The following is a 56,456-nucleotide window of genomic DNA, read 5'->3' on the forward strand; positions in this document are numbered from 1 at the left end:
CTTGTTCGCCGGGCTGGGCCGGGCGCAACCGACCTGGGGGCTTCAGTGCACCCCCCGCCGCGTGCGCGCGGGCCCATCCCCGGCGCCGTCAGTTGACCGGGGTGAACAGCAGGTCCTGGAAGTCGAAGCTGAAATCGGTCAGGTCGGAGATCGGCTGCATGCGCACCTCGCGCACCTTGCCATCCGGGTCGAGACTGATGTTCACGAAGGCATCGGCATTGAGCGAACGGTCGTCCCAGCGCACGATGAAGGTGTCGTGCTGCCAGTGCTCCAGCCGGCCGCTCAGCTGCGCGGTCTTCATGAAGCGCAGGCGCAGCCCCTTGCCTTCCGTGCTGATCTGCATGTCGCCATACCAGCGGTCGCGGAAGGTGCCGGTGTAACCGGCCAGCGGCAGCGAGGGAGTGCTGCCCCTGACACGCGCTGCCTGGTGCTTGGCCCAGGCCTCATCGGCCTTGTCCTGGCCCTTGGCCACGGCCTTGGCATAGGCGTCCACCCAGTCGTGCTTCTCCGCACCCAGATAGGCATCGAGCACGCTCAGCGTGATCGCGTTGAACGCAGCGCCCACTTCCTGGTTGGTCAGCACCACGACCCCCAGCTTCTCGCCCGGCACCAGCGTCAGCCGCGAGACCATGCCCGGCCAGCCACCGGTGTGCCAGACCAGCTTCTGCCCGCGGTAATCGCTCAGGCTCCAGCCTTCGCCGTAACCGGCGAAGTTCGGCCGCGCCGGTGCCAGCTCCGGCACGCTCGGCGCCGGAATCGACTGCGGCGTGATCATGCGCCACATCTGCTGCTGGCTCTTCGCGGTGAACAGCGGGCTGCCATCGGCCAGCGCGCCCTCGGCCAGCTGCACCTGCATCCAGCGCGCCATGTCGTGCGCGCTGGAATAGATGCCGCCGGCCCCGGCATTGTTCGACCAGGTCAGCGGTGCGACGGTGCGCAGATCCTTGAAATCGTACTTGGCGTGTCCGACGGCCGCCTTGTCGCCGGGCCGCAGGTGGTCGGCGTTGTAGCGCGTGCCCGCCATGCCCACCTTGTCGAAGATGCGGGTCTGCAGGAACTGCTGGTAGCTCATGCCGGAAACGTGCTCGATCACCTGCTGGGCGACGGCGTACAGGATGTTGTCGTAGGCATAGCTCTCGCGGAATCCCCCTTTCAACGGCACCTTGCCCAGCCGCTCCACCACTTCGGCATTGCTGTAGGCGGTGGCCGGCCAGAACAGCAGGTCGCCCGCGCCCAGGCTGAGGCCGCTGCGATGCGAGAGCAGGTCACGGATCGTCATCTGCCCGGTCACGAACGGATCGGACATGCGGAACGACGGCAGGTGGTCAATCACCTTGTCGTCCATCTTCAGCTTGCCGTCCTCGGCCAGCAGGTTCAGCGAGGTGGCGGTGAACGCTTTGGTATTGGAGGCGATCGCGAACAGGGTATCGGCCTGCACAGGATCCGGCCTGCCCTGCTCACGCACGCCCCAGCCGCGTTCCAGCACCACCTTGCCGTCCTTGACCACGGCAACGGCGATGCCCGGCACGTCGAACTGCGCACGCACGCGCTCGACGGTCGCATCCAGATCCTGCAGCTGCGGGGGCGTTGCAGCATTCGCCATGGTCGTGCAGGCCAGCAGCACGGCTCCTCCAATCCAGGTATTCATCCAGAACCATCTCCGAGCAGGGGTCGCGGCCATGTGCAGGTCATCACCGGGGTTTCGCGGGATGGTAACGGTCGCCGGCGCATCGTGCCCTGTGCCATAGGAGGGGTGCCATGGACGAGAACGGCCGATCAAGCAGTGGATCCACCATCATTCCATGCCTGCGCTACCGCGACGCGCTGGCGGCGATCGACTGGCTGCAGCGCGCGTTCGGCTTCCAGGCGCAGGCGGTGTACGCCGATGGCGACGTGGTGTTCCACGCGCAGCTGGTGTTCGGGCACGGCATGATCATGCTGGGTTCGACCAGCAACGACAGCGCGTGGTCGAAGCTGGCGGTGATGCCTGACGAAACAGGGGGCCGCCAGACCCAGAGCGCCTGCGTGATCGTCAGCGACGCCGACGCGCACTATGCGCGGGCCAAGGCGGCCGGCGCGCGCATCGTGATCGACATTGCTGACCAGGCGTATGGCGGCCGTGGCTACGCCTGTGCCGATCCGGAAGGCTACGTGTGGTGGTTCGGCAGCTACGATCCCTGGCGCGCGGACCACCGCCAGTGACCGCGCCGGCACCCGCCCCCATCCGCTGCGGCATCGGCGGCTGGGTGTTCCCGGAATGGCGCGGCGGCATGTTCTATCCGCCCGGCCTGCCGCAGCGGGAGGAACTGGCGCACGCCAGCCGTGCCCTGCGCTGCATCGAGATCAACGGCACCTTCTATCGCACCCCGACCCCGGCCCAGTGCGCGCAGTGGGCGTCGCAGACTCCGGCCGGCTTCCGCTTCTCCCTGAAGGCACCCCGCTATCTGGTGCAGCGTCGCGACCTGTCCGGCACCGTCGAGGCCGCCGCGCCGTTCCTGCAGGCAGCGATCGCCCTGGGCGACCGCCTCGGGCCGCTGCTGTGGCAGTTCGATCCCCGCCATCCTGCCGATGCCGGGGCACTGGACGCGCTGATGGCCCAGCTGCCGAAGCAGCTCGATGGCCTGGCGCTGCAGCACGCTGTTGAAATCCGCAATCCGCAGGTGCACAGCGCATCCTTGGTCACTGCCGCGCGCAGGCACGGGGTGGCGTTGGTCATCGAAGACAGCGACGAAGCCCCGCTGCACGGCGACGTCACCGCCAGCTTCGTCTACGCGCGCATCAAGCGCAGCCAGGCCCGTCTGCTGCAGGGGCTGCCTGCCGCCACGCAGCAGCGCTGGGCCGAACGCGCCCGGCGCTGGGCCGTCGGCGAGCCGGTCGACGACCTGCCATGCCTTGCCGGATCCGCCCCATCGACGCCACGAGAGGTGTACCTGCTCTGCATCGGTGCCGGCAAGGCACGCAATCCGGCCGCGGCGATGGCCCTGCAGCGGCGGCTGGACGACCTGCTCGTGTCTCAGGGGCGGTAAACGCGGCCAGGATCGAGCTGCCGACGCCCAGCGGTCACCGCCTTGCCGCACAATAGGCGGATGAGCACGCCCGACACCCGCAAAGCACTTTGGCAGATCCACTTCTGTGTCCTGTTGTGGGGCGTCACGGCCATCCTGGGCAAGCTGATCACCTTGCCGGCGCTGCCGCTGGTGTGGTGGCGCATGCTGCTGGTGACGGCGATGCTGGCACTGCTGCCACGGGTGTGGCGCGGCCTGCGCACGCTGCCGTTGCGGGTGGTGGCCGGATACGCCGGCATCGGTGCGCTGGTCGCCCTGCACTGGCTGACGTTCTATGGTGCGGTGAAACTGGCCAATGCCTCGGTGGCGGCGACCTGCATCGCGCTGGCACCGGTGTTCACCTCGATCATCGAGCCGTGGGTGGCCAAGCGTCCGTTCCAGCTGCGCGAACTGGCCTTCGGATTGGCAGTTCTGCCGGGCGTGGCGCTGGTGGTGGGGGGCGTGCCGGATGGCATGCGGCTGGGGGTTCTGGTTGGCGCGCTGTCTGCACTGCTGGTGGCGGTGTTCGGCTCGCTCAACAAGCGCATGGTCAGCCACGCCGATCCGTTGACGGTGACTGCGCTTGAACTGGGGGCCGGCACCCTGACGCTGACCCTGCTTGCGCCGCTGATGCCCTACCTGCTGCCGGCCCTGGCCAGCCCGCTGTGGGTGGTGCCGGACCTGCACGACGGCATCCTGCTGCTGGTACTGGCGGGCATCTGCACCCTGCTGCCGTTCGCCCTCGCCCTGGTCGCGCTGCGCCACCTCAGCGCCTACACCGTGCAGCTGGTGACCAACCTGGAACCGGTGTATGCGGTGCTGCTGGCGGTACTGCTGCTGCGCGAGCAGCACGAAGTCACTCCCTGGTTCTACCTGGGCGTGGCGATCATCGTCGGTGCGGTCTTCCTGCATCCGCTGCTGAACCGCCGCAAGCCGTTGCAGCATCCGGAAATCCTCGGCACCGCGGAGGCCCGCAACGTCGCCGATTGAGCGGGCACGTCACCGCCGCGGCCAGTGCCATGCCGGCGCGTCCAGCAGGCCCTGCCCGCTCAGCAGCGTGCGGCCGTGTTCCTTGTGCAGATGCACGGAATGGCAGGCGGGCGCCTGCTCCAGAGCGGCGATCAGGCGGCTGGCGTGCGACACCACCCACACCTGGCTGCGTGAACTGGCCGCCACGATCAGCCGCGCCAACGCAGGCAGCAGGTCAGGATGCAGGCTGGTTTCCGGTTCGTTGAGCACCATCAGCGGCGGCGGCCGCGGCGTATGCAGGGCAGCAGCCAGCAGCAGGAAACGCAGCGTGCCGTCGGACAGTTCGGCCATCGACAGCGGCCGCAGCAGGCCGGGCTGGTGGAACCGCAGCACCATCCGTCCATCCAGCACCTCGAATCCCACCGAAGCCCCGGGAAAGGCATCGTCCACCGTGCGAGCCAGCGCGACCGGGTCACCGTTTTCCAGGATGGTCACCCACGCTGCGGCCAGATCGCGGCCATCGTGGTGCAGCACCGGGGTACGCGTGGCCATCGCCGGCTGCCGTGCCGGGGCATCGGCATCGCTGCGGAAGTGATCGTAGAAGCGCCAGCGCCGGATGTACTCGCGCAGGGCGAAGGTCTCCGGCATGCGCTGCGGATCAGCTACCTGGGTGAACAGGCTGTCGAACAGCGACAACCGGTCGTCCAGCACATCCCAGCCACGTGCATGGCGCTGCCGCACCATCCCGCCCCGGCGATCCACCAGCTGACTGGCTGTGCGCAGGAAGGGACCGGCCCAGATTGCTTCGACCTTGATCTGCGGGTCCAGGGCGAATGCCGACAGGCTGGGCGGCGGGTAACCGAGGTCGATGGCGTAGCCGTAGTCATCGGTGGCGAAACCCAGTCTGAGGCCTACCGGCTCCTGTCGCGGCCCTCCCTGCAGCGGAATCTCGCCTGCAGCTACCCGGCGGTCGATCCTGCCGGGCCCTGCCCACAGCGCCGAGCCCAGCCCACCCTCGCGCGCCAGCGCTGAGGCCACCCCGCCCTGGGCGGTTTCAGCCAGCAGGCGCAGCGCCCGATACAGGCTGGACTTGCCGCTGCCGTTGTCGCCGGTGATCACGTTCAGCTGCTGCAACGGCAGCACCAGCGTATGCAGCGAGCGATAATTGGCGACGGCCAGGGTCTGCAGCATGGTGGTCATCCTTGGAAACAAGGCAACCATGGTGACCCGGAGCGTTCGCACCCGCTGCGACCCGGCGCCATGCAGCGATGGGGCCGCCGGTTGCGGGCGGCCGGCTCAGTCCGCGAACTCCACGCGGTTGCGTCCGTTGCCCTTGGCCCGGTACAGCGCCGCGTCGGCACGGGCCAGGGTCTGGTCGACACTGTCGCCGGCGCGATGCATGGCCACGCCGATGCTGACCGTGACCGGAAAGCCGAGCGGCAGGTTGCCCACGGCCATACGCAGGAACTCGCACTGCACGCCTGCCGCGTGGAGATCCGTGTCCGGCATCACCGCCACGAATTCCTCGCCGCCATACCGCGCCGCCGTTCCGCCGCCGGCGAAATGCGCGCGCAGCAATGCCCCCAGTTCGGCCAGCACACGGTCACCGGTCGCATGCCCGTGGAAATCATTGATGCTCTTGAAGTGGTCGATGTCCAGCAATGCCACGCAAACCTGTCGTGGCTGGCCATCGGCATCGGCGAGGGACTCTTCCAGCGCGACCGCCATCGCCCGCCGGTTCGGAAGCCCGGTCAGTGCATCGGTACGGCTCTGTTCGGCCAGATCCGCGTTCTGTGCCAGCAGCACATCGTGATACTCGGACAACAGGCGTTCGTAGTCATCGCGTTCCAGCATGTGCTTCTGGATGTCCAGTGCAAAGCGGCGCAGCTCCATCACCAGCATCACCTGCCGTGACAGCGCACTGAGTGCCTCGGCCTTGGCCCGTTCCAGATGCTGCGGGCGCGCATCGAACACGCACAGCGTCCCGAGCGGCAGTCCGTCGGAACTGATCAGCGGTGCGCCGGCGTAGAAGCGGATGTGCGGATCGCCCACCACCACCGGATTGTCATGGAAGCGCACGTCCTGCAGTGCGTCCTCGACCACCATCACTTCCTGCGGCTGCAGGATCGCATGGCCGCACATCGATTCGCTGCGCAGGGTCTCGGTGGCATCGATGCCCTGGATCGACTTGAACCATTGCCGCTCAACGTCGATCAGCGTGACGGCCGCCATCGACGTGCCGCAGACCGCCTTGGCGATCACCACCAGATCGTCGAACGATCTCTCGCGTTCCGAATCAAGGATGCGGTAGCGGTACAGCGCTTCCAGGCGAAGCGCTTCATTGGCGGGCTTGTCGGGCTTGATCATGCAGCGTCATGTTCCGGCAGGTCTCGGCGGAGTCTATCCGATGCGCGGCCGGGCCGACGTCCGACCGCTGTCGTTCACCAGTCCTGCTGCTGCGGCAGCAGGCCGTGCAGTTCCTGCTCGGTCAGGTTGCGCCACTGGCCCGGCTTCAGCGCACCGATCTTGATGTTGTCGATGCGGACGCGGCGCAGCTGGGTGACGCGGTAACCGAACTCCGCCGCCATCAGGCGGATCTGCCGGTTCAGGCCCTGCTCCAGGGTGATGCGGAACCCGAATTTGGCGATGCGCGAGGTGCGGCAAGGCAGGGTCATCTGGTTGTGGATGCGCACACCACGGGCCATGCCGCGCAGGAACTCGTCGGTGACCGGCTTGTTCACCGCCACCAGATACTCCTTCTGGTGGCCATTCTCGGCACGCAGGATCTGGTTGACGATGTCGCCATTGCTGGTCATCAGGATCAGTCCTTCCGACTCCTTGTCCAGGCGGCCGATCGGGAAGATGCGCTGCTCGTGGCCGACGAAGTCGACGATGTTGCCCTTCACCGAGCTTTCGGTGGTGCAGGTGACGCCGACCGGCTTGTTCAGCGCGATGTAGACGTGGCGGCGCGCCCCCGGCTTGCGTGCGGTACGGGCACGCAGCGGCTGGCCGTCGACCAGCACCTGGTCGCCCTCGCCGACCACGGCACCGGTGCCGGCCGGATGGCCGTTGACGGTGACCCGGCGGGCGGCGATCAGGCGGTCGGCCTCGCGACGGGAGCAGAAGCCGGTATCGGCGATATGTTTGTTGAGTCGGGTGGTCATCGCCCTATTATCCGGCATCGCCGTCTTGTCAGGTTCATGCTGGTGCGGGTGGATCCAGTTCTTCGCCGTCGAACACCCGGTTACGGCCCGCGCGCTTGGCCACGTACATGGCATGGTCGGCCCGGCGCAGCAGCGCGGCCAGGTCGTCCTCGCCCGGCCGCCACTGGGCCAGGCCGATGCTGGCGGTCACCTCCAGCCCCGGCACCTGCAGGGCCTGGCAGGCCTCGGTGATGCGCTGGCGCAGGCGATCCAGCCGCGCCGCCGCCGCCTCGCGCGGCATCCCCGGCATCAGCAGCAGGAACTCCTCGCCGCCCATCCGCACCACCTGGTCCTGGCTGCGCACGGCGGCCCGCAGCGCACGGGCCACGGCGACCAGTACCTGGTCACCCACCTCATGCCCGTGGCGGTCGTTGATGTCCTTGAACAGATCAATGTCGAGGAAGCCGATCACCATCGGGCCACGCTCACGATCCACCCGTTCCAGATGATGGCCGAGCTCCCGCAGACCGGCGCGGCGGTTGGGCAGCCCGGTCAGGCCGTCGGTCTCGGCCAGCTGGCGCATCTCGTCACGCTGCTGGCGCAGGCGTCCCAGCCGCAGGTTCAGGGCGTAGGCCGCCATCATCAGCAGCCAGGTGATCGCCAGCTGCAGCGCCTCCACCCGGTACTCCAGCAGCCATTCCGCAGCGCAGGCGTCGGCTCCGATCAGCACCAGCATCGGCGCCAGCGCCGCCAATCCAGCCAGTGCCCAGCGGTCGCCACGCCACCGCGCCCCTATCCCCATCAGCAGGGAGACGCCGCAGCCGGCCAGGTAGGTCACCTGCAGCCCCTGCGCGACCCATCCGAGCTGATCCCAGCGCAGCCACGGCACCAGCGCGGCTACGCCCAGCAGGGCGCACAGGACCATCTGCTGGAGCAGGCGTGACTTCGGCCACAACCGGTCGCCACCGTTCAGCCACCACAGGGCAGGCAGCACCATTGCCTGGCTCGCTGCCGTCAGCGCCAGCAGCCACCAGGCGCCACGCGTGCCGACCGGCAGCCACGGCTCCGGATAGCCGCTGAGGCCTCCGAGGATGGCCTGCCACAGCACCAGCACGCCGGTACCCGCGATGTACACCAGGAAGCTGCGATCACGGGTGGTCAGATAGGCCATCAGCGCCGACAGCGCCAAGGCCAGCGCCACCGCGATGCAGGCCGCGCGGACCAGCAGCCGCGCAGTGTCGTTCTGCTGCACTGGGCTGGGTGCGCCGAGCCGTAGCGTCGGTACCCAACGATCCTTCAGCGGCGTCTGCCACGAGACCAGGAATGGCTCGTGACTGCCGGCCGGCGGCACCGCAACCAGGCCCACGCCGGCACGGAAACGCGAGTCGCGGGTACGCGCATCATGCATGTCGCCGCAGATCTCCCGGTCGCCGTGCCGTACCTGGACCTCGCCCGCGAACACATTGAACACATCCAGCGCCTGGGGTTCGCCCGACCAGCCCGCCGGCGGCGCCGGCACCCGCACCTGCTGGCGTGGCCCGGCCAGCATCTGCGCAGTACAGGCGCGATGGGGCGTAGGCTCGGCGGTGGCAACGCCCACCAGCAGGTAGTCGGGACCGTGCATCGCCGCACCGGCCTGCGCAGGCCACGGCATTGCCAACCACACCAGCAGCACGACCAGCACCACCCCAGTTCCGTACTGCCACTGCCTGACGACCACGCCACATCCTGTTCTGCTTACGCCCGCGCCCACTGCGCGTCGCCCCTGGCGTGCATTATCGCAGCCGTCCGTGGCATGCAGGTGTAGACAATCGTCGCGGACCAGCGTTCAGCCTGCGGCCGGCGGGCCCTTCACCGCCTTCAGCCTGACCGGCCGCAGGTCGGTCAGGGTCATCCGCTCCAGCGGCTGCGGCCGCTCGATCGCATAGCCCTGCAGCCCCTGCACGCCCAGCCGGGTCAGCGCCCCCGCCACCTCGCTGCTCTCCACCCACTCGGCCACGACCTCCATCTGCAGTTCGCGGCCCAGTTCGGTGATCGCGCGCACGGTCGCATGGCTGACCGGATCGACATCCATGTCGCGCACGAATGCGCCGTCGATCTTCAGCATGTCGGCCGGCAGCTGGCGCAGGTACCCGAACGAGGACAGACCCGAGCCGAAATCGTCCAGCGCCAGCCGGCAGCCACGCGCCTTCACCGCATCGATGAACGCCCGCGCCTGGCTCAGATTGCTGATCGCGGCCGTCTCGGTGATCTCGAAGCAGAGCTTGGACGCCAGTACGCGGTTGCGCTCCAGCAGATCGCAGACGAAAGCCAGGAAGCTGGGTTCGGCGATCGACTGTGCAGACACGTTGACGTTGCACAGGCCGAGCTGGCGCACATGCGCCGGGCACACCTGCAGGTGCCGGAACAGCAGGCCGAGCACATGCCGGTCCAGTGTCACCGCCATGCCGTAGCGCTCCACCGCCGGCATGAACTGGCCGGGCAGATGCAGCGTACCGTCGCTGTCGCGCATGCGCACCAGCACCTCGTAGTGCAGATAGCCCGGGTCACCCACCCGCGCGATGCGCTGCGCGTAGAGCAGCATGCGGTTCTCGGCCATCGCCCGGCTCACGCCCTGCAGGCGCTCGGCCTCCAGGCGCCGTTCGTCCAGCGCCATGCGGTCCTCGTTGAAACAGTGCACGCGGTTGCGACCGGCCTGCTTGGCTGCATAACAGGCACTGTCGGCTGCGCTCATCAGCCAGTTGACATCAGGGGCCTCCTGGCTGACCTCGACCACGCCGATGCTGCAGCTCAGCTGCAGGCTGCCTTCGCTGATCGGGAACGTGGCCTGGCCAAGATTGCGGATCACCCGCTGCAGCACGCGCTTGGCCTCATCCTGGCCCGCATGGGCCAGGAACACCGCGAATTCGTCGGCACCCAACCGGCCAACCCAGTCGCCCTCGCGCACGGCGGCGACCAGATAGTCGGCAAAACCGCGCAGCATCTGGTCGCCGGCGGCATGGCCGAAGCTGTCATTGACCAGTTTGAAATGGTCCAGATTGATGTAGCACAACGCATGCGTGCCCCCCTCGCTGCGCACCTGCAGCAGTGCACGCTCGAGCAGGCGCTCGATCTCGCGCCGGTTGATCAGGCCCGTCAGCGGATCGTGGCTGGCGTGGTGTTCGATCTCGCGGGCCAGCGCATGGTTCTGGCTTACATCCTCGACAATCGCGAACACCGACAGTCCGCCACCGGTGTTGCGCACGCCGGTACCGCTCCAGCGCCCCCATACCAGGCTGCCGTCGCGACGGCGGAAGCGCAGCTCGCTCGGCCGCAGCTGCCGCTCCCAGTCGATCCGGCCAACACCGTCGATGACCAGCTCTCCTTCCATCAGCAGGTCACCCAGCGACATCTGCAACAGCGCGTCACGGCGATGGTCGAGGATGTCCGCCATCGCCTGGTTGGCTTCCAGCACCCGGCCGCCGGCATCAAGCTTCAGCATGCCGACATTGGCCTGGTAGAAGGCTGCGCGGAAGCGGCTTTCATGCTCCGTCAGATCCTTGCCGACCCGTCGCGCCAGGGCGACGGCCATCAGGCTGATCGCCAGCACCGACAGGCCGCCGACAACCAGGGTCGCCATCCTTACAGCGGCAGCCATCCGCAGCAGCGCCTGCGAAAACGCCTGCGCCTGCACCTGCAGCCGCCGGTCGAGATCACGGAGCTGCTGCAGGTACCGGTCGCGCGCGGCGACCGGCAGTGGACCGTCGGCATGACGATGCTGCAGTTCATCGACCAGCCGGTGCACGGCCACCAGGTCGCCGTCGGTCGCCCGCCAGAGGGCGGTCGCTTCACGGAAGGCACCGAGGTCACGGGCGTGACGGAATGAAAAGATCAGCCGCGGCACATCGGCACGCGCGTTGCCGCCCTGCAGGAAGCCCTGTCGGGCACGCTCGATATCCGGTCTCGGCTGCTCCAGCGCCAGGCGTCCCTGCAGGTCCCCCATCGGCACGCGCAGGGCCTGGCGGGCGTCTTCCAGATCGCGGGCATCCCCCCGCGCCAGGTAGCGGCTGAGAGCGGCCGTGGCGTCCTGCTGGCCACGCGACCAGTAGCCCTGGCCGGCGATCCACGCCGTCGAAGCCGCCTGCAGTTCCTGGATCAGCGCCGACAATGCGACCAGCCCGATCGCCATGCCCGTCAACAGCGCAAACCTCAGCCCCAGCCCACGGGACATGGGCACCCGGCGGCTGTGAATGTCCGTGCCACTCCTACCCATCCCGGATCCCCCCGAATGTGCTGCGGTGACAACCTCCCTTCGAACCGGCCCAGCCTATGACCCTGAATGTGTGGGCGGTGCGAAACCGGGGTCCACAAACGAGCAACGCCAGCCCGGGGGCTGGCGTTGTCGATCACGGCAGGTCTGGCTCAGTAGCTGCGCGGGCCGCGCGGCTTGAAGCCATCACGACGCGGCGGACGGCCGTCACGGTCGCCACCCGGACCACCCGGGCCACCTGGGCCGCCACGACGCGGGCCACCCGGGCCACCCGGACCCCGCTTGTCGAAGCGCGGCTTGAACGGACGCGGTGCCGGATTGATCTCTTCACCGGCAGCCAGCGGACGCATCTGCAGCTGCTGGCCGGACACCCACACCTTCTGCAGGTGGGTCAGCACGTCCTGCGGCATCTGCGCCGGCAGGTCCAGCAGCGAGAAGTCGTCGTGGATGTCGATGCGGCCAATGTAACGGCTTTCCAGGCCGGCTTCGTTGGCGATGGCGCCGACGATGTTCGCCGGCTTCACGCCATGCTGGTGACCGACCGAGATGCGGTAGGTCTCCATGCCCTGCTCCGGCGCACCGCGCGGCGGAACTTCACGGCGCGGACGCTGCTCGAAACCCCCTTCGGCGTCGTCACGGCGGGGACCACGCTCGAAGCGCGGGCCACGTTCGTTGCGGTCGAAGCGATCGCCACGCTCCGGACGGTCGCCCCGGTCGAAGCGATCGCCACGCTCCGGACGATCGCCCCGGTCGAAGCGCTCGCGCGGCGCACGCTCTTCCCGCGGGGCACGCACCGGCGGCTGCAGCAGGAACGGGGTGTCGCCCTGCAGCATCTTCGCCAGCGCGGCAGCAATTTCGATGGCCGGCACGTTCTGCTCGTTCTCGAAGCGCTCCAGAAGCTGGCGGTAGAAGTCCAGGCCGCCGGCGCCGAGCGTTTCGCTGATGCGCGAGGTGAACTTGTTGATGCGGGTATCGTTGACCGCTTCCACGCTCGGCAGCTGCATCTCTTCGATCGGCTGGCGGGTGGCGCGCTCGATCTGGCGCAGCATGCCCTTCTCGCGCGGGGTCGCGAACAGGATCGCCTCGCCGCTGCGGCCGGCACGACCGGTACGGCCGATGCGGTGCACGTAGCTTTCGGTGTCGTACGGAATGTCGTAGTTCAGCACGTGGCTGATGCGCTCGACGTCCAGGCCGCGGGCGGCAACGTCGGTGGCCACCAGGATGTCCAGCTTGCCTTCCTTCAGCATGGCGATGGTGCGCTCACGCTGGGCCTGCTGCATGTCGCCATTGATGGCGGCAGCGGCCAGGCCCCGGGCCTGCAGCTTGCTGGCCAGTTCTTCGGTACCGGCCTTGGTACGCGCGAAGATGATCATCGCGTCGAACGGCTCGACTTCCAGGATGCGGGTCAGCGCGTCCAGCTTGTGCATGCCGCTCACCCACCAGTAGCGCTGGCGGATGTTGGCCGAGGTGGTGGTCTTGGCCGCGATGGTGACCTCGACCGGGTCCTGCAGGTAGGTCTGCGCGATGCGGCGGATCTGCGGCGGCATGGTGGCCGAGAACAGGGCCACCTGGCGCTGCTCCGGCAGCTTCTTCAGCACGGCTTCGACGTCGTCGATGAAGCCCATGCGCAGCATTTCATCGGCTTCGTCCAGCACCAGGGTCTTCAGCTCGGACAGGTCCAGGGTGCTGCGGTCCAGATGGTCGATCACGCGGCCGGGGGTACCGACCACGATGTGCACGCCGCGGCGCAGGGCCGACAGCTGCTGGCCATACGGCTGGCCGCCGTACACCGGCAGCACGCGGAAGCCCGGGATCTTCGACGAATAGGACTGGAACGCTTCGGCGACCTGGATGGCCAGTTCGCGGGTCGGCGCAAGGACCAGCGCCTGGGGCTTGATCTGCTGCAGGTCGATGTTGGACAGTACGGGCAGTGCGAAAGCGGCGGTCTTGCCGGTACCGGTCTGCGCCTGGCCCAGCACGTCGCGGCCTTCCAGCATCGCCGGGATGGTGGCGGCCTGGATCGGCGACGGGGTTTCGTAGCCGATGGCGGTGACCGCCTGCATCACGGGCTCGGACAGGCCGAGCTGCGCGAACTGCAGCTGCGCTTGGGAATCTTGGGACATGGGGAACTCCGAAGGCACTGCCGTCTTCCTGGCAGTGCGATAAAAAAGGTGATGGTCCGCGCTTTGGGCGCCCTTCTTATCGCGTGCCCTGGCGCTGCTCGGTCGGAGGAGATTTCACTCGCTCAGAGCGGAATGATACCGCATTGATCCTGAACGAGGCGTACAGTTTTTCCCTTCGCGTGCCGTCAGGCCCCGTGCTGGCGCACAATACGCGCCCTTTTCCCGGCCCGGCCGCTGGCCTGCGCCCCTTCCCAGGAACCCCCGCTCCATGCAGATTCTCGAATTCGACCTCGACGGTGACTACGTCGAACTCAAGCAGCTGCTCAAGCTGGCCGACCTGGTCACCAGTGGCGGCGAGGCCAAGATGGTCATCAGCGAGGGCCAGGTACGGGTCGACGGCGAAGTTGAACTGCGCAAGGCCTGCAAGATCCGCGCAGGCCAGGTGGTCGAATTCGCCGACAGCCAGATCCGGGTGCTGGCGGCCGGCTGATCTGACCCTGTTCAGGCCACGCGCTGGGTCAGGTGCGAGGCGATCAGCTGCCTGAACGGTGCCACGCCCTGGGCGACACGCAGGCCCGCTGCCCGCAGCAGCCGCGCCGGGCGCCGATCATCGGTGTACAGGCTGGCGATCGCATTGGTCGCCTCGTACAGCGGTCGCGCCGCCATCCGATGGCCACGCTGGTAGCTGGCCAGCATGCCGGCCGCAGCGATGTCCGCGCCGCGGCGCTGCTGGCCGGCGATGCCCCGCGCTAGGCGCTGGGCACTGGCCAGGCCCAGGTTGAAGCCATGGGCGGTGACCGGGTGCATGCCCACCGCGGCATCGCCGATCAGCGCCGAGCGCTCGCCTGCGAAATGGTGTGCATAGACACCCACCAACGGATAGGCCTGCGGCGTGGCGACCGGCTGCATGCCCCCCAGCCGATGCTCGAAGAAGCCGCTGACGGCCTCACCGAAGGCTACCTCATCCATCGCCAGCAGATCCTCGATCCGCCGCGGGGGCAGCGTGATCACCGCAGATGCCTGGCCTTCGTTGAGCGGCAGCAGCGCCATCGTACGACCGTAGCCGAACCACTCCCACGCGGTGTGGTGATGGTCGCGTTCGACGCGCATGCGGCACACCAGCATCGACTTGCCGAAGTCGCGCATCTGCGCACCGATGCCGAGCATGCGCCGGGTTGCGGAGAAACGGCTGTCCGCGGCCACCAGCAGCCGCGCATGCAGCCTGCTGCCGTCATCCAGCGCGACTACATGGCCCTGCGCATCGGCCTGCACGCCCTGCACCTTGCGCCCGTCGAACAGCTCCAGGCCGTCCTGGCGCTGCACCGCGTCCCACGCCGCACGGCGGATCAGATGATTGGGCACCAGCCAACCCAGCGGCTGACCATCGACCTGGCTGCTGGCGAAGGTCAGTGCGAACGGCGAGCCGCCGTTCATCACCTTGGCATCGCGCAGTTCGGAAATCTCGGCCTCCGGCAGCCGTGCCCACAGCCCCAACTGCTCCAGGCTCTGCCGCGACGCGTGGGTCAGCGCGATCTCGCGGCCGTCGAACGCCGCTTCGGCGAGCGCCTGGCGTGGCTGCGCTTCGATCAGCCCGATCTGCAGCCCGCTGCCGGCCAGCGCGCGTGCGAAGCACAGTCCTGCCGGCCCCGCGCCGACCACCACCACATCCATCCTGCGCATGCGCGGCTCCCGCCATCGATCCAGTCGCAGCCAGCATAGCGCCGCAAAGCTGACCGGCCTTGATCTGGATCAGACCCGGCTCACAGCAGTGCGAACACCAGCGCCAGGATCGACAGCAGCGACACCAGCCACACCAGGCTGCGCACGTAGGGCACACCTGCGGCGTACAGCGGCAGGTAGACCACCCGTGCCCAGAAGTACGCCTGCGCGGCCAGTGCCGTGGTCTCGCTGCTGCGACCGGCCACCACCACCGCGATCGCGGCGGCGGCGAAGAACGGGAACGTCTCAAGGAAGTTGGACTGGGCCCGTTGCAGCCGCCCTGCCAGCGGGCTGAGTGGCCGGCCCTGTTCGTCGCGTGCCGACGCGTTCCACTTCATGCCCCGCTCGCGGGTCACCACCGTGGAGGTGGCGAAGATGTAGACAAACCCCAGCAGCGTCGACCACGCCAGCATTGTCAGTTCGGCCGCCATGCTGTTCTCCTTCAGGGTCCGGGTGCGCGCAGGCTGTAACCGGCCAGGCGCCAGACCTGGTCCTCATCGAAGCGGAACGAGACCAGTTCGCGCACGGGCTGCGCACTGTTGGCGAAGCGGGTCGGGAAGCTGACATTGATGTACAGGCCTTCGGGCACGGCGGCGCCGGCCGCGTACTTCACCCGGGTAATGGACGGTTGGCCGCGACCACTCAAGGCACCCAGGCGGGTGCGGTCGGCGGTCAGCTGGCTGATGAAGGCCGGCTTGGTCACCGCGCGCCGCGCTACGGCCGACGCGCCATCCCACAACTCGCCCGCGCGGTTGGCGTCGACCATCTGCGCGGCCCTCAGTGCGGCCGCCCCCATCTCCGCGTCCTGCTTCTGCACCTGCGCCTGCTGTGCCGGGCTGAGGGCCGGTGCGGGCGGCCGTGCCGCTGTCGCCGGTGGCGCGGCGGCCGGCGCACTCGGCGCCGGGCGCGCCGGCGCCGGAGCCGGCGTGGCGGGCGCGGGCACCTGGGCGAATGCAGCAAGCGGCAACAGGGACAGCAGCAGGAGCACGCGCTTCATGGACACCACCGGTTCATCGGAAGGAACCGCAGTCTACGCCAGCCGGGTGAGGCGTTTGTCAGCGCAGCGGCACGCTGCCCTGGGTTGCTTCCGCATCGGCCTGTGAGGCCTGGGTCTCCGTCTCCACTGCCGGCTGTTCCGCCACCGGAACCTGCGGCGGAGGAGACGGTGGCAGCGTGGCCACGTCGATCTCCGACAGCGGGCTCTCCTCGGGGCAGACCGGATCGGGGAAACCGAACCGCTGCTTGAGCGACTGGCCGCAGCTGTTGATCGATTCCATGTCCGCACCGTCGCGCTTGCACTGCTGGTCGAAGGCGATCAGGAACGCGTCCTTGCGCTGCACGAAATCGTCGCCACACGCGCGCATCTGCTTGATCCGTTCCAGGTCATCCTGCACCGCATTGGTGCCATCCAGGCCGAACTGCCGCAGTTCCTCGGGGGTCAGCAGGCGCAGGCTGCGGTTGGGCACGGTCATCATCAGATCAGCAACGCCCACCGCCACACCGTTGCGCTGCAGATAATCCTTCACGTTGTCGTAGACCTCGTGCAGCTCGCGGTTGAGCTCGGCGCGCGAGGTCGCCTTGGAGCTGATGCGCATCATGCGGTGGATGCCGACCTTGCCGGTCAGCAGGCGGTTGTCGCCGGCCGCGAGCACGAACACGCAGGCGCTGTGGCAGATCGATCCTTCGCGCACCCAGATGGTCCAGCCCGATTCGCCGATGCTGTCGCCGGCAATGATCGCCGATTCGACCTGGCCACCACTGGAGTCGAGATCGAGGATGCGCTTGTGGATCTCCAGCGCGTCGGCCACCACGGCCAAGCGCCACATCATTTCGGCGAACCCGGGATTGATCTTGCCGTTGTAGCGCACCCGCAACAGGCCCCGTTCGGCACACGGCTGCAGCGCCTGGCTGATCTGCTCACGCTGCAGCCCGTCCAGCTCCACGCCGTCGCCGCCTTCGGCTGCGTAATCGGTGCTGCAGCTGACCCAGGCCCGGCCGTTCTCGAGCTGCGCCTGCGGCCACGGCCGATCAGCGCGGCTGCGCGGCGGGGACGGCGGCGGTGGGGCGTCGGCGGCATTGATCGACACCATGTTGTCGCCATCACTGGCCGGAGCCCGTGCCGCCTTGTCAGCCGCGGTCACGTTGCCCGGATTCTCCAACTGGCTGCAGCCCGCAAAGGCCAGGCACAAAAGGGGCAACCAGCGGATCAAGGCGGACATCGGGCAACCGGATTTCGCAGGAACAAGGATCACAGTCTACCTGCCCGGCGCGCGCATTCAGCACGTGGCACTGAACCGGTTCTGACCCCGGATCGCGACCCGCTGCATCCATGTCCGAATCCGGCGAGTATCCGCGACATGAGCGGCCTAGACTGGGCGCATGAACACCGCCCTCGTCCTCGACACCGCTGCCTGCGACCGTGCCCGCCTCGCCCGCGACGCGCGCTTTGATGGCGTGTTCTTCACCGCCGTGCGCAGCACCGGCATCTACTGCCGGCCGGTCTGCCCTGCGCCGCCGCCGAAGCCGCGCAACATCACCTATTTCCCGAGCGCGGCCGCAGCCACTGCCGCCGGTTACCGGCCCTGCCTGCGCTGCCGTCCCGAACTGGCACCGCAGGCACAGCAGGCGCTGGCCGGCCAGGCCGTGCAGCGGGCGCTGGCGTTGATCCACGGCGGCTTCCTGCAGGAGCAGCCGGTTGCCGGACTGGCTGCGAAGGTCGGCCTCAGCGCACGCCAGCTGCAGCGCCTGTTCGTGGAACACCTGGGCGCCACGCCCGGCCAGATCCACGCCACCCACCGCCTGCTGCTGGCCAAGCAGCTGCTGACCGAAACCACCCTGCCGGTCACCGACGTTGCGCTCGCGGCGGGCTACAACAGCCTGCGCCGCTTCAACACCGCCTTCCTGCAGGGCTGCGGGATGGCACCGACCACGCTGCGCCGCCAACACGTCCCGCTGGCCGCCGATGACGGTGGCCTGGTGCTGCGCCTGGGCTACCGGCCTCCGCTGGATTTTCCGCGCATGCTGGCGTTCCTGCGCAAGCGCAGCCTGCCGGGCATCGAACTGATCGGCGACGACAGCTACCAGCGCGTGCTTGGCACGCCTGAACGACCCACCCTGCTGCGGGTGACGGCTGATCCGAAGCGGCCGGAACTGCGCCTGCAGCTGGGCGCGGTCGATCCGCGGCTGATACTGGACATCGTGCGACGCGTGCGGCGGGTATTCGATCTCGATGCCGACCTGCAGCAGGTGCATGCCGCGCTCGGTGAAGAGCCGCTGCTGGCGCGCGGCATCGCCGAACGCCCTGGCCTGCGCGTGCCGGGCGGCTGGGATGGCTTCGAAGTGGCGGTGCGTGCCGTGCTCGGCCAGCAGGTCAGCGTTGCGGCGGCGACCACCTTCGCGCGCCGGCTGGTCGACGCGCATGGCGCCCACCTGCCGGGCATGCCGACGGAGTTCGACCGCCAGTTCCCCTCTCCCTCGGTATTGGCGGACGCCCCTCTGGAATCGATCGGTCTGCCACGCAGCCGCGCCGCCACCGTGCGCGCACTGGCCGCAGCCTGCGTCAGTGGCCAGCTCGACTTCGGGCCCGGCCAGGCACTGGAGGAATTCGTCGCCCGCTGCGTGGCCCTGCCCGGCATTGGCCCGTGGACGGCGCAGTACATCGCCCTGCGCGGCCTGGGCCAGCCCGACGCGTTTCCTGCAGGTGACCTGGTGCTGCAGCAGGTGCTCGGCCATGCCCAGGGGCAGCGCCTGAGCGAACGCGCCACCGAAGCGCGATCCCAGCCCTGGCGCCCCTGGCGCTCGTATGCGGTGCTGCATCTGTGGCATCTGTCCGGCACGTTCGTTGGAGAACCGACATGACGTTGTTGTTCGACCGTTTTGACAGCCCGATCGGCGAGCTCACCATCGCCGGTGACGAACGTGGCCTGGCCCACGTGCTGTTTCCTGAAAACCGCCACCCCGCGCGCGGACGCAGCGACTGGCACAATGCGCCCGGCGCGTTTCCCGAGGCCCGCGAACAGCTGCTGCAGTACCTGCATGGCGAACGCAGCACATTCGATCTGCTGCTGGCACCGCGCGGCACCCCGTTCCAGCTGCGCGTTTGGCAGGCTCTGGCGTTGATACCGTTCGGCCAGACCTGGAGCTACCTGCAGCTGGCGCAGCACCTGGGCCAGCCCAGCGCGACGCGCGCGGTCGGCGCCGCCAACGGCCGCAATCCCCTGCCGATCATCCTGCCCTGCCATCGCGTGATCGGCAGCAACGGAGCGCTGACCGGTTTCGGCGGCGGACTGGAGACCAAGGCAGCACTGCTGCGGCTTGAGCAACGCCAGGTACCGCTGTTCGCCTGATGGGAGATCGGGGTCAGATCCCTTTTCCCGTGGGAAAGGGATCTGACCGCGGACGGTCCTGGCGCGCCGTGTCTTGGGCACGTCATTACCTCGCACTATGATGGGCGGATGACTTCCGTACGCCTGACCTGCGCGCTGGCGCTGCTGCTGCCGTTGGCCGCCTGCACCACCGCACCCGCCCCGACCGCCACCGTCCCTACGCCTGCGGCAACGGCCGCACCGCCGAAGCTGCTGCTGATCTCCATCGATGGCCTGCGTGCCGACGCGCTGGACCGCGGGCTGACTCCGAACCTGCAGCGGATGATCGACAGCGGCGTGCGCGCACGCTGGATGACGCCCTCCTATCCCTCGCTGACCTTCCCCAACCACTACACCATCGTGACCGGTCTGCGCCCTGACCATCACGGCATCATCCACAATGCGATGGACGACGCATCGCTGGGCAGTTTCGCGCTGAGCAACCGCGAGGCGGTCACCCGCAGCGACTGGTGGGGCGGCGAGCCGATCTGGGTCAGCGCGGAGAAAGCCGGCGTGCGTTCCGCGACCTGGTCCTGGCCGGGCAGCGAAGCGGAGATCAAGGGCGTGCGCCCCAGCCAGTGGCTGGCGTATAACGACAAGGAACCGTTCGAGCAACGTGTGCAGACCGTACTGGGCTGGCTGGCACGCAGCGATGCCGAGGCGCCACGCCTGGCCACGCTGTACATGGAACACGTCGACAAGGCCGGGCATCACCATGGGCCGCAGTCGCAGCAGTACACGGCAGCCATCGTGCGGGCCGACCAGGTTGTCGGCCAGGTGCTCGACGGACTGCAGCAGCGTGGCCTGACATCCACCACCAATGTGATCGTGGTTTCCGATCACGGCATGGCCGCGGTGGGCGACGGCCAGGTGATCGCCACCGAGTCGATGGTGGACCCGGCCATCGCACGCAACGTCAGCCAGGGCCAGTCGGTCGGCTTCGCGCCGGTCGCGGGGCGTGAAGCCGAGGCCGAACGTGCCCTGCTCGGCCGCCATGCCCACTACGAATGCTGGAAGAAGGAGAACCTGCCTGCGCGCTGGCATTACGGCACGCATCCACGCATACCCGCCATCGTCTGCCAGATGGATGAAGGCTGGGACGCGCTGACCCGGGACTGGATCGCCAGGCGCGATCGTCGCGACGGCGGCTCGCACGGCTACGATCCGGCGCTGCCGTCGATGCGTGCGGTGTTCCTGGCGAGCGGCCCGTCGTTCCGTCAGGGGCTGCTGATCGACGGCTTCGACAACGTCGATGTCTATCCGCTGCTGGCGCACCTGCTGCAGGTTCCAGCCGCGCCGAACGACGGCAATGCCGAGACACTGAAGCAGACGCTGCGTTGATCGGGCGTCTCCGCCGGGCATGGCCCGGCGCTACCACGGCAATGGGGCGTCGGATGTCTCCGCCGGGCATGGCCCGGCGCTACCGTGCCAATGTGGGTAGCGCCGGGCCATGCCCGGCGAACGCGGCGGCCGCAACGACACGCATAAAAAAACGCGGCGCCAGGCGCCGCGTTCTTCGTTGACCCATCGGCCGGCCGATCAGGCCTTGGCGACGGCCTTCTTCGCCACGGCCTTCTTCGCCGGAGCCTTGGCCACGGTCTTCTTGGCGACCGGGGCAGCGGCGCCTACGGCGACCTTGCTCGCGGTGTGCGAACGGGCGTTGCCGTAGCTGGCGTTGTAGCGCTTGCCCTTGGCGGTCTTGCGGTCACCCTTACCCATGTCTTCAACTCCTCAAATGTGAAATCTGGTTACCCCGTGCTGACACGGGTTCGGCGGGGCCGCCTTGCTGGACGCCCCCGCGCACGATCGGAAAGCCTATCACGGAGCGCCTAGTGCGCGCAGCTGGCGTCGTGTACGTGGCTGTGGTTGAGCCGCAGATTGACCAGATGGGCAACGCCGACCAGCAGACCGCCAATGGTCATCACCACCGCGTGCGGCACGGCATTGTGATGCAGCGGGTCGTACAGAACCCCAGCCCACAGCGCGACCAGCCCGGGAATCAGGAACGCCAGCGCGCGCAGGGCGCCATGCCGGCGGTAGCCCCAGACAAGGCTGAACAGACCCAGCAGGGTCACGAACACGACCAGCGCCTGTTCAACGCCATCGCTGAGCCAGAACGACAGGCCCAGCGAAGGCGCTGCGGCCAGCAGCACCGGAATCACCGCACAGTGCACTGCGCACAGCATCGATCCGGTGGCACCGAAACGGTCGAGCAGATGGCGCAGGTGGGAGGAGAGGGACATGACTTCCAGCAGGGTCGGCGAATCGTTATGGAATAATATAACATCCCTTCCTGGTCCGCACGATCTCCTCTCCCCCTGTCCCGCGACGGGATACGTGCGCTTCACAATTGATACACAGTAACAAGGATTTCTCGATGCCCGCCCCTTCCCTGCGGTTCAAGCCGCACACCCTCGCCCTGGCGCTCGCCGCGCTGCTGCCGTCCGCCGCATTCGCCGCAGGCGACGACGATGCGCACCGTGACCGCCACCTGACCGAGCTGTCATCGGTGCAGGTCACCGCCTCGCCGCTGCAGGGCGACGCCGAGTCGCTGGCACGCCCGGTCGAAGTGCTCGCCGGCGAGCGCCTGGACGAACAGAAGGCAGGCACCCTCGGCGATACGGTGGCCAAGCTGCCGGGCGTGCAGAGCACCTTCTTCGGCCCCGGTGTCGGTCGTCCGATCATCCGCGGCCAGGAAGGCCCGCGGGTGGCCGTGCTGTCCAACGGCATGGGCAACATGGATGCCTCCACCGTCAGCGCCGACCATGCCACCAGCATCGAACCGTTCCTGGCTGATCAGATCGAAGTGCTGAAGGGCCCGGCGACACTGCTGTTCGGCAGCGGTGCGATCGGCGGCGCGGTCAACGTCGTCGATGGCCGCATCGCCCGCGAGCTGCCCGACCGTCCGCTCAGCGGCCGCGCTGAACTGCGCGGCAACTCCGTCAATGATGAACGCAGCGGCATGTTCCGCCTCGACGGCGTCAGCGGCAACGTCGTGCTGCATGTCGACGGCCTGGTGCGCAACGGCGACGACTACCGCATTCCCGGCTACGCGGTGATCGACAGCCTGGAAGACCACCACGAAGACCATGACCACGACCACGAGGGCGAGGAAGGCGACGAGCCGCGCCGTGGCCGCCTGGACAACAGCTCCATCCGCACCCGGGCCGGTGGTGTGGGTGCCACCTGGCTGGGCGAGGGCGGCTACTTCGGCGTGTCGGCCAGCACCTATCGCACCAACTATGGCATCCCCAATGGCGCCCACGTCCACGCGGACGGCGACGATCATGACCACGATCATGATCATGATCACGGCGAGGAGGAGGAAGGCGGCGACGAGCATGACGTACGCATCGACATGGTGCAGAACCGCTTCGAGACCAAGGCCGGCATCTACAACCCGGTCTCGTTCCTGAAGAACATCAATGCCCGCGTGGCCTACACCGACTACGAGCATGTCGAGCTGGAGGCCGGCACGCCCTCCACACGCTTCACCAACCGCGGCATCGAAACCCGCCTGGAAGCCGTACAGCAGCAGGTCGGTGGCTGGGACGGCGCCTTCGGCGTGCAGTTCGGCAACAGCGATTTCGGCGCCAAGGGCGAAGAAGCATTCGTGCCGGACACCGGAACGAAAAACATCGGCCTGTTCGTGCTGCAGGAGAAGCAGTTCGGCCCGTTCAAGCTCGAACTCGGCGGCCGCCACGACCAGGTCAAGCTGGACCCGACCGGCGATTACCGCCGCCGGCAGTTCGATGCCACCAATCTGTCCGCGGCCGGCATCTGGAAGCTCAACGACGCGGTCGACCTGCGCATCGGCGTGGACAGCTCCGAACGTGCCCCCACCAATGAAGAGCTGTATGCCGCTGGCGCGCACATTGCCACCCGCTCGCTGGAAATCGGCGACGCCAACCTGAAGACCGAGCGCGGCCAGCGTGTCGAGCTGGGCATCCACACCCACAGCGATCGCCTGGACTTCTCCGCCTCGATCTACCAGACGAAGTTCAAGGACTTCATCTACCTGGCCGACACCGGCGTCACCGAAGGCCTGCCGGTGCGTGCATGGACGCAGCAGGATGCGGTGTTCAAGGGTGCCGAGGCGGAAGCCCTGGTGCATCTGTTCGAAGGCGTCGCAGGCGACTGGGATCTGCGCCTGTTCGGCGATTACGTGCAGGCCAAGCTGGACGGCAACGGCAGCCGCAACCTCGACATCGCGGTGCCGCACGGTGACCACAACCACAACTACACCGTGGAGCTGGCCAACACCGGCTACCTGCCGCGCATCGCCCCGGCCCGCGTCGGTGCCGACCTGCGCTGGGCGAAGGACGGCTGGCGCGCGTCGGTGGGCGCCGTGCGTTACAGCCGGCAGAAGGACGTGGCGCAGAACGAAGAGCCGAGCGACGGCTACACCCTGGTCGATGCGCACCTGGCCTACCGCTGGGATCGCAACGACAGCAACAGCTATGAGGTGTTCCTGGATGGCAGCAACCTGACCAACCGTGAAGTGCGCCCGCACACCTCGCTGCTGCGCGACTACTCGCCGCTGCCGGGCCGCGGTGTCGCATTCGGCATCCGTGCGTACTTCTGACCCCTCCAGCAGCAGGACGCCGTTCCACTGATCCCTGACGACGCTCGTTGTCGTTCTCTCCCGGGGGGCCTGCTGGCCCCCCGCTTTTTTTGGACCCGGTAAGGCTTCGGACATGAGCCGCGCCGTGACGCTATCGATATGGCCTGGTGGCACCTCCCACCTGCCATGGATACGAATTCACACACCGATCACAAAGATGTGCGTAGGACAACAACCGGACAATCCCGTCACTCAATGTCTCGCACATCGGACACTTTTGTCCGAAAATGAACCCATGACCGCTCAACGCGCTGATGCCGCTGCCCGCCGTGCCCTCATTCTCGACGCCGCCGACCATGTGTTCGGGCAACACGGCGTCACCGCTCCGCTGGACCTGGTGGTCGAACGCGCCCAGGTGGGCCGGGCCACGCTGTACCGCAATTTTCCCGACCGCACCGCGCTGATCCAGGCCCTGCTGCAGCGTGCGGTCGACCGCATCCGCCGCCAGGTGGAGCAGCTGGGCGACCGTGACGACGCCCTGTTCGAGGTGTTCGAGGGGATGGCCCAGCGCATCATCGATTCACCTGCGCTGGCCGATTACTGGCGCGCCGTTGATTCGGACGTGCCTTCCATGCGCGCCGCGCGCGAGACCGTACGTGACCTGCTGGACGCACCGATCCAGCGGGCCATCGCCGCAGGCCTGTGCCGTCCCGATCTGGAAAAAACGGATATTTCACTGATCTCCGGCATGCTGGGAGCGGCCCTTCGCGGCAAGACCCGTGACGAGCGCGCCCGTCTGGCCGGGCGTGCCCTGCAACTGCTGCGCGGAGGACTCCAGGGAGCAGCCAGCGGAGCACGCTGATGGTGCAGCCGTATCTGAAGCCGGTGCCGGACTGGGAGGAGCATGAGAAGCCGACCATGCCCGGATCGGCTTCGATGCCGTGGCACCCACCCTACCGGCGTGCAGCCTATGCCCTGGTGTCGCTGCTGGTGGCCATCACCGGCGGCCTCGGCAATGCGCTGGTCACCGCCAACCTGCCGTTCCTGCAGGGGCAACTGCAGCTCACCCCGACCCAGGGCAGCTGGCTGGTGGCCGCTTACGCGATGGTCAACGTCACCGCCAACCTGCTGGCCTTCAAGTTCCGCCAGCAGTACGGCATCCGCCTGTTCGCCGAGATCGGCCTGGGGCTGTATGCCGCGCTGGCCGTGCTGCACCTGTTCGTGGGCAGCTTCGAAACCACGATGCTGACGCGCGCGGCCAGCGGTTTCGCCGGTGCGGCGTGTTCGACGCTGGGTACGCTGTACATGCTGCAGGCGTTGCCGCGGCGCTTCACCGGCAACCTGCTGGTGATCGGCGTCGGTCTGTCGCAGCTGGCAGTTCCGCTGGCCTGGATCGTGTCGCCCGGCCTGGTCGATACCGGGCAATGGCACCAGCTGTATTCCTTCGAAGCAGGGCTGGCGCTGTGTGCGTTCGCGGCGGTGGTGGTGCTGAAGCTGCCGCCAGGCGTGCAGATCAAGGCCTTCGAGCCCATGGATTTCCTCACCTTCAGCCTGCTTGCCCCGGCGGTTGCGATGCTGGTGGTGGTGCTGGCCCAGGGCTACACGCGCTGGTGGCTGGACACACCGTGGCTGGGCTGGGCGCTGGTCGCCTCGATCGCATTGTCGACCACCGCCTTCATCATCGAGCACTACCGGCGCAATCCACTGCTGCAGACGCGCTGGCTGGCCAGCCTGCCGGTACTGCACTTCATCGTGGGTGCGTTCCTCATCCGCTTCCTGACCACCGAGCAGTCCTACGGCGTGGTCAGCCTGATGCGCACGCTGGGCATGGGCCCGGACCAGCTGCGCCCCTTGTTCGTGGTGATTCTGGCAGGGGTTGTCACCGGCATCATCGGTACCGCCGTGACCTTCGGCCCGAAGCGGCTGATCCCGCAGCTGCTGATGGCGATCCTGCTGCTGGGTTCGGCGGCGTTCTTCGACCAGAACCGCACCAGCATGGACCGTCCCCACGATTTCTACCTCAGCCAGTTCCTGGCCTCGGTCGGTGCCGGGATGTTCATGGGCCCGCTGATCATGCTGGGCATCTCCGCCGCCCTGAAACAGGGTGTGGACCACATGATCACCTTCCTGGTAACGCTGTCGATCACCCAGACGCTGGGCGGGCTGGCCGGCTCGGCGCTGCTGGGAACCTTCCAGCTGCATCGCGAACAGCTGTATTCCAGCGCGCTGACCAGCCAGCTTGATCCCGCCGACCCGGTGGTGGCGCAGCGCCTGCGCATCCAGCAGCAGCTGTACGCCGCGCAGATCACCGATCCGGTGCTGCGCAGCGCGCAGGGCACCGCGCAGCTGGCACAGACGACGCGCCGCGAGGCCAATGTCCGTGGGTTCAATGATGTGTTCACCCTGAGCGGCTGGCTGGCGATCGGCTTCCTGTGCTGGTTGCTGCTGCTGTCGCTGCGTACCGCCGTGCTCAAGCAGTGGCGCAAGCGCCATCCGCCCTCCTCCGCTGCGGCCTCCCCCGCAGCGCCCCGATGAGTCCTTCGCCATGCCTCCCGTCCCGCCCCGTCCCGACGATGCCGACAACGTGACCCCACCGCCGCCAACCGATGCGGCACCTGCGCCCACGCCGGCTGAGCCGGCGGTCGCGCCGAAGTACCTCAGACCCAGTGCGCGCAGCGTGGCCGTGATGGTGGTGGTGGCCCTGCTGGGCATCGCACTGATCCTGCGCGCGTGGCACCTGTGGCCGTTTGCCAGCAGCGTGATGGTCACCGACAACGCCTACGTGCGCGGGCAGATCACGGTGATGGCACCCCAGGTCAATGGCTATGTGACCGAGGTGCTGGTGAAGGACTTCCAGCACGTGAAGAAGGGCGAACCCCTGCTGCGCATCGATGACCGCATCTATGCGCAGCGCGTGGCGCAGGCACAGGCCACGCTGGACAGCGCGCGCGCGGCGTTGGCCAACTCCGATCAGTCGCAGGCGCAGAACCGCGCGCAGATCGCTGCGGCCCAGGCCACCCTGTCCGCCGGCAAGGCCGAGCTTGAGCGCTCCCGCAACGAGCTGAAACGGTACGAGCAGCTCGCCGCACAACGCCTGGTATCGATCAATGACCGCGACCGGTTCCGCACGACGCAAGCGTCAGCGCAGGCCAGCGTGCAGCAGTCACAGGCGCAGATCCGCATCGCCGAGGAAACGCTGGTCTCCACCCAGGTGGCGCGCAAGAGCCTGGAGGCACAGGTGGAAAGCGCACAGGCGCAGCTGGAACTGGCACGCATCGACCTGGCCAATACCGTGATCCATGCGCCGCGCGACGGGCAGATCAGCGAGGCCAGCGTGCGGACCGGCCAGTACGTGGCCGCCGGCTCGCAGCTGCTGTTCCTGGTGCCCGACGCGCTGTGGGTGGTCGCCAACTACAAGGAGGGCCAGACCTGGCAGATGCGCATCGGCCAACCTGCGACCTTCGCCGTGGACGCGTTCCAGGGCCAGGTGCTGCGCGGCCATGTGGAGCAGATCGCCCCCGCCACCGGCTCGGAATTCAGCGTCCTGCGTCCGGACAATGCCAGCGGCAACTTCACCAAGGTGGTGCAGCGGCTACCAATCCGGATCTCGATCGATCCGGGGCAGGAGCTGGCCGCGCGACTGCGTCCCGGCATGTCGGTGATCGCACGGGTGGATACGGCGGCAGAGCCTGCGCCGGCCCGGTAGGGTCGAGCTCGTGAAACGGGGTCAGATTCCTTTTGCCAAGGCAAAAGGGATCTGACCCCAATCCCACCGGCCGCTCAGCCTGCGCAGCGGGCGCAGAGTCCGTGCACTTCCAGCGTCTGCGCCTGCGGCTGGAAGCCGAGCTCCTTGGCCCGCTTCTCCAGCTGGCCGACGATCTCGCGGTCTTCCAGCTCCACCGCGCTGTGGCAGCTGTTGCAGATCAGGAACGGCACCGAATGCGCCGCACTGCTGGGGTGGTGGCAGGCCACGAAGGCATTCACCGATTCCAGCTTGTGCACGAAGCCATTGGCCATCAGGAAGTCCAGCGCGCGGTACACGGTGGGCGGGGCATCGGCGCCCACGCCCTTGCCGTTGCGCACCCATTCCAGCAGCTCGTAGGCCTTGACCGGCTTGCCGGCTTCGGCGATCAGCTTCAGTACGTTGGCGCGGATGGGGGTCAGGCGCAGCCCGCGTTCGCGCGAGACACGCTCGACCACCGCCACGAAATCCGATGCGTCATGGACGTGGTGGTGGGGGGCGGTACAGGCAGTGGCAGTCTTGGCGGGCATGCGCGTTCTCCGGTTCGGCCTGGCAAGGATGCCTCAGACCGTTGCTACCTTGGTAATGGCCGCGTCGATGCGTTTCAAGGCCTGCTCACGGCCGGCCAGGTACACGGTGTGGGAAATGTCAGGGCTGACCTGGGTACCGGTGATGGCCACGCGCAGCGGCTGGGCGACCTTGCCCATGCCGATCTCCAGCGCGGCGGCCGTGTCGTGCAGGGCCGTGCCGACCGCTTCGGCCGTCCATTCCGGCAGCGCCGCCAGCAGTTCACGGGCCTTGCCCAGGGCGACCTCGGCCCCGGCCTTGAAGTGCTTGGCCACTGCGGCTTCGTCGTAGTCGTTCAGCGGCTGGTACCAGACCACGGCCTTCTCGGCCATTTCCTTCAGGGTCTGCACGCGTTCACGCAGGGCGATCACCACGTCTACCGGTGCCGGGCCCGCCGCCACGTCCAGGCCCAGCTTCTGCAGCTGGTAGACCAGGTGCGGCACGATGTCGGCCGGTTCCACGGTCTTCAGGAAGTGCTGGTTGACCCAGCCCAGCTTGGCCATGTCCAGGCGCGACGCCTTGGAGTTGCAGTCCTTCACATCGAACAGGTCGATCAGTTCCTGGCGGGTAAACAGTTCCTGGTCACCATGCGACCAGCCCAGGCGGGCCAGGTAGCTCAGCAGTGCGTCCGGCAGGTAGCCGGCATCCCGGTACTGCATCACGTCGGCGGCGCCGGTGCGCTTGGACAGCTTGGCGCCCTGCTCGTCCAGGATCATCGGCATGTGGCCGAACTTCGGCACCGGTGCACCGATGCCTTCGTACAGGTTGATCTGGCGCGGCGTGTTGTTGATGTGGTCGTCACCGCGGATGACCTCGGTGATGCCCATGTCCCAGTCATCCACCACCACCGCGAAGTTGTAGGTGGGATAGCCGTCCGGACGGAAGATGACCATGTCATCCAGTTCGCTGTTGGCGATCTCGATCCGGCCCTTGATCAGGTCATCGAACACCACCGTACCCTGCAGCGGATTCTTGAAGCGGATGACGCGGTTCGGGTCGTCCCGGTACGGCAGGCCCAGCTCGCGCGCGGCACCGTTGTAGCGCGGCTTTTCCTGCCTGGCCATGGCGGCTTCGCGCATCGCGTCCAGCTCTTCCCGGGTTTCATAGGCGTAGTAGGCCTTGCCGTCGGCAATCAACTGCTCGGCGACTTCCCGGTAACGGGCTACCCGGTCGGTCTGGTAGATCGGACCTTCGTCGTAGTCCAGGCCCAGCCACTCCATCGCCTCCAGGATGGCGTCGATCGCCCCCTGGGTGCTGCGTTCACGGTCGGTATCCTCGATGCGCAGCACGAACTCGCCGCCGCGGTGGCGGGCCTCCAGCCAGCAGTACAGCGCGGTGCGGGCGCCACCGATATGCAGATAACCGGTAGGACTGGGGGCGAAGCGGGTGCGGCAGGTCATGTGGGGCTCGAGGAACGGGAATTCCCCGATTTTACCACCAGCCCCGCGCCGGCACGGAGGGACGGACGGGGTCCGTCCCTCCGGCTCACGTCACGGCTGCGGCTCGGCCTTGCGCGGGAACGACTGCTCGCGCATCGCCGCGTTGTAGGCGAAGGAGGCCACAATGGCCGCTGCCTGCTTCAGATCTTCGGGCTCGGCGTGGTCCCAGGTGTCCAGGTGGCTGTGGTGGACATTGGTGAAGTAATCCAGCCGGTCCTGGATGAACTGGAAGCCGGGCAGGCCGATGCGGTCGAAGCTGATGTGGTCGGTGCTGCCGGTGTTGCGGGTCGCCACCGTGGTGGCGCCGACATCATGGAACGGGGCGAGCCAGGCCTCGAAGATCGGCATCGCCGCCAGGTTCTCCTGCGCGTAGATGCCACGGAAGCGGCCGGAGCCGTTGTCCATGTTGAAGTAGACCTGGAACTTGCTGTAGTCGCGGGTCTTGCGCAGCGGTCCGGTGGGGTCGCGCAGCGAGGCCGGCAACGCCTTCTGCGCAGCGTCCACCGGTTCCGGGAACTGGCCGAAGTGCTTGGCGACGTAGGCCTGCGAGCCGATCAGGCCCTGCTCCTCGCCGCTCCACAGCGCCACCCGGATGGTGCGCCGGGGCTTGGCACCGGTGGCCTTGAGGATGCGCATGGCTTCCATCATCACCGCCACGCCGGCCGCGTTGTCGGCCGCGCCGGTGCCGCTGTGCCAGGAATCGAGGTGCGCGCCGATCATCACCACCTCATCCGGCCTGCTGCTGCCCCGGATCTCCGCCAGCGTGTTGTAGCCGGGCTGATCGCTGTCGTCGGTGAAACGCGCGCTCACGTCCACCCGCAGGCGCACGGGCTGCTTGGCCTCCAGTGCACGCACCAGCGGATTGAAGTGCTCGGCGATCATCGCCAGCTCCGGAATGCCGACCGATTCCCCGGCCTTGCGCGAGCCACCACCGGCCACGCGGATGATGCCGTTGTCCCAGCTGCTGATGCTGATCGAGGCCAATGCGCCTTCCTCGACGAAGAAGGCGTTGACCTTGGCCGCCAGCGCCTGCCGCTCCTGGTACTCCTTCACCCGCTTGGCGCGCTCGGCGGTGGCGTCCTTGTCCTTGGGCAGGGTGAATTCCTGCAGTCCCTCCAGCGAGGTGGCGTCGTGACGATGCGAGTCCGGCTCGGTACCCCGCTTGTACTCGCGCGCCTCGCCGAGCAGCAGGATCTTCCCGCGCAGCTTGCCGCGGTACTTCTCGATGTCTTCCGGCTTCTTGATGTCCACCTGTACCAGCTCGCCCTCGACCGGTCCGCGGGTGCCCGGCGTCCAGGCCTTGGGCAGTGCGTGCAGCGGCATCACGCGGTCACCGAGCATCTCCACGCTGGCCGAGGTGAACTCCCAGCCACGGCCGAAGTCGTCGAACGCTTCGTCATGGACGTTGTCCAGTTTCCATTCGGTGAACTTGCTGCGGGTCCACGCGTTGGCACGCCCCATCGCCGGGGAGTTGGTCAGGCGCGGCCCGATGCGCTCGGTGAGATAGCTGAAGGTGTCCATCACCTGCGAGCGATGGAACGCCTCCTGGCGGATGCGGCTGACCATGTCCAGGTCCACCGGCTCGCGCTGCTGCGCCATCGCATTGCCGCTCATCGCCAGCGCAACCGCCAGCACACCCCACTTCAGCACATCCCACCCCTGCCCTTCGGCTCGATCATCAACCCCTCGAGTCTAGCCAGCGGGGGCGCTCGGCCCCCGTCCCATCGGTCATGGGCAGTGCAGACGCCTCATCCGCTCCAGCCCAGCCACAACTGGGCGCGCATGGGCAGCAGCAGCAACCAGTGCCGCCGGTCGATGCTGCTGCAGCCGTAAACCGCAGCATGCGCAGGCCAGTCGCCGGGCAGGCCGGCGATGCCGATCTCGGCCAATGCCCCCGGCCCGGCCTTCCAGGGCCGGTAGCGCGGCACCTTTCCACCCAGCACGCCGCGTCCCTGCCGTGCACCGTCCAGCCACTCCAGCCCCTGCCCCAGCACTCCTTCGCAGGTGGCCGCCGCCAGCTGGAAGCGGACCAGGCCGGGGGCGATCCGCGCCCCCGGCAGGGCCGCCAGCACGCCATGCGCCTGCAGCAGTGCATCCACTTCGAGCAGGGCCGGAATGCCCTGCTGGGCTCTCAGCCGCAATCCCTGGCGCCATCCCATCGCGATCTCCTCACTTTGCTTCCGCGCCCAGCGCATACCAGTCCACGCGGCGGGTCACCCACATCGCCAGCGCCAGAATCACGAACAGCAGCAGCGAGCCCATCAGCAGCGCGTTGTTCTCCGAGACCAGCAGCCCGTAAAGCGCGCCATACAGCACGGTCAGCAGCGCGGCGAAGCCCAGACCGCGCTTCCAGTGACCGAGCACGTTGGCCAGGTACACCGCCTGCAGGCCGATGCAGGCCGCCGCCGAGACCAGATACGCCTTCCAGAAGGCGATGTGCTCGGACAGGCTGATCAGCAGCAGGAAGAAGATCGCCAGTGCCAGGCCCACCATCAGGTACTGCAGCGGGTGGATGCGCAGCGATTTGATCAGCTCGAACAGAATGAAGCCGACGAAGGTGAGCAGCACGAACAGCACGCCGTACTTGGAGGCGCGATCCGCCTGTGTGTAGGCGTCGACCGGATCGACCAGCGACACGCTGACCGCCTGCGACGCCACCTCGCCATCGCCGCGCAGCTGGCGCTGGGCATCGGAGGCCAGCGAGGACACCGCCCAGCGTGCGTCGAAGCCCTGCGCATCGACGCGGCGTTCGTTCGGCAGGAAGGCGCCGGCGAAGGACGGATGCGGCCAGCGCGACCGCAGTGCGATGCGGTTGTCATCGCCTACCGGCACGACCGACAGCATGCGGCTGCCGTCCAGCCGCAGTTCCAGCTCCACCGTGCTCGCTGCCAGCAGCCCGCCCTGCACCGCGGCAAAACCCGCAACGGGCGCATGCAGGCCACGCCCCAGTTCCGCAGCGGCGTCGACGCCCGGCAGCAGGCGTACCTGGCGGCCATCCACGCGCAGGTTGGGCGTGCCGACCAGACCACGCGCATCGGACACCCCCAGCGCCACATAGGGCTGGCCATAGGTGCGGCCTGGCTTGACCGGATAGTCGTCAGCCGCGAAAGAGGCCTTCAACTGGCCGTTCCAGCTGTACACCGGCACCTTGAACAGCCCGACCTCACGCTGGCTGGGCAGCATCTCGCCGCCAACGTCGAGCGAGGCCGGCATCTGCAGCCAGTGCCCTTCGCTGACCTGCACCTCGGTCTTCTTGTTGCCCTTGGCGTCGACGACTTCCACCTGCTGGCGCTCCACCCACGGCACCACCCGCACCGGCCCCACCAGCTGCTGCGCGCCGGCGCGGCTGTCAGCGACCCGCGCGAAGGCTTCGTCCCGGTATTGACTGCGCTCGTTGATCACGCTGCGGATCATCATCAGCGGAATCAGCAGCAGCAGGATCAGCCCGCCGACAATGGCGAACCGCAGCAGCATCTTCAGGGATTTCATGGTCCATCCTCGTTGGAGAGGGCTGCAGCATGGACCGTGACGGTGAGCGGGGTTTGTGGCGAATTTGAAGCGGATGTGAAGTCAGCGCCGCGTGCGCGGGCCGGGCATGCCCAGCGGCAACCACAGGCTGGCCACGGTCCCGCCGCCGTCGCGGGCCTGCAGCTGGACACGGCCATCGTGCAGGCGCGCCACTTCCTGCACGAACGGCAGCCCGAGGCCGGAGCTGCGGCGGCCACTGCCGGGACGGGCCAACGAATAGAAGCGCTCGAACACGCGGTCACGGGCATAGTCGGGAATGCCGGCCCCCCGGTCGGCCACCTGCAGGCGCACGCCGCCGTCCTCAACCTGTGCCTGCAGCACCACCTCCGTCCCCGATGGAGAGAAGGCAACCGCGTTGTCGACCAGGTTGTTCAGCGCCTGCCGCAGCAGATAGGCATCACCCTGAATGCTCAGATCCGCCACGGCATCAGTGCGTACCTCGACGCCGGCCGCCTGCGCGCGCACCTGCGCGGCTGCGACGGTCTGCTGCAGCAGGTCCGGCAGTGCGATCGGCGCACGCGTCTGCAGCCAGCCATGCTGCTCCACTTCGGCCAGCGCCAGCAGCTTGTCGATGGTTTCGGTCAACCGCTCCTGCTGCTCGAGGATGCTGCGCGCGAAGTGGGCACGGTCTGCATCGGCCATCGGTTCCTGCAGCAGCTCGGCGGCACCGCGTATCGCGGCCAGCGGACTCTTCATTTCGTGCGTCAGCGACTGCACGTACTGCTCGACGTAGGCCTTGCCTTCGAGTTTGCGCCGCATGGTCTCCAGCGCCTGGCCGAGATCACCGATCTCATCGCGGCGGCGGCGTGGCGGCGGCACCGGCTCACCGGCGGTGACCGCGCGCGCATAGCGGCTGAGCTGGCCCAGGCCGGTGGTCAACCACATCGTCACCAGCACCCCGACCAGCGCCGAGAGTCCTATCAGCCATGCGCCGCGTTCGATGATGGCGCGCTGGCTGGCCGCAATGAACGGATCGATGCTGCGGTTGGGCTGGGCCAGGGTGAGCACGCCGATGAGAGTGCGGCCATCGCCCGGGTCGTACACCGGCGCGGCCACATGCATCACGGTGTTGCCCTCCTCGCCCGGCGTCTCCGGGCTGGAGCGGGCGCCGTACTCGCCGCGCAGGGTGCGGTAGACATCGTTCCAGCGCGAGTTGTCACGACCGACGTCGCGGCCCAGCGAATCGTAGATCACGATGCCTTTCGCATCGGTGATCGTCACCCGGTAATCGAGGGCGCGCTTGGGAAAGCGCCACACCATCGCTTTCAGGTCACGCTGCCGCGCCTTGGCCAAATTGCGGGTGAAAGTCCCGCTGTTGATGGTGCCTGCCTTGACGTCCGCCGCCGCCATCTCGGCCAGCACGTTGGCTGCATCGACCAGGGTCGATTCCATCGCCTGGCGCACGCCCGGCTTCACTTCGTTGACGAACACGCGCATGACGAAGAACGCGGCGATGCCCACGATCAGGAAGAAGCCCAGGAACAGCTTCATCACCAGACGCATCGCTCACACCTCCAGGGCGTAGCCCAGGCCACGGTGGGTCCGGATCGGGTCGGTGCTGGCGCCGGCCGCGCGCAGCTTGGCACGCAGGGTCTTGACGTGCGTATCGACCGTGCGGTCGGCGCTGTCGGCACTGCTGTCCCAGCCGCGGTCCATCAGCTGGGCGCGGCTGAGGATGGCCCCGGGGCGTTGCAGCAGGGCTTCCAGCAGTGCGTACTCGTAGCGGGTCAGGTCCAATGGCTGGCCGTGGAAGCGGACACGCCGGCCCTCGCGGTCGATGGCGAAGGCGCCATGCGTCTGCCAGCCCGCATCGGTGTCACTGGCGGCAGGCGCCGCCCGCCGCAGCCGCGCGCGCACCCGCGCCACCAGCTCGCGCGGCGAGAACGGCTTGGCCATGTAGTCGTCGGCGCCCAGTTCCAGGCCCAGCACCCGGTCCAGCTCGTCGTTACGGGCGGTCAGGAAGATCACCGGCAGCTGCGCCTGCGGACCGGGCAGCGCACGCAGCCGACGACAGACCTCGAAGCCGCTCAGGTCCGGCAGGCCCACGTCCAGCACCACCACATCGATGCCACCGTCCCGCAGCCGCTGCAGGGCATCGCTGCCGAGCAGGCAGTGACTGGCCAGGTAGCCCTCGCTGCGCAGCGCGTAGAGCACGGTTTCGGCGATGGCGGCTTCGTCCTCGACCACCAGGACATGGGCAACGGGAGCTGTCATGGCGCGCAGCATAGCCGCTGCGGCCGCCGCCCCGTACACTGCCCCCATGAATTACCGCCATGCCTTCCACGCCGGCAACCATGCCGATGTCCTCAAGCACATCGTGCAGCTGGCCCTGATCGACAGCTTCAAGCGCAAGGACAGCCCGTTCTTCGTGCTGGACACCCACGGCGGCGCTGGCCGCTATCTGCTGGCCAGCGAAGAGAGCCGCAAGACGCTGGAGGCCGAATCCGGGGTCATGCGCCTGATGGCGCAGCCGAAGCTGCCGGACGTGGTCGAGCGCTACCTGAAGGCCGTGCAGGCCGACAATCCGGTCGGCGCGCTGACCAACTACCCCGGCTCGCCCCTGCTCACCGCCCAGGCCATGCGTGCGCAGGACCGGATGGCGGTATGCGAGCTGCAGGAAGACGAAGCAGGCACGCTCAAGGCCCTGTTCGCCCATGACAGCCGGGTCGGCGTGCACCCGGGCGACGGCTATGCACTGCTGCGCTCGCTGCTGCCGCCGAAGGTCAACGGCAGCAAGATCGGCCGCGGCCTGGTGCTGATCGACCCGCCCTACGAGGCCCAGGACGCCGAGTACCAGCGCATCCTGGCAGCGCTGGCCGAGACGCTGGCGCGCTGGCCGCAGGCCACCTGCGCGGTGTGGTTCCCGATCAAGCAGCGCCGCACGATCCTGCATTTCCTGCGCAAGGCCACTGCCTTGCCGGTCAAGTCGGCAGTGACCATCGAGTTCCTGGTACGCCCCGACGACTCACCGCTGCGCCTCAACGGCAGCGGCATGCTGGTGCTCAACGCCCCCTGGCAGTTCGACCGGGCGGTCGGTCCGGCCCTGCCGGCGCTGCGCCAGCACCTGGGTGAGCCCGGCGCCAGCACCCGCCTGGATTGGCTCAAGGCACCTGAATAATGGCCTTCACGAGGCTGTACGCCCGTGAGCCTTTTGTTCACGGAAGACAGCCCCGGTGATGCCACAATCGATGGACCACCAAGGAATCACCCGGTATGGCCACTCGCAACCGCATGCCGCCCTGGCATGAGATCTTCAAGGCTCCCAGCGGCCACGAGCTGCTGATCCGCCCCATCCGCCCGGAAGACAGCGCGCCGCTGCAAGCGGCCTTCAGCCTGTTCGGGCCGGAAGAAATCCGCGACCGTTTCCTGCAGGCGGTGACCGAGCTGTCACCGGAAACCACCCAGCGCCTGACCCATCCGAATCCCAAGACCGAGATCACCCTGGTGGCGGCCGAGTCCCTGCCCGCCGGTGAGGCCGTGGTCGGTGCGGTCGCCCGGGCCTCGATCATCCCCGGTACCCGCGAAGCCGAGTACGCGATCCTGATCAGCCGCTTCCTCATCGGCCAGGGCCTGGGCCGGCAGCTGATGCGCAAGCTGGTGAAGTGGGGCCGGGGCAAGTACCTGGATCGCCTGTACGGCGATGTGGCGGCCGAGAACGAGCCGATGAAGCAGCTGGCTGCCTCGCTGGGCTTCAAGCCCGTTCCGCACCCGAACGGCACCGAAGGGCTGGTGCGCATGGTGCTGGAACTGGACAACTGACGGTGACGCCGGGCGCCGCCCGGCGATGCCGTTGCAGCCACTGCGCACGCCGGGCATGGCCCGGCGCTGCCCGCTCACGCAGCAATCATGGGGCGGGTGGAGGCTTCTGCTAAAATCCGCGGTCCATGTCGCGTACTTCATACCCCGCCCCGCCGCTGCCGCGCGCCGGCCAGCTCCGCGCCTGGTGGCGCGCCCCCGCTTCACCGACCGCCCTGGCCTGGTACCTGGCCCAGGCGGCGCGCGCGCATGACGCGCCGTTGCTGGTGGTTGCCCGTGACAACCACGGCGCCAACCAGCTCGAAGCCGATCTGCAGACCCTGCTGGGCAACGATCCCGCGCTGCCGGTGATCGCCTTCCCGGACTGGGAAACCCTGCCCTACGACCGCTTCAGCCCGCATCCGGACATCATCTCGCAGCGCCTGGCGGCCCTGCACCGCCTGCCTGCGCTCAAGCGCGGCCTGGTGGTGGTGCCGGTCCAGACCCTGCTGCAGCAGCTGGCCCCGCGCAGCTACGTGATCGGCGGCAGCTTCGACCTGAAGGTCGGCCAGCGCCTGGACCTGGAGGCCGAGAAACGCCGCCTGGAGAGCGCGGGCTACCGCAACGTGCCGCAGGTGATGGACCCCGGCGACTTCGCCGTGCGCGGCGGCCTGCTTGATGTGTTCCCGATGGGCGCCGACGAGCCCTTGCGGGTGGAGCTGCTGGACGAGGACATCGACTCGATCCGCGCGTTCGACCCGGAAAGCCAGCGCTCGCTGGACAGGGTCGAGTCGGTGCACATGCTGCCCGGCCGCGAAGTACCGATGGATGAGGCCAGCATCGGCCGCGTGCTGGCCACCCTGCGTGAGCGCTTCGATGTCGACACGCGCCGCAGCGCGCTGTACCAGGACCTCAAGTCCGGGTTGGCCCCGGCCGGCATCGAGTACTATCTGCCGCTGTTCTTCGATCGCACCGCCAGCCTGTTCGACTACCTGCCTGCCGGCAGCCTGCCGGTGGTGTGTGCCGGCGCCGGCGAAGCCGCCGACGCGTTCTGGGCACAGACCGGCGAACGCTACGAGCAGCGCCGCCACGATGTCGAGCGCCCGCTGCTGCCGCCCTCGGCGCTGTACCTTTCGCCTGAGCAGCTGCGCGAGCGGCTAAACGACGCGCCACGCATCGAAGTATGGGCCGCCGACCATGCACGCATCGCCGATGCACATGCGCTGGGCGACCAGCCCCTGCCGGCGCTGCCGGTAGCGGCCCGCGAAGCGCCCGCTGGCGACGCGCTGAAATCCTTCCTCGGCCACTACCCCGGCCGGGTATTGATCGCCGCAGATTCACCGGGCCGCCGCGAAGCCCTGCTGGAAGTGCTGCAGGCGGCCGAACTGAAGCCGCCGGTGGTTGCCGACCTGCCCGCCTTCCTCGCCAGCGATGTGCGCTTTGCCATCACCGTGGCGCCGCTGGAAGATGGCTTCGCCCTGGACGATCCGCGCCTGGCGGTCCTGACCGAACGCCAGCTGTTCCCCGAGCGCGCCGGTAGTACCCGCCGCACGCGCCGCGCCGGCCGCGAACCGGAAGCGATCATCCGTGACCTGGGCGAGCTGACCGAAGGCGCGCCGATCGTGCACGAGGATCATGGCGTGGGCCGTTATCGCGGCCTGATCGCGATGGACGTCGGTGGCATGCCGGGCGAGTTCCTGGAAATCGAGTATGCCAAGGGCGACCGCCTGTACGTGCCGGTCGCACAGCTGCATCTCATCAGCCGCTACTCCGGCGCATCCGCCGAGACCGCGCCCCTGCATTCGCTCGGGGGCGAGCAGTGGACCAAGGCCAAGCGCAAGGCCGCCGAGAAGGTGCGCGACGTCGCCGCCGAACTGCTGGAAATCCAGGCGCGCCGGCAGGCACGTGCCGGACTGGCCCTGCAGGTCGATCGCGCGATGTACGAACCATTCGCCGCCGGCTTCCCGTTCGAGGAGACACCCGACCAGCTGGCCGCCATCGACGCGACCCTGCGCGACCTCGCCAGCAGCCAGCCGATGGACCGCGTGGTCTGCGGCGATGTGGGCTTCGGCAAGACCGAGGTCGCTGTGCGCGCCGCGTTCGCCGCTGCCAGTGCCGGCAAGCAGGTGGCGGTGCTGGTGCCGACCACGCTGCTGGCCGAACAGCACTACCGCAACTTCCGCGACCGCTTCGCCGATTACCCGCTCAAGGTGGAAGTGCTGTCGCGCTTCAAGAGCACCAAGGAGATCAAGGCCGAACTGGAGAAGGTCGCTGCCGGCACCATCGATGTCATCGTGGGCACCCACCGCCTGCTGCAGCCGGACGTGAAGTTCAAGGATCTGGGCATGGTCATCGTCGACGAGGAACAACGGTTCGGCGTACGCCAGAAGGAGGCGCTGAAGGCGTTGCGTGCCAACGTGCACCTGCTGACCCTGACCGCCACGCCGATCCCGCGCACGCTGAACATGGCCATGGCCGGCCTTCGCGACCTGTCGATCATCGCCACGCCGCCGCCGAACCGGCTGGCGGTACAGACCTTCATCACGCAATGGGACAACGCGCTGCTGCGCGAGGCCTTCCAGCGCGAACTGGCGCGTGGTGGCCAGCTGTACTTCCTGCACAACGACGTGGAGAGCATCGGCCGCATGCAGCGCGAGCTGTCCGAACTCGTGCCGGAAGCGCGCATCGGCATCGCCCATGGCCAGATGCCGGAGCGCGAACTGGAAAAGGTGATGCTGGATTTCCAGAAGCAGCGCTTCAACGTGCTGCTGTCGACCACGATCATCGAGTCGGGCATCGACATCCCCAACGCCAACACCATCATCATCAACCGCGCTGACCGCTTCGGCCTGGCCCAGCTGCACCAGCTGCGCGGCCGCGTGGGGCGTTCGCACCACCGCGCCTACGCCTACCTGATCACGCCTGACCGCCGTGCGATCACCCCGGATGCCGAGAAGCGCCTGGAAGCCATCGCCTCCATGGACGAGCTGGGCGCCGGCTTCACCCTGGCCACGCACGATCTGGAAATCCGCGGTGCCGGTGAACTGCTCGGCGAGGACCAGAGCGGGCAGATGGCCGAAGTCGGCTTCAGCCTGTATACCGAGCTCCTGGAGCGCGCGGTACGCAGCATCAAGCAGGGCAAGCTGCCGGACCTGGATGCCGGCGAGGAAGTGCGCGGTGCCGACGTCGAGCTGCATGTGCCGGCCCTGATTCCGGAAGACTACCTGCCGGACGTGCATACCCGCCTGACGCTGTACAAGCGCATTTCCAGCGCGCGCGACAACGATGCGCTGCGCGAGCTGCAGGTCGAGATGATCGATCGCTTCGGCCTGCTGCCGGACCCGGTCAAGCACCTGTTCGCGGTTGCCGAGCTGAAGCTGCGGGCCAACGCGCTGGGCATCCGCAAGCTGGACCTGGGCGAGAACGGTGGCCGCATCGTGTTCGAATCGAAGCCGGACATCGACCCGATGGCCGTGATCCAGCTGATCCAGAAGCAGCCGAACCTGTATGCGATGGAAGGCCCGGACAAGCTCCGCATCAAGCACCCGCTACCCTTGCCGGAAGACCGCTTCAATGCGGCCCGCGCCCTGCTGACGACCCTCGCCCCGGGTTGATTTCCCACCGCCACCACCCCGCACCGGCCCCACCCGGTGCGGGCGGACGACCATGCTGCCTGACGCCGTACCCGCCCCCGACCTGCTGCACGCACAGGCCTGCCTGATCGATGCCCTGGCCATGTCGCTGCAGATGCGCGATGCCTACACCCGCCATCACTGTGACCGGGTCGGCCGGCTGGCCCAGCGCCTGGCCGTGCACTGCGACCTGGACCAGGAGGCCGGCACGCGGGTCGCGCTGGCCGCGCGATTCCATGACATCGGCAAGATCGGCATTCCCGACGATGTGCTGCTGAGCCCTCGCCGGCACACCGAACAGGAGCGCGCGATCATGCGTGAGCATCCCGTGCGTGGCGAGCACATCTTCCTGACCACCGGCCGCAGCGATGCCGCCGCGGTGGCCAGGCTGATCCGGGCCCATCACGAGGCATTCGACGGCAGCGGCTATCCCGACGGCCTGCACGGCGAGCACATCCCGCTGGGCGCGCGCATTGTCACGCTCGCCGACGCCTACGATGCGATGACCAGTGATCGTCCGTACCGGGCGGCGATGGCGCACGGAACGGCACTGCGCATCCTCGATGACCAGGCCGGCGGCCTGATCGACCCCTACGTGCTGCAGCGCTTCCATCGCCTGCTGGCGCAGGAACCTGCGCTGGCCTGAGATCCGGCGCCACCGGGCGAACAGACAAAAGGCCCGGCTTGCGCCGGGCCTTTCGCATCACGCTTCACGTGTGATCGGTTACCAGATCACCACGCGCTTGTCGTCGGCACGCACCATCGCGTCACCGGCCTTGCACTGGAACGCAGCCGCGAACGACGGCATGTTCGAGGGCGCACCGTTGGCGCGGAAGTTGGCCGGCGCGTGCGGATCGGTGTTCAGGCGCACGCGCAGTTCGCCATCGGTGAAGTTGCGACGCCACACGGTGGCCCAGTTCATGAAGAAGCGCTGGTCCTGGCTGTAGCCATCGACCTCGACGTTCGCCTTCGGATCTTCCTTCAGCGCCATCTGCAGCGCGTCATAGGCAACGGTCAGGCCGCCCAGGTCGCCGATGTTCTCGCCCAGGGTCAGCTTGCCCTTCACATTCACGCCGGGCACCGCTTCGTAGCCATCGAACTGCGCGACCAGCTGGTCGGTACGTTCGGTGAACGCCTTGCGGTCGGCATCGGTCCACCAGTTGTCGAAGTTGCCGTTGGCGGCGAACTGGCTGCCCGAATCGTCGTAGCCGTGCATCATCTCGTGGCCGATCACCGCGCCGATGCCGCCGTAGTTCAGTGCCGGATCGGCCTTGGCGTCGAAGAACGGCGCCTGCAGGATCGCTGCCGGGAACACGATCTCGTTCTTGGTGGCGTTGTAGTAGGCGTTGACTGTCTGCGGCGTCATGCCCCACTCGGTCCTGTCCACCGGCTTGCCGATCTTGTCCAGCATGTAGCGGTAGTTGAACGCACGCGCCGCCTGCATGTTGCCGAGGTAGCTGTCGCCGTTGGTCTGCAGGCCTGCCCAGTCACGCCACTTGTCCGGGTAACCGATCTTCGGGGTGAAGCTGGCCCACTTCTCCAGTGCCTTCTTCTTGGTTTCCTCGCCCATCCACGGCAGCTGCTCCAGGCGCACCTTCAACGCCTGCGACAGGTTTTCCACCAGGTGCTGCATGGCCACCTTCGACTCGGCCGGGAATACGGCGTCGACGTACAGCTGGCCCAGCGCCTCACCCATGCCGCCGTTGACCGACTCCAGCACGCGCTTCCAGCGCGGCTGCATTTCCTTCTGGCCACGCAGGGTGGTGCCATAGAAATCGAAGTTGGCCTTCTCGAACTGGCTGCTCAGGTACGGCGAGGCGTCGTCGATGGTGTGGAAGCGCAGGTAGGCCTGCCAGGTGCTGGCCGGCACATCGGCCAGCATCTTGTCCATCTCGGAGAAGAAGCCCGGCTGGGCCAGCGAGAACTTCTGCGCGGCCGGCACCTTCAGGGTGTCGAACAGCGCGGTCCAGCTGAAATTCGGGGTCAGCCTGTCGGCGTCGGCAGCACTGAGCGGGTTGTAGCGCTTGGCCGGGTCACGCATTTCGATGCGCGACATGGACGCCTTGGCCAGGCGGGTTTCGAAGGCCATCACGGCCTTGGCCTGCTCGGCGGCCTGCGCGGCGTCCACGCCGGACAGGGTCAGCACCTGCGCGATGTAGGCCACGTAGGCGTCGCGGATCCTGGCCTGCGCATCATCGAAGTAGTAGCCCTTCTCCGGCAGGCCGAGGCCGCCCTGGCCGACGTAGGCGATGACATTGGCCGAATCCTTGTAATCGGCATTGGCGAACAGCGAGAACAGCACGCCCTTGCCCTCGGCCTGGCTGTCGCGCAGGTACTGGGTGAGGGTGGCGGTGTCCTTCAGCGCGGCGATCTTGTCGAGCTGCGGCTGCAGCGGCGCCAGGCCCGTAGCCTCGATCTTCGCTTCGTCGTTGCCGGTCTTCCAGATGTCGCCGATCTTGGCTTCCACCGAACCGGCCTTGGCCTGGCTGGCGGCAGCCTGCTGTACCAGCGCATGCTGCACTTCCAGCGAGCGCTCGCGCAGGATTTCGAAGCTGCCCCAGGTGGTCTGGTCGCCCGGTACCGGATTGGCCTTCAGCCACTTGCTGTTGACGAAGCCATTGAGGTCGGTGCAGGCCGCGATGGCCGGATCGAGATCGGCGCTGTTGAGCGAGATCAGCGGCGTCTTGATCTGTGACAGGTCGAAGGCCGGCGTAGCGTCGGCACTGGTCGCCGGTGCAGTTTCGTTCTTGCCACACGCAGCCAGGGAGGCGGCGATGGCGATGGTCAGGCCCAGCGGGGCCAGGTTGCGGACGTTCATGAGGCTCTCCTGCGGGTAATTCCACAGGGTAGACGGGGACGCCCGCGGCAGGGACCGGCCAAAGGTCACAGAGCGCTCGTCATGTGGCGCCGAGCCCTGCTCTGCGCCACAAAAAGCGAAGGCCGGCGTGCGCCGGCCTTCCGATGGTTACCTGGCCTTGCCCTGGTTGGCCACGGCCTCAGCGGCCTTGCGCGCCGCTTCCGGGTCGCCCAGGTAGCGGAACGACTGCACGGTCAGGTCATCGTTCAGTTCGAACAGCAGCGGAATGCCGGTCGGAATGTTCAGCTCGAGGATTTCCTCGCGCGAAACATTGTTGAGGTACTTGTACAGCGCGCGCAGCGAGTTGCCGTGGGCGGTGACCAGCACCGTCTTGCCGTCCTTCAGCTGCGGCGCGATGGCGTCGTGCCAGTACGGCAGCACGCGGTCGAGGGTGGTGGCCAGCGATTCGGTACCCGGCAGCGCGTTGCGGTCCAGCCCGGCGTAGCGACGGTCGTGGATCGGATGGCCCGGGTCTTCCAGATCCATCGGCGGCGGCGGGATGTCATAGGAGCGACGCCACACCTTGACCTGCTCCTCGCCGTGCTTTGCAGCGGTCTCGGCCTTGTCCAGGCCCTGCAGGCCGCCGTAATGGCGCTCGTTGAGACGCCAGGATTTGTTCACCGGCAGCCAGTCCTGCTCCAGCTCGGCCAGGGCGCCCTGCAGGGTGTGGATGGCGCGCTTCAACACCGAGGTGTGGGCGACGTCGAACTGCAGGCCTTCCTCGCGCATCAGGCGGCCAGCGGCGGCCGCTTCCCGGCGCCCCTGCTCCGTCAGGTCGACATCGACCCAGCCGGTGAAGCGGTTGTCCAGGTTCCACTGGCTCTGGCCATGGCGCAACAGTACGAGTTTACGGGTCACTGCAGGATCTCCAACGCGAGGAAAGGCAGGCCGCCATTGTAGCCCCGGGGCCGCTCACCGTGCCGTGGCGCGGCCCATGCGATGCTGTGATCGATGAATACCGTGATCGATCCCGGGCGCTGGCAGGGCAGCGTCGCCGCCGCACGCGAGCAACAGCTGCGGCTTGCGGCGCGGGTGGAGCGCAGCGACCGGCTGCCGGGTACCGTACGCTGGCTGGCCGGGCTGGACGTCGGCTTCGAGGACGACGGCCGCACCACCCGCGCCGCAGCCGTGCTGCTGGATGCCGCCACCCTGCAACCGGTGGCCCGGGAGATCGCCCGCATTCCCACGGTGATGCCTTACATCCCTGGCCTGCTCAGCTTCCGCGAGCTGCCCGCCCTGCTCGCTGCACTGGCCCTGCTGCCGCGTTCGCCGGACCTGGTCTTCGTCGACGGGCACGGCATCAGCCATCCGCGACGGCTGGGCGTGGCGGCGCACCTGGGCGTCGTCACCGATCTACCGAGCATCGGCGTGGCCAAGTCGAAACTGGTCGGTCGCTTCGTCGAGCCCGCAGACGAGGCTGGCGCGCATACGCCCCTGCTCGATGGCGATGAACAGCTCGGCTGGGTGCTGCGCAGCAAGGTCCGCTGCAGGCCGCTGTTCGTCGCTGGCGGGCACCGCATCAGCGCCGATACCGCACTGCAGTGGGTGCAGCGCACGCTGCGTGGCTATCGCCTGCCGGAGCCGACCCGCCTGGCGGATCGGCTGGCGTCGCGACGGGACGCGTAGCGGCAGATCAGTGGTGCACGTGGCCGCGATGGCCCTGCGCGTCCTCGCCGTGGTCGTGATCGTGCCGCGCATCCGGTGCGGCCGCACTGGGCGGCGCGGGATCTCCGCATGCCTCTCCGCAGTGATCCGCTTCAATCTGCAGGGTCACATGCTCGATGCCGAAGTCATCGTGCAGGCGACCTCCCAGCTCACGGCGCAGCACGTCGGCGTCGGTACCGTCGCGCATCACGACATGCGCGGTCAGCGCCGGCGTGCTCGAGGCCAGTGCCCACACATGCAGGTCATGCACGTCCAGCACCGCGGCATGGCCGGACAGGCTGTCGCGGACCTTCGCCACATCCATGCCCTTGGGCACGCCTTCCAGCAGCACGTTGATCGCCTCGCGCATCAGCACATAGGTGCGTGGCAGCACCCACAGGCCGATCAGCACCGCCAGGATCGGGTCGATCGGCTGCCAGCCGGTCCAACGGATCAGCAGCGCGCCGACGATCACCGCCACCGAGCCGAGCATGTCGGCCCACACTTCCAGGTAGGCACCTTTGACGTTGAGGCTTTCACCGCTGCCGGCCTGCAGCAGGCGCATCGAGATCAGATTGATGACCAGGCCGGCGGCGGCGATCACCAGCATGCCGGTGGAGGCAATCTCCTGCGGTTCGCGGAAGCGGCCGACCGCTTCCCACAGGATGTAGCCGGCCACCACGAACAGCATCGCGCCATTGATCATCGCGCCAAGGGCTTCCAGCCGCGCATAGCCATAGGTGCGGCGCGCGTCCGGCGGACGCCGGCTCAAGCGCACCGCGACCAGCGCGATCATCAGTGCGAGCGCGTCGGTGGCCATGTGGGCCGCATCGGACAGCAGCGCCAGGCTGTTGGTCCAGAACGCGCCGACGACTTCGACGACAAGGAAGGTAGAAGTCAGCCCCAACGCCCACCACAACGGCTTCTCGTGGCGGATCTGGGACGGCAGGTGATCGTGGTCGTGGCCCATGCAACAGCTCCTGTGCGATGCGGTCAGGCTACGGCGTGGCTGCGGGGGAGACTATTACGATGTTTATAACATTGCAGCTGTGCGGCGCCGGTCGCGCCGGGCGTGGCCCGGCGCTCGCCGATTGCACCGGGCCATGCCTGTCAGGCACCGCGCGCGCTCAGAAGCCGAAACGCAGGCTGGCCCAGTATGCGCGGCCCGGTTCGTTGTAGGTCGCCGCACCGGCGTCGCTGCTGTTGGCTTCGCGGAACAGGCGCTTGTCGGCCAGGTTGTTCACGCCGAAACCGAAGCTGACCGTCCCGGTAACCCTGTAGCGCGCGCTCACGCCCCAGATGTTGTATGCCCCCCGATCCTGCAGCACCACCGACGGATCGCAGCTTCCGGTGCAGCGAGGATCGTTGTTGATGTTGGTGGTGGCCGGCTCCTGCCTGCCGTAGAAGGTGCCGGTGAGCAGCAGCGACAGCTTTTCGGTGGCCTGCCAGTCCAGCATCGTGTTGACCGTGTACCGCGGTATCACCGACAGCGGCTGGCCGGTGCTCTTGTTCTCGTTCTCCACCATGTAGGTGAAGTTGCTGCTCCACTTCAGCCGGTCGCCCTGCTCGCCCAGCAGCGGCACCACCAGGTTGCCCTCCAGGCCCTGCACGATGGCCTTCGGTGCATTTTCCCAGCGGAAGATCCGGCCACGGGTATCGGCGGTGAGGCCGACCTGGGTATACCCGGCCTCGATCTTGTCCTTGTAGTCGTTGTGGAAGTAGGTCAACGAGGCCTGCCAGCCACTCTGCGGAGCCCATTCCACGCCCAGTTCCTTGTTCAGGCTGGTCTCGGCGTCCAGCTCCGCGTTGCCCTGCAGGTAGCAGCCCGCGCCCAGGCTCGGCAGTGCGTTGGGACAGCCGTTGCCACGGGTGTAGTACAGGTAGTCCGGATTGGACTGGTAGAGGTTGGGAGCCTTGAACGCGCGTGCGATGCCGCCCTTCACCACCCAGTCGCCATTGATGCGGAACTGCGCATTGAGGCTGGGGCTGGCGTTGTTGCCGAACTGGCTGTGGTGGTCGAAGCGCAGGCCCGGCGTCACGATCCAGCGTTCACCCAGGTAGATGTTGTCTTCGACGAAGACCGCCGTGGTCTGCGCATCGGACTTGCCGCGCGCGCGATCGGCCGACAGGCCCGGCAGGCCACCGCCACTGCTGCCGGACTGGCTCATCGAATACGGATCGGTCAAGCGGCTGTCGAGATGCTCGAAGCCCAGCGTCCAGACATTCTCCGCCGCGCCGATCGTGGTCGGGAAACTGACCTCGCCGTCGAGCTGGTAATTGCGCAGGCGGGAGGTGGACCAGTCGGTGCCGTTGAAGCTGCCCTCGGGGCCACCGGCCAGGCCTTCGTTGATGCGCGAATTGTTGACCGCTTCCACCGCAGCAGTAACGCGCGAGGTCACATCGCCCCAGCGGCCACGATGGGTGATCGCCCCGGTGGTGCGGTACATGCGGTTGGTCTCTGCCTCGCTCTCGGCCAGCGCCGCCAGATCGACCGGCGTGGAGGTACCGGTGTTGCTCACGGCACGGTCGCCCGCATAGATGTTGCCCTGGCGGCTGGTGCCGGCTTCGAATTCCACCACCTGGCCGGCGTTGATGTCCCAGCGCAGCAGCGCGTTGACATCGCGGTTCTTGACGCCCTCGCGGCCTGCGGGAGGTACGGTGCCCGGCGCGGTGGCGAACGCGCGATTGAGTTCGAGCGAATCGGCGTCGGTCCTGTTGAGGTTGCCATACAGGCGGAAGGACAACGCATCGGTCATCGGGCCGCTCAACTGCAGGCCCACGCGCTCACTGCCACCTTCGGCGCTGTGCTCGGGTACCAGTCCGTACAGATCGACCGCTCCGGTCAGATCGCCCGTCGGGCGCTTGGTGATGATGTTGACCACGCCGCCGGAGGCGCCGGATCCATAGCGCGCCGCTGCCGGACCACGCAGCACTTCGATGCGCTCGATCATCTCCGCCGGCACCCAGTTGGTGTCGCCACGGGTATTGCGCTCACCACTGCGGCCCATGCGCACGGCGTCGCGGGCGCCGACGCGTTTGCCGTCCACCAGGATCAGCGTGTTCTCCGGCCCCATGCCGCGCAGGTCGATCTGGCGGTTGTTGCCGTACTGGCCAGACGCACTGTTGCCGGTGAGATTGACGCCGGGCATGGTCCGCAGCAGCTCGGCGATGTCGTTGGCAGGAGGACGGCGCGCGATGTCCTCGGCGGTGATTGTCGATGTACCCAGTGCTTGGCGCGCGATCTGCGAGGCGGTGACGTGTACCGTATCGATATCAGTCGCGTCGGTCTGCGCATGGGCACCCAGGGCACTGCCCGCAAGCAGGGCAGCAACGGCAAGCGCCAACGGGCGCGGCGGCGGAACAAGGACGGCAGACATCTTCAACACCTTCTGGCAGGGCAACGGGACCTCTGGCAAAGGGCTTGAGGCGGCGACGGGGGGAGTGGGAGCGGCGCCGCACATCTTCCGCAGGCCGGTCCATGCGCGCATTCTCCCATCAATGCGATTGATTCTCAAATGCGTCAACTCAGTGCAAGCGCTTCGCAAATGTGCATGGGGCCAAGTACGCTCATTCGCCGTACCCCTGCTGATGGGTACTACGCAGGGGGCCGGTGGCCGCCGGGGTGACGCGCTGCCGGTGCAGCGGCATGCAACGCCCACCATGCCAGCGCCGTCACCGCGATGCCTGCACCGAGTGCACAGACCCTGGTCCAGCCGTGGTGCGCCTGCATCCACGTACCGGCCGCAGCACCGACGCCGCTGCCGACCGCGTAGAACAGCATGTACAGCGCCACCAGGCGACCGTGCTGTTCGGCAGGCGCGCGCAGCAGCAACGCCTGGTTGGACACATGCAGTGCCTGTCCTCCCAGATCGAGCACCACCACGCCCAGCAGCAGCCATGCCAGGGCGTGCGGCAGACCCAGCAGGGGCCACCACGCAAGCAGCATCAGCAGCAGCGCCCCCAGGCTCACCCGCAGGCAGAAACCCCGATCCATCCAGTGCCCCACCCGTGCAGCCAGCAGCGCACCGACCATGCCGGCCAGACCGAGCGCGCCGATGGCCGCGGTCGACCAGTTCATCGGTGATGCCGACAGGGGCAGCGGTACGGCCGCCCAGAACACGTTGAGGCCGGCGAACAGCAGCAGCGCCAGAGGGCCACGCTCGCGCAGCGTGCGATCACTGCGCAGCATCGTCATCATCGAGCCGAGCAGGGCGCGCCAGGCCGGCGGCTGCGAGGGAACCGGCACGGCAGGCAGGCGTCGCCACAGCAGCATCGCCAACGCCGCCATCATCACTGCTGACAGCAGGTACACCGCGCGCCAGCCGGCCAGGGCCGCCACCGCGCCGGATACCACACGCGCAGCCAGCAGGCCGATGAACACCCCGCCCTGCACCATGCCAACCACGCGCCCCCGCTGCCCCGACGGTGCCAGCGTGGCTGCATAGGCGATGAGTCCCTGGGTGAGCGCCGTCCCGAGCAGGCCCGCCAGCAGCATGCCCCCCAGCAGCCAGGCGGTACTGCGTGCTGCCGCCAGTCCCAGCAGCACCATCACCAGTGCCAGCAGCTGCACGCGCAGCAGGCGGCGACGATCGCCGCGGTCGGCCAGCGGCAGCAGGCCGAGCAGGGCCAGCACGCTGCCGGCCTGGGTGGCGGCAACCACAGCGCCGGCCGTCGCGCGCTCCATGGCGAAGGCCTGCGCCAGGCGCTCCAGCAGCGGCTGTGCGTAATAGACATTGGCCACACTGGCACCCGCCGCGATGGCCAGCAGGCCCAGCAGGGCGCGCGGAAGGACGGAAGCGGGCATGAACGTGGTTGCATATTGAAACTGGATGCACCCTATCGACAATGGTTTTAAAATGCAACCACATCGTCACGAGCCTTGCCCATGCACGCCGACAGCCCCTGCCCCGTTGCCCGCAGCGCCGATCTGCTCGGTGATCGCTGGGCCCTGCTGATCATCCGCGATGCCTTTGATGGCGTTACCCGCTTCAGTGACTTCCAGCGCAGCCTCGGCGCAGCGCGCAACATCCTCAGCGACCGCCTGCGGCGTCTGGTCGAGGCCGGGCTGCTGCTGCAGCAACCTGCCAGCGATGGCAGCGCCTACCAGCAGTACGTGCTGACGCCAGCCGGACGCGAACTTTTCCCGGTGCTGGTGGCGCTGCGCCAATGGGGCGAACGCCATCGTTTCGCAACGGGTGAAGCGCACTCGCAGCTTGTCGAGCGTGCCAGCGGAGCGCCCCTTCCCTACATGCAGCCGCATGACCACACCGGTACGCCGCTGCTGGCGGAACAGACCGCGGTCCGCAAGGTGGACATGCGCTAGCCCGAGCCTCGCGTGCCGTTCCACCTGAGCGCGATGCGCCGGATCGATGATCCGCCTCCCACGGCAAAGCCTGCGCGCCGCCCACGCATGCAGCGTGTAGCAATGCCAGCGTAGGATCACGGGCGGGCCCTGCGGCCCGCCCTTCCGTTGCTGCCTAGGACTCCGCCCATGCTCCGCCGTGCCCTGCCCCGATCCGCGTCCGTGCTTCTGCCCCTGCTCCTGCTGTGGGGCGTGCCAGGCGCGCAGGGCCGCGAAGTCGCCGCGCCTGCCGCCCACGTCGAGGCCGATGGCCCCTACGTGTTCCGCAACGGCGATCAGCTGCAGGCCAAATGGATCTGCGCTGACGCTGTGCAGACCCGCTCGCTGGGCACCGCCACGGGAGCTGCCGATGTCGCGCCCCTGTGCGGCTACCCGCACAGCGTGCACGTGCTGCCACCGGTCGCGCCTTCGGTGTCGGAGCTGCCTGCGGTACCGCGCATCGTCGCCCTGTCCGACATCCACGGCCAGTACGACCTGCTGGTACGACTGCTGCGCGCCCACCATGTGATCGATGCGCAGGACCGCTGGGCCCTCGGCCAGGACACCCTGGTGGTCGCTGGCGACGTGTTCGATCGCGGCCCGCAGGTCACCGAAGCGTTCTGGCTGTTGTATGGCCTGCAGCAGCAGGCGGCGGCCGCCGGCGGTGCGGTGCACTTCGTGCTCGGCAACCACGAGACCATGGTTCTGTACGACGACCTGCGCTATGTCAATCCGAAGTACCTGCGCAGCGCGCAGCTGCTCGGGCGCAGCTATCCGCAGCTGTACGGCGCTGATTCGGTGATCGGGCAATGGCTGCGGACGCGGCCGGTGCTGCTGAAGATCGGCGACACCCTGTTCCTGCATGGCGGCATCTCGCCCGAAGCGGTGGAACTGGCACTGCACCCGGCACGCACCAACGCCGCCTACCAGGCCTCGCTGGGATTGCCCAAGGCCGAAGTGAAGGCCGACCCCGCAACTGCACCGCTGTACGACGGCAAGACCAGCCCCATCTGGTACCGCGGCTACTTCGATGGGCGTCTCGATGCACGGGGCGTGCAGGACGTGCTCGACACGCTGCAGCTCAAGCGCATCGTGGTCGGCCACACGTCGATGCCGCATGTCAGCACGTTCCATGGTGATCGCGTGATCGCCATCGACAGCAGCATCAAGAACGGCGAGAACGGCGAGCTGCTGTTCATCGAGGATGGCCGGCTCAGCCGCGGTCTGCTGGACGGCTCACGGGTGCCGCTGGTCCAGGGGCAACCCGGCCTGCAGGACTGACCACGAAAGTGGCGGCACCCTGCCGGCGTACACTGCCGGCTCACCCCTGCGAGCCACCATGATGCGCCAGACCGTCATCCCGCAGCTGCGCATGCGCCACGCCGATGCCAGCCTGCCCTTCTACGTGCAGGGCCTGGGCTTCGTCGTCGACTGGGAGCATCGGTTCGAGCCGGGGTTTCCGTTGTTCGCCCAGCTCACCCGCGACGGCCAGACGCTGTTCCTCACCGAGCACAGCGGCGACTGCGAAGTGGGCGGCGCGGTCTACTTCATCGTCGAGGATGTCGACGCGCTGCACCGCGCCTTCAGTGCCGCGGGGGTACCGATCGAACAGCCGCCGCATGACACCGAGTGGGGCAGCCGCGAAATGCTGCTGCTCGATCCGGACCACAACCGCCTGCGCTTCGCCACCGCAACGGACTGAGTCCTCGCAGGCTTGAGAGGGATATACGAAACATATACGATACGTATATTCCTCTTACCTGGATCCGCCCATGGGCATCGTCAACATCGATGACACCCTGCACGACCAGCTGCGCCGTGCCTGCACCGTCTCCAGCCGCTCGATCAACGCCCAGGCCAGTTTCTGGATCCGCGTGGGCATGCTGTGCGAAATGAATCCGACGCTGAGCTTCCAGGACATCGTGGCCAGCGAACTGCGCGCCGCCGGCGTGCAGCCACAGCCGCTGACACCCGCACGGGCCTGACGTGAGCATCATCAAGCGGCCCGACGAGATCGCGCTGATGGCCGAATCCGGCCGCCTGCTGGCACAGGTGTTCGCCGCGCTCGACAGATGGCCGCTGCAGGGTCGCAGCACGATGGAGATCAACGACTTCGTCGAACGGATGATCGTCGACGAGCTGCAGGCGCGGCCTGCCAGCAAGGGCCAGTATGGCTTTCCGTACGTGCTCAACACCTCCATCGACAACGTGGTCTGCCACGGGGAGCCCAGTACCGCAGACGTGCTGCGTGAGGGCCAGATCGTGAATCTCGACATCACCCTGGAAAAGAACGGCTACATCGCCGATTCCAGCACCACCTACCCGGTCGGCGCGGTCACCCCTTCCGCACGGCGGCTGGTGCGGACCGCCTACGAAGCGATGTGGAAAGGCATCGCCGTGGTACGGCCCGGCGCGCGCCTGGGCGACATCGGCCACGCCATCGCCCGCTACGCACGCCGCCACGGCTACAGCGTAGTAAAGGAATACTGCGGCCATGGCATCGGCCGGGAGATGCACGAAGAACCGCAGATCCTGCATTACGGCCATCCCAACACCGGCAGGGTGCTGGAAGAAGGCATGGTGTTCACCATCGAACCGATGCTCAACCAGGGCAGGCCGGCGATCCGCCAGCGCGCGGGCGAATGGCCGGTCTATACCCGCGACGGCACGCTGTCGGCACAGTTCGAGCACACCGTGGCCGTGACCCGCACGGGCGTGCGGGTGCTGACGCTGCGCCCCGACGAGACGCCGTTGTGCGCGGTGGACGCGGCCTAGAGCGGACGCAACAGCAACAGGGTGGCGAGGCAGAACATGAAGATCGCCACGCCGGCATCCAGCACCCTCCACGCGCTCGACCTGCGGAACACCGGCTGCAGCAGGCGCGCGCCATAGCCCAGCGTGCAGAACCAGGCCACGCTGGCCACGCAGGCACCGGTGGCGAACGCCCAGCGCAGATCGCCCGGATAGCGCGTGGACAGGCTGCCCAGCAGCACCACGGTATCCAGGTAGACGTGCGGGTTGAGCAGGGTGAAGGCCAGGCAGGTCAGGAGTACCTCGCGCCCGCTGCCGCCCTGCGCCTCGGCGGCGGCCAGCGCACTGCCACCACGCCACGCGCGTAGTCCCGCCTGCAGGCCATACCACAGCAGGAACGCCGCACCACCAAAGCGCAGCACCTGCAGCAGCAGCGGCCACTGCAGCACCAGCGCGCCCATGCCACCGATACCGGCCAGTATCAGCACGATGTCCGCGCCGGCGCAGGCCAGCACCACCTTTCCCACATGACGCTGCTGCAGGCCCTGCCGCAGTACGAAGGCGTTCTGTGCACCGATGGCGATGATCAGGCCGGCACCTGCGAACAGGCCGGCGGCGGCAGCGGCGATCCACATGGGGACAGGCCTGGCAGGGAGGGGACGCGCAGAGTGCGGCCGCCGCCCCTGTTTAGACAATCTGATTTTTCTTTATCCTGTGCAGAGAAACTGAAGAGGCACCGGCATGGATCTGCTACATCCACAACTGGCTGCGTTTGCTGCGGTGCTGGAGGAAGGCAGCTTCGACGCTGCAGCCCGACGCCTGTCGATCAGCCCGTCGGCGCTGTCGCAACGGATCAAGGCACTGGAGGACCGGCTCGGCCAGGTACTGGTGGTACGTCAGGCACCGTGCCGACCCACCGCCACAGGTGAAGCGCTGCTGCGCAGGGTGCGACCGATGCAGACGCTGGAGGCCGAGGCGCTGGCCGAACTGCTGCCCGAACGCGGCAGCGATGCCCCGCGCACACCGATCCCGTTGGCGGTCAACGACGACTCGCTCGATACCTGGTTCGTGCCGGCCATCGCCGAGCTGCACCAGCGCCATGGCTATCTGTTCGACCTGCGCATGGATGATCAGGACCACACCCTGCAGTTGCTGCGAGATGGCAGCGTGCTCGGCGCGGTCACCGCCGAAAGCCAGCCGGTGAAGGGCTGCAACGTGCATCCGCTCGGCGCCATGCGTTACCACGCCATCGCCTCGCCCGGCTTCGCCCGCCGGCACTTCAGCGAGGGCATGCAGGCTGCGGCGCTGGCACGTGCGCCGATGCTGGTGTTCAACCGCAAAGATGAACTGCAGTGGCGCTTCGTGCGGCGGCTGACCCGTGCGCGGCTGCAGCCACCGCTGCATTATCTGCCCTCCTCGACCGGCTTCGTCGAAGCCGCCGCGTGCGGACTGGGCTGGGGCATGGCCCCGGAAACCCTGGTGGGGCCTGCCGTGCATGCCGGCCGCGTGGTGGTACTGGAACCCCGCCGCTGGCTCGACGTGCCCTTGTACTGGCAGCACGCGGCCGTGCGCTCAAGCACGCTGCAGCACATCACCCAGGCATTGCGCACCGCGGCCAGCGGCTCCCTGCGCTGAGACCCACACGACGACCGCAGACCCCGGCTTCACGCGCAGACCACTAACGTTTGCTCACTTCTTAACTACAGGAACGGCATGCGTGTGAGCCGCCCACGGACAAGGATGCGCAGCGCGATGGGCGTCGCCGGCATGGCCTTTGCGGCCTGCTTGCCCTTTGCCACGTCAGCGCAGGCCATCACCGATACACCGGCATTGGACTGGGAACAGGCGCGGCAGCGGTTGGAACAGGTTTCCGACGCGCTGGCCGCGGCCGACGCCGCCGTCCGCAACAAGCAGGATCTGCAGGAGGCCACGCGCCTTCTGCGCCTGCCGGAGATCACCGGCGAGGTCCGCCGCCTGCAGTTCCAGAAGACCCTGACCCTGCCACTGGGCTCGCTGGCACCGGTGGCCGAGGCCTTTGGCATCGATTCCCCCCTGTCGTTCACCGAACGCGACTGGCGCACCCGCCCGATCGTCACCGCTGTGCTGCCGCTGTACACCGGTGGCGTCATTCCTGCCGCACAGCGTGCCGCCAGCGCAGCCCACGAGCAGGCCAGCGCGGAACGCGAAGCACAGCGGCAGTCGTTGACCGTGCAGCTGGCCCAGGCCTACTTCGGCCAGCGCCTGGCCGAGCAGGCGGTGGACGTGCGCCGTGACGTCCGTGATGGCCTGGAACGCCACCTGGCCGATGCGCTGAAGCTGGAGCGCGAAGGCTTCGCCACCCGCGCGCAGCGACTGCAGGCCACCGTGGCGCGCGACAAGGCAGAGCGCGAGTACCAGAAGACCGTCAACGACCTGGCCACGTTGAAGGCCGCGCTGGCCACCCTGCTGCGCAGTGGCGGCGAGGTGCAGCCGGTATCCCCCCTGTTCGTGCAGCGCGTGCCGCTGGAGCCGGCCGCCAGCTTCGAGCGCATCGCGCAGGCACGGCAACCCCAGATCGCACGGCTGCGGGCCATGGTGGCGCAGGCCGAACAGGGCGTGCGCGTACAACAGGCCAAGCTCAAGCCGCAGATATTCGCCTTTGGCCAGTACGACTTCCGTCGCCGCGACGAGATGCTGACCGATCCGGACTGGGCGTTCGGCATCGGCCTGAAGTACACCTTCCTGTCGCCGAACTCGCGACCGGCGCAGATCAGCGCGGCACGTGCGCAGCAGGAGCAGGCGGAAGCCGGACTGCGCGAAGCCGAGAACCAGGTCGCGCTCGGCGTGCGCAAGGCGTGGAACGAGCTGGAAACGGCACGCCAGCAGTTCGTGCTGCTCGACAGCAGCATCGCCCAGGCACAGGAGAACCTGCGCCTGCAGGAGCTGGCATTCCGCGAGGGGCAGTCCACGTCGCTGGACGTCATCGATGCGCGGCTGGGTCTGGGAGGCGCTCGCGTGGAGCGTGCACAGGCCGCCTACCAGTACGATGTCGCGCTGGCACAGCTG

General features: G+C 67.9%; 49 protein-coding genes (1 of these 49 running past the window's edge). 23 read left to right on the forward strand and 26 right to left on the reverse strand.

Annotation, left to right across the window (positions count from 1 at the left end):
* Nucleotides 1–88: 88 nt before the first annotated feature.
* Complete coding sequence (locus ACVOJ1_RS14385) at nucleotides 89–1,648, reverse strand: serine hydrolase (RefSeq protein WP_065174683.1); 1,560 nt, start codon at nucleotides 1,646–1,648, stop codon at nucleotides 89–91.
* Between the two features lie 110 nt (nucleotides 1,649–1,758).
* Between ACVOJ1_RS14385 and ACVOJ1_RS14390 the strand changes: the two genes are divergently transcribed.
* From ACVOJ1_RS14390 to ACVOJ1_RS14400, 3 genes are all read left to right on the forward strand, one after another.
* A complete protein-coding gene (locus ACVOJ1_RS14390; protein WP_128990037.1) occupies nucleotides 1,759–2,202 on the forward strand; it encodes a VOC family protein in 444 nt (147 codons plus the stop codon).
* Between the two features lie 68 nt (nucleotides 2,203–2,270).
* Nucleotides 2,271–3,026, forward strand: coding sequence for a DUF72 domain-containing protein (locus tag ACVOJ1_RS14395; RefSeq protein WP_346480568.1), 756 nt, complete (start codon nucleotides 2,271–2,273; stop codon nucleotides 3,024–3,026).
* 60 nt (nucleotides 3,027–3,086) lie between these two features.
* Nucleotides 3,087–4,034 carry a DMT family transporter gene (locus ACVOJ1_RS14400; protein ID WP_053518775.1) on the forward strand — a complete coding sequence of 316 codons (948 nt, stop codon included), beginning with the start codon at nucleotides 3,087–3,089 and terminating at the stop codon, nucleotides 4,032–4,034.
* 9 nt (nucleotides 4,035–4,043) lie between these two features.
* Here ACVOJ1_RS14400 and ACVOJ1_RS14405 read toward each other — a convergent pair whose 3' ends face one another.
* From ACVOJ1_RS14405 to ACVOJ1_RS14430, 6 genes are all read right to left on the reverse strand, one after another.
* On the reverse strand, nucleotides 4,044–5,204 hold the full coding sequence (locus ACVOJ1_RS14405; RefSeq protein ID WP_111185809.1) for an AAA family ATPase: 1,161 nt from the start codon (nucleotides 5,202–5,204) through the stop codon (nucleotides 4,044–4,046).
* A 105-nt stretch (nucleotides 5,205–5,309) separates the two neighbouring features.
* A complete protein-coding gene (locus tag ACVOJ1_RS14410) occupies nucleotides 5,310–6,380 on the reverse strand; it encodes a sensor domain-containing diguanylate cyclase (RefSeq protein ID WP_065174678.1) in 1,071 nt (356 codons plus the stop codon).
* A gap of 74 nt (nucleotides 6,381–6,454) precedes the next feature.
* Nucleotides 6,455–7,177 carry a pseudouridine synthase gene (locus ACVOJ1_RS14415; protein WP_053518769.1) on the reverse strand — a complete coding sequence of 241 codons (723 nt, stop codon included), beginning with the start codon at nucleotides 7,175–7,177 and terminating at the stop codon, nucleotides 6,455–6,457.
* A 34-nt stretch (nucleotides 7,178–7,211) separates the two neighbouring features.
* Entirely contained in the window at nucleotides 7,212–8,810 is a 1,599-nt protein-coding gene (locus ACVOJ1_RS14420) for a sensor domain-containing diguanylate cyclase (protein WP_481558715.1), read from the reverse strand.
* 174 nt (nucleotides 8,811–8,984) lie between these two features.
* Nucleotides 8,985–11,408, reverse strand: a complete 2,424-nt coding sequence (locus tag ACVOJ1_RS14425) for a putative bifunctional diguanylate cyclase/phosphodiesterase (protein ID WP_197601097.1) — start codon at nucleotides 11,406–11,408, stop codon at nucleotides 8,985–8,987.
* Nucleotides 11,409–11,557: 149 nt separating this feature from the next.
* A complete protein-coding gene (locus ACVOJ1_RS14430; protein ID WP_346480570.1) occupies nucleotides 11,558–13,528 on the reverse strand; it encodes a DEAD/DEAH box helicase in 1,971 nt (656 codons plus the stop codon).
* Between the two features lie 268 nt (nucleotides 13,529–13,796).
* On the opposite strand from ACVOJ1_RS14430, the gene ACVOJ1_RS14435 reads away from it, so the two are divergent.
* Complete coding sequence (locus ACVOJ1_RS14435; protein WP_014036469.1) at nucleotides 13,797–14,018, forward strand: RNA-binding S4 domain-containing protein; 222 nt, start codon at nucleotides 13,797–13,799, stop codon at nucleotides 14,016–14,018.
* An 11-nt stretch (nucleotides 14,019–14,029) separates the two neighbouring features.
* On the opposite strand, the gene ubiM is transcribed toward ACVOJ1_RS14435, so the two are convergent.
* The 4 genes from ubiM to ACVOJ1_RS14455 form a co-directional block, all read right to left on the reverse strand.
* Complete coding sequence (ubiM, locus tag ACVOJ1_RS14440; RefSeq protein WP_197572448.1) at nucleotides 14,030–15,208, reverse strand: 5-demethoxyubiquinol-8 5-hydroxylase UbiM; 1,179 nt, start codon at nucleotides 15,206–15,208, stop codon at nucleotides 14,030–14,032.
* 80 nt (nucleotides 15,209–15,288) lie between these two features.
* Complete coding sequence (locus tag ACVOJ1_RS14445; RefSeq protein ID WP_053518762.1) at nucleotides 15,289–15,678, reverse strand: MAPEG family protein; 390 nt, start codon at nucleotides 15,676–15,678, stop codon at nucleotides 15,289–15,291.
* Nucleotides 15,679–15,689: 11 nt separating this feature from the next.
* Nucleotides 15,690–16,244 (reverse strand): DUF4019 domain-containing protein, encoded by a 555-nt coding sequence (locus ACVOJ1_RS14450; protein WP_262101115.1) that lies wholly within the window; start codon nucleotides 16,242–16,244, stop codon nucleotides 15,690–15,692.
* 58 nt (nucleotides 16,245–16,302) lie between these two features.
* Complete coding sequence (locus tag ACVOJ1_RS14455) at nucleotides 16,303–17,466, reverse strand: COG3904 family protein (protein WP_197572446.1); 1,164 nt, start codon at nucleotides 17,464–17,466, stop codon at nucleotides 16,303–16,305.
* 160 nt (nucleotides 17,467–17,626) lie between these two features.
* On the opposite strand from ACVOJ1_RS14455, the gene ACVOJ1_RS14460 reads away from it, so the two are divergent.
* From ACVOJ1_RS14460 to ACVOJ1_RS14470, 3 genes are all read left to right on the forward strand, one after another.
* Nucleotides 17,627–19,105, forward strand: coding sequence for a DNA-3-methyladenine glycosylase 2 family protein (locus tag ACVOJ1_RS14460; RefSeq protein ID WP_346480571.1), 1,479 nt, complete (start codon nucleotides 17,627–17,629; stop codon nucleotides 19,103–19,105).
* Nucleotides 19,102–19,593, forward strand: a complete 492-nt coding sequence (locus ACVOJ1_RS14465) for a methylated-DNA--[protein]-cysteine S-methyltransferase (protein ID WP_180875687.1) — start codon at nucleotides 19,102–19,104, stop codon at nucleotides 19,591–19,593. The genes ACVOJ1_RS14460 and ACVOJ1_RS14465 overlap by 4 nt, the downstream gene beginning before the upstream one ends.
* A 108-nt stretch (nucleotides 19,594–19,701) precedes the next feature.
* Nucleotides 19,702–20,952: an alkaline phosphatase family protein gene (locus ACVOJ1_RS14470; RefSeq protein WP_346475549.1), complete on the forward strand. Its 1,251-nt coding sequence runs from the start codon at nucleotides 19,702–19,704 to the stop codon at nucleotides 20,950–20,952.
* 198 nt (nucleotides 20,953–21,150) lie between these two features.
* On the opposite strand, the gene ACVOJ1_RS14475 is transcribed toward ACVOJ1_RS14470, so the two are convergent.
* Nucleotides 21,151–21,330 carry a 30S ribosomal protein THX gene (locus ACVOJ1_RS14475; protein ID WP_004150462.1) on the reverse strand — a complete coding sequence of 60 codons (180 nt, stop codon included), beginning with the start codon at nucleotides 21,328–21,330 and terminating at the stop codon, nucleotides 21,151–21,153.
* Nucleotides 21,331–21,440: 110 nt separating this feature from the next.
* Nucleotides 21,441–21,854: a MerC domain-containing protein gene (locus ACVOJ1_RS14480; RefSeq protein WP_053518754.1), complete on the reverse strand. Its 414-nt coding sequence runs from the start codon at nucleotides 21,852–21,854 to the stop codon at nucleotides 21,441–21,443.
* Between the two features lie 134 nt (nucleotides 21,855–21,988).
* Here ACVOJ1_RS14480 and ACVOJ1_RS14485 point away from each other — a divergent pair, with 134 nt between their 5' ends.
* The 4 genes from ACVOJ1_RS14485 (at nucleotide 21,989) to ACVOJ1_RS14500 (ending at nucleotide 27,881) form a co-directional block, all read left to right on the forward strand.
* On the forward strand, nucleotides 21,989–24,196 hold the full coding sequence (locus ACVOJ1_RS14485; RefSeq protein ID WP_262101114.1) for a TonB-dependent receptor: 2,208 nt from the start codon (nucleotides 21,989–21,991) through the stop codon (nucleotides 24,194–24,196).
* 274 nt (nucleotides 24,197–24,470) lie between these two features.
* A complete protein-coding gene (locus tag ACVOJ1_RS14490; RefSeq protein WP_262219269.1) occupies nucleotides 24,471–25,037 on the forward strand; it encodes a TetR/AcrR family transcriptional regulator in 567 nt (188 codons plus the stop codon).
* Nucleotides 25,037–26,710 (forward strand): MFS transporter, encoded by a 1,674-nt coding sequence (locus ACVOJ1_RS14495; protein WP_346480572.1) that lies wholly within the window; start codon nucleotides 25,037–25,039, stop codon nucleotides 26,708–26,710. The genes ACVOJ1_RS14490 and ACVOJ1_RS14495 overlap by 1 nt, the downstream gene beginning before the upstream one ends.
* Before the next feature lie 10 nt (nucleotides 26,711–26,720).
* A complete protein-coding gene (locus ACVOJ1_RS14500; RefSeq protein ID WP_111185833.1) occupies nucleotides 26,721–27,881 on the forward strand; it encodes an HlyD family secretion protein in 1,161 nt (386 codons plus the stop codon).
* A 74-nt stretch (nucleotides 27,882–27,955) separates the two neighbouring features.
* On the opposite strand, the gene ACVOJ1_RS14505 is transcribed toward ACVOJ1_RS14500, so the two are convergent.
* The 7 genes from ACVOJ1_RS14505 to creB all read right to left on the reverse strand — a co-directional run bounded on the left by ACVOJ1_RS14505 (nucleotide 27,956) and on the right by creB (nucleotide 35,677).
* On the reverse strand, nucleotides 27,956–28,447 hold the full coding sequence (locus tag ACVOJ1_RS14505) for a Fur family transcriptional regulator (protein ID WP_053517393.1): 492 nt from the start codon (nucleotides 28,445–28,447) through the stop codon (nucleotides 27,956–27,958).
* Nucleotides 28,448–28,480: 33 nt separating this feature from the next.
* Nucleotides 28,481–29,884 (reverse strand): glutamate--tRNA ligase, encoded by a 1,404-nt coding sequence (gene gltX, locus ACVOJ1_RS14510; protein WP_053517391.1) that lies wholly within the window; start codon nucleotides 29,882–29,884, stop codon nucleotides 28,481–28,483.
* A gap of 90 nt (nucleotides 29,885–29,974) precedes the next feature.
* The gene (locus tag ACVOJ1_RS14515; RefSeq protein WP_111185835.1) at nucleotides 29,975–31,573 is read right to left on the reverse strand and encodes a M20/M25/M40 family metallo-hydrolase; all 1,599 of its coding nucleotides are present in this window, start codon (nucleotides 31,571–31,573) and stop codon (nucleotides 29,975–29,977) included.
* 98 nt (nucleotides 31,574–31,671) lie between these two features.
* Nucleotides 31,672–32,082 carry a hypothetical protein gene (locus ACVOJ1_RS14520; RefSeq protein WP_065181152.1) on the reverse strand — a complete coding sequence of 137 codons (411 nt, stop codon included), beginning with the start codon at nucleotides 32,080–32,082 and terminating at the stop codon, nucleotides 31,672–31,674.
* A 10-nt stretch (nucleotides 32,083–32,092) separates the two neighbouring features.
* A complete protein-coding gene (creD, locus tag ACVOJ1_RS14525) occupies nucleotides 32,093–33,412 on the reverse strand; it encodes a cell envelope integrity protein CreD (protein WP_346480573.1) in 1,320 nt (439 codons plus the stop codon).
* A gap of 81 nt (nucleotides 33,413–33,493) precedes the next feature.
* Nucleotides 33,494–34,954 carry a two-component system sensor histidine kinase CreC gene (creC, locus tag ACVOJ1_RS14530; protein ID WP_065174661.1) on the reverse strand — a complete coding sequence of 487 codons (1,461 nt, stop codon included), beginning with the start codon at nucleotides 34,952–34,954 and terminating at the stop codon, nucleotides 33,494–33,496.
* 3 nt (nucleotides 34,955–34,957) lie between these two features.
* The gene (gene creB / locus ACVOJ1_RS14535) at nucleotides 34,958–35,677 is read right to left on the reverse strand and encodes a two-component system response regulator CreB (protein ID WP_180875692.1); all 720 of its coding nucleotides are present in this window, start codon (nucleotides 35,675–35,677) and stop codon (nucleotides 34,958–34,960) included.
* A gap of 34 nt (nucleotides 35,678–35,711) precedes the next feature.
* Here creB and ACVOJ1_RS14540 point away from each other — a divergent pair, with 34 nt between their 5' ends.
* From ACVOJ1_RS14540 to ACVOJ1_RS14555, 4 genes are all read left to right on the forward strand, one after another.
* Nucleotides 35,712–36,569, forward strand: coding sequence for a 23S rRNA (adenine(2030)-N(6))-methyltransferase RlmJ (locus tag ACVOJ1_RS14540; RefSeq protein ID WP_053517399.1), 858 nt, complete (start codon nucleotides 35,712–35,714; stop codon nucleotides 36,567–36,569).
* 95 nt (nucleotides 36,570–36,664) lie between these two features.
* Nucleotides 36,665–37,210 carry a GNAT family N-acetyltransferase gene (locus ACVOJ1_RS14545; RefSeq protein WP_053517384.1) on the forward strand — a complete coding sequence of 182 codons (546 nt, stop codon included), beginning with the start codon at nucleotides 36,665–36,667 and terminating at the stop codon, nucleotides 37,208–37,210.
* A 125-nt stretch (nucleotides 37,211–37,335) separates the two neighbouring features.
* Nucleotides 37,336–40,800, forward strand: coding sequence for a transcription-repair coupling factor (gene mfd, locus ACVOJ1_RS14550; RefSeq protein WP_346480574.1), 3,465 nt, complete (start codon nucleotides 37,336–37,338; stop codon nucleotides 40,798–40,800).
* Between the two features lie 52 nt (nucleotides 40,801–40,852).
* Nucleotides 40,853–41,464: an HD-GYP domain-containing protein gene (locus ACVOJ1_RS14555; RefSeq protein WP_065181148.1), complete on the forward strand. Its 612-nt coding sequence runs from the start codon at nucleotides 40,853–40,855 to the stop codon at nucleotides 41,462–41,464.
* A gap of 78 nt (nucleotides 41,465–41,542) precedes the next feature.
* Here the strand turns inward: ACVOJ1_RS14555 and ACVOJ1_RS14560 are convergent, their stop codons facing one another.
* Complete coding sequence (locus tag ACVOJ1_RS14560) at nucleotides 41,543–43,636, reverse strand: M13 family metallopeptidase (RefSeq protein WP_346480575.1); 2,094 nt, start codon at nucleotides 43,634–43,636, stop codon at nucleotides 41,543–41,545.
* 147 nt (nucleotides 43,637–43,783) lie between these two features.
* Nucleotides 43,784–44,533, reverse strand: a complete 750-nt coding sequence (gene gpmA, locus ACVOJ1_RS14565; RefSeq protein WP_053517379.1) for a 2,3-diphosphoglycerate-dependent phosphoglycerate mutase — start codon at nucleotides 44,531–44,533, stop codon at nucleotides 43,784–43,786.
* Between the two features lie 93 nt (nucleotides 44,534–44,626).
* Here gpmA and nfi point away from each other — a divergent pair, with 93 nt between their 5' ends.
* A complete protein-coding gene (gene nfi, locus ACVOJ1_RS14570) occupies nucleotides 44,627–45,301 on the forward strand; it encodes a deoxyribonuclease V (RefSeq protein WP_065174657.1) in 675 nt (224 codons plus the stop codon).
* A gap of 7 nt (nucleotides 45,302–45,308) precedes the next feature.
* Here nfi and ACVOJ1_RS14575 read toward each other — a convergent pair whose 3' ends face one another.
* The 3 genes from ACVOJ1_RS14575 to ACVOJ1_RS14585 all read right to left on the reverse strand — a co-directional run bounded on the left by ACVOJ1_RS14575 (nucleotide 45,309) and on the right by ACVOJ1_RS14585 (nucleotide 50,123).
* The gene (locus ACVOJ1_RS14575) at nucleotides 45,309–46,289 is read right to left on the reverse strand and encodes a cation diffusion facilitator family transporter (protein WP_053517376.1); all 981 of its coding nucleotides are present in this window, start codon (nucleotides 46,287–46,289) and stop codon (nucleotides 45,309–45,311) included.
* Nucleotides 46,290–46,446: 157 nt separating this feature from the next.
* Nucleotides 46,447–48,696: a TonB-dependent siderophore receptor gene (locus ACVOJ1_RS14580; protein ID WP_065174656.1), complete on the reverse strand. Its 2,250-nt coding sequence runs from the start codon at nucleotides 48,694–48,696 to the stop codon at nucleotides 46,447–46,449.
* Between the two features lie 218 nt (nucleotides 48,697–48,914).
* Nucleotides 48,915–50,123, reverse strand: a complete 1,209-nt coding sequence (locus ACVOJ1_RS14585; protein WP_053517374.1) for an MFS transporter — start codon at nucleotides 50,121–50,123, stop codon at nucleotides 48,915–48,917.
* An 81-nt stretch (nucleotides 50,124–50,204) separates the two neighbouring features.
* Between ACVOJ1_RS14585 and ACVOJ1_RS14590 the strand changes: the two genes are divergently transcribed.
* The 5 genes from ACVOJ1_RS14590 to map all read left to right on the forward strand — a co-directional run bounded on the left by ACVOJ1_RS14590 (nucleotide 50,205) and on the right by map (nucleotide 53,435).
* Nucleotides 50,205–50,642: a winged helix-turn-helix transcriptional regulator gene (locus tag ACVOJ1_RS14590; protein ID WP_053517373.1), complete on the forward strand. Its 438-nt coding sequence runs from the start codon at nucleotides 50,205–50,207 to the stop codon at nucleotides 50,640–50,642.
* Nucleotides 50,643–50,810: 168 nt separating this feature from the next.
* A complete protein-coding gene (locus tag ACVOJ1_RS14595; RefSeq protein ID WP_080375256.1) occupies nucleotides 50,811–51,941 on the forward strand; it encodes a metallophosphoesterase in 1,131 nt (376 codons plus the stop codon).
* A 61-nt stretch (nucleotides 51,942–52,002) separates the two neighbouring features.
* The gene (locus ACVOJ1_RS14600) at nucleotides 52,003–52,362 is read left to right on the forward strand and encodes a bleomycin resistance protein (RefSeq protein WP_065181379.1); all 360 of its coding nucleotides are present in this window, start codon (nucleotides 52,003–52,005) and stop codon (nucleotides 52,360–52,362) included.
* Between the two features lie 70 nt (nucleotides 52,363–52,432).
* The gene (locus ACVOJ1_RS14605; protein WP_180875697.1) at nucleotides 52,433–52,645 is read left to right on the forward strand and encodes a ParD-like family protein; all 213 of its coding nucleotides are present in this window, start codon (nucleotides 52,433–52,435) and stop codon (nucleotides 52,643–52,645) included.
* Nucleotides 52,646–52,652: 7 nt separating this feature from the next.
* Entirely contained in the window at nucleotides 52,653–53,435 is a 783-nt protein-coding gene (map, locus tag ACVOJ1_RS14610; protein ID WP_262219305.1) for a type I methionyl aminopeptidase, read from the forward strand.
* On the opposite strand, the gene ACVOJ1_RS14615 is transcribed toward map, so the two are convergent.
* The gene (locus tag ACVOJ1_RS14615; protein WP_262219263.1) at nucleotides 53,432–54,046 is read right to left on the reverse strand and encodes a LysE/ArgO family amino acid transporter; all 615 of its coding nucleotides are present in this window, start codon (nucleotides 54,044–54,046) and stop codon (nucleotides 53,432–53,434) included. The two genes, map and ACVOJ1_RS14615, sit on opposite strands and share 4 nt — an antisense overlap.
* A 106-nt stretch (nucleotides 54,047–54,152) precedes the next feature.
* Here ACVOJ1_RS14615 and ACVOJ1_RS14620 point away from each other — a divergent pair, with 106 nt between their 5' ends.
* Entirely contained in the window at nucleotides 54,153–55,046 is an 894-nt protein-coding gene (locus tag ACVOJ1_RS14620) for a LysR family transcriptional regulator ArgP (protein ID WP_262219262.1), read from the forward strand.
* 78 nt (nucleotides 55,047–55,124) lie between these two features.
* Nucleotides 55,125–56,456: the 5' portion of a TolC family protein gene (locus tag ACVOJ1_RS14625; protein WP_430542967.1), read on the forward strand. The gene runs 75 nt beyond the window's last position; the window shows 1,332 of its 1,407 coding nt (coding positions 1–1,332); the start codon lies at nucleotides 55,125–55,127; its stop codon lies off the right edge, out of view.

Source organism: Stenotrophomonas sp. STEN225 (assembly GCF_056756445.1).

Bases quoted from the DNA above. Each gene is read 5' to 3' on its own strand.
- ubiM (WP_197572448.1), bottom strand. From the start codon at position 15,208: ATGCGCAGGATGGATGTGGTGGTGGTCGGCGCGGGGCCGGCAGGACTG.
- ACVOJ1_RS14580 (WP_065174656.1), bottom strand. From the start codon at position 48,696: ATGTCTGCCGTCCTTGTTCCGCCGCCGCGCCCGTTGGCGCTTGCCGTT.
- ACVOJ1_RS14480 (WP_053518754.1), bottom strand. From the start codon at position 21,854: ATGTCCCTCTCCTCCCACCTGCGCCATCTGCTCGACCGTTTCGGTGCC.
- ACVOJ1_RS14555 (WP_065181148.1), top strand. From the start codon at position 40,853: ATGCTGCCTGACGCCGTACCCGCCCCCGACCTGCTGCACGCACAGGCC.
- ACVOJ1_RS14490 (WP_262219269.1), top strand. From the start codon at position 24,471: ATGACCGCTCAACGCGCTGATGCCGCTGCCCGCCGTGCCCTCATTCTC.
- ACVOJ1_RS14560 (WP_346480575.1), bottom strand. From the start codon at position 43,636: ATGAACGTCCGCAACCTGGCCCCGCTGGGCCTGACCATCGCCATCGCC.
- ACVOJ1_RS14470 (WP_346475549.1), top strand. From the start codon at position 19,702: ATGACTTCCGTACGCCTGACCTGCGCGCTGGCGCTGCTGCTGCCGTTG.
- ACVOJ1_RS14605 (WP_180875697.1), top strand. From the start codon at position 52,433: ATGGGCATCGTCAACATCGATGACACCCTGCACGACCAGCTGCGCCGT.
- ACVOJ1_RS14500 (WP_111185833.1), top strand. From the start codon at position 26,721: ATGCCTCCCGTCCCGCCCCGTCCCGACGATGCCGACAACGTGACCCCA.
- ACVOJ1_RS14575 (WP_053517376.1), bottom strand. From the start codon at position 46,289: ATGGGCCACGACCACGATCACCTGCCGTCCCAGATCCGCCACGAGAAG.
- ACVOJ1_RS14420 (WP_481558715.1), bottom strand. From the start codon at position 8,810: ATGCCGTGGCCTGCGCAGGCCGGTGCGGCGATGCACGGTCCCGACTAC.
- ACVOJ1_RS14485 (WP_262101114.1), top strand. From the start codon at position 21,989: ATGCCCGCCCCTTCCCTGCGGTTCAAGCCGCACACCCTCGCCCTGGCG.
- ACVOJ1_RS14405 (WP_111185809.1), bottom strand. From the start codon at position 5,204: ATGCTGCAGACCCTGGCCGTCGCCAATTATCGCTCGCTGCATACGCTG.
- ACVOJ1_RS14390 (WP_128990037.1), top strand. From the start codon at position 1,759: ATGGACGAGAACGGCCGATCAAGCAGTGGATCCACCATCATTCCATGC.
- ACVOJ1_RS14415 (WP_053518769.1), bottom strand. From the start codon at position 7,177: ATGACCACCCGACTCAACAAACATATCGCCGATACCGGCTTCTGCTCC.
- ACVOJ1_RS14425 (WP_197601097.1), bottom strand. From the start codon at position 11,408: ATGGGTAGGAGTGGCACGGACATTCACAGCCGCCGGGTGCCCATGTCC.
- ACVOJ1_RS14430 (WP_346480570.1), bottom strand. From the start codon at position 13,528: ATGTCCCAAGATTCCCAAGCGCAGCTGCAGTTCGCGCAGCTCGGCCTG.
- ACVOJ1_RS14590 (WP_053517373.1), top strand. From the start codon at position 50,205: ATGCACGCCGACAGCCCCTGCCCCGTTGCCCGCAGCGCCGATCTGCTC.
- ACVOJ1_RS14520 (WP_065181152.1), bottom strand. From the start codon at position 32,082: ATGGGATGGCGCCAGGGATTGCGGCTGAGAGCCCAGCAGGGCATTCCG.
- ACVOJ1_RS14385 (WP_065174683.1), bottom strand. From the start codon at position 1,648: ATGAATACCTGGATTGGAGGAGCCGTGCTGCTGGCCTGCACGACCATG.
- creC (WP_065174661.1), bottom strand. From the start codon at position 34,954: ATGCGTCTGGTGATGAAGCTGTTCCTGGGCTTCTTCCTGATCGTGGGC.
- ACVOJ1_RS14410 (WP_065174678.1), bottom strand. From the start codon at position 6,380: ATGATCAAGCCCGACAAGCCCGCCAATGAAGCGCTTCGCCTGGAAGCG.
- ACVOJ1_RS14615 (WP_262219263.1), bottom strand. From the start codon at position 54,046: ATGTGGATCGCCGCTGCCGCCGCCGGCCTGTTCGCAGGTGCCGGCCTG.
- ACVOJ1_RS14585 (WP_053517374.1), bottom strand. From the start codon at position 50,123: ATGCCCGCTTCCGTCCTTCCGCGCGCCCTGCTGGGCCTGCTGGCCATC.
- ACVOJ1_RS14465 (WP_180875687.1), top strand. From the start codon at position 19,102: ATGACGTTGTTGTTCGACCGTTTTGACAGCCCGATCGGCGAGCTCACC.
- ACVOJ1_RS14395 (WP_346480568.1), top strand. From the start codon at position 2,271: ATGTTCTATCCGCCCGGCCTGCCGCAGCGGGAGGAACTGGCGCACGCC.
- ACVOJ1_RS14455 (WP_197572446.1), bottom strand. From the start codon at position 17,466: ATGTCCGCCTTGATCCGCTGGTTGCCCCTTTTGTGCCTGGCCTTTGCG.
- nfi (WP_065174657.1), top strand. From the start codon at position 44,627: ATGAATACCGTGATCGATCCCGGGCGCTGGCAGGGCAGCGTCGCCGCC.
- ACVOJ1_RS14400 (WP_053518775.1), top strand. From the start codon at position 3,087: ATGAGCACGCCCGACACCCGCAAAGCACTTTGGCAGATCCACTTCTGT.
- ACVOJ1_RS14545 (WP_053517384.1), top strand. From the start codon at position 36,665: ATGGCCACTCGCAACCGCATGCCGCCCTGGCATGAGATCTTCAAGGCT.
- ACVOJ1_RS14600 (WP_065181379.1), top strand. From the start codon at position 52,003: ATGCGCCAGACCGTCATCCCGCAGCTGCGCATGCGCCACGCCGATGCC.
- ACVOJ1_RS14460 (WP_346480571.1), top strand. From the start codon at position 17,627: ATGAACACCGCCCTCGTCCTCGACACCGCTGCCTGCGACCGTGCCCGC.
- ACVOJ1_RS14450 (WP_262101115.1), bottom strand. From the start codon at position 16,244: ATGAAGCGCGTGCTCCTGCTGCTGTCCCTGTTGCCGCTTGCTGCATTC.
- ACVOJ1_RS14435 (WP_014036469.1), top strand. From the start codon at position 13,797: ATGCAGATTCTCGAATTCGACCTCGACGGTGACTACGTCGAACTCAAG.
- ACVOJ1_RS14445 (WP_053518762.1), bottom strand. From the start codon at position 15,678: ATGGCGGCCGAACTGACAATGCTGGCGTGGTCGACGCTGCTGGGGTTT.
- ACVOJ1_RS14595 (WP_080375256.1), top strand. From the start codon at position 50,811: ATGCTCCGCCGTGCCCTGCCCCGATCCGCGTCCGTGCTTCTGCCCCTG.
- ACVOJ1_RS14540 (WP_053517399.1), top strand. From the start codon at position 35,712: ATGAATTACCGCCATGCCTTCCACGCCGGCAACCATGCCGATGTCCTC.
- ACVOJ1_RS14505 (WP_053517393.1), bottom strand. From the start codon at position 28,447: ATGCCCGCCAAGACTGCCACTGCCTGTACCGCCCCCCACCACCACGTC.
- creD (WP_346480573.1), bottom strand. From the start codon at position 33,412: ATGAAATCCCTGAAGATGCTGCTGCGGTTCGCCATTGTCGGCGGGCTG.
- gltX (WP_053517391.1), bottom strand. From the start codon at position 29,884: ATGACCTGCCGCACCCGCTTCGCCCCCAGTCCTACCGGTTATCTGCAT.
- ACVOJ1_RS14495 (WP_346480572.1), top strand. From the start codon at position 25,037: ATGGTGCAGCCGTATCTGAAGCCGGTGCCGGACTGGGAGGAGCATGAG.
- creB (WP_180875692.1), bottom strand. From the start codon at position 35,677: ATGCTGCGCGCCATGACAGCTCCCGTTGCCCATGTCCTGGTGGTCGAG.
- ACVOJ1_RS14475 (WP_004150462.1), bottom strand. From the start codon at position 21,330: ATGGGTAAGGGTGACCGCAAGACCGCCAAGGGCAAGCGCTACAACGCC.
- ACVOJ1_RS14620 (WP_262219262.1), top strand. From the start codon at position 54,153: ATGGATCTGCTACATCCACAACTGGCTGCGTTTGCTGCGGTGCTGGAG.
- mfd (WP_346480574.1), top strand. From the start codon at position 37,336: ATGTCGCGTACTTCATACCCCGCCCCGCCGCTGCCGCGCGCCGGCCAG.